The sequence below is a fragment of the Micromonospora sp. PTRAS2 genome (assembly GCF_054052245.1).
Genome location: NZ_JBSWBU010000007.1, coordinates 168,357 through 224,746 on the forward strand (window position 1 = coordinate 168,357; position 56,390 = coordinate 224,746).

A 56,390-nucleotide genomic window follows, 5' to 3' on the forward strand; every position below is an offset into this window, starting at 1 on the left:
GCGGTGAAACGGACACTATCCACCGCCGTCGACGGCGGTCAACGCCCGGCCTCGGGTGGCGCGATCGGGACCTGGGCGGGCCCGGCGGCCGGCATGATCGGGGCATGCGGTCAGGATCGGGGCGGGGCAGGCGCAGTGTCGCGCACACCGCCGACGTGCGGATCGAGGCGTGGGCGCCGGACCGGGAGGGCTGCGTGGCCGAGGCCGTGGCGGCGATGGTGGAAACGTTCGCCGACACCACCGGCGCGGGCGCGGGCGTCGAGGCGGCGTTCGACGTGCCGGCCGGCGACGACGCCGACCTGCTGGTGGGCGTCCTCGACGAGGTGATCTTCCGGTTGGAGACCGCAGGGACGCTGCCGGTCACGACCCGGGTGAGCGCCACCGGCTCCGGCGGCCTGCGGGTGTGCTGGCGGCTGGTGGACACCGGCGCGGTGGAACTGGTCGGCGCGGTGCCGAAGGCGGTGGCCCTGCAGGAGCTGCGTTTCGGCCCCGGCCCGCGCGGCTGGTCCTGCGCGGTGACCCTGGACGTGTGAGCGCCCGCTCAGCCCTTGACCACGCCGAGCGGCACCAGCCGGGCCACCCGGCGGCACAACCCGGCCGCCTCGGCGACGTCGACCACCGCCGACACGTCCTTGTACGCCTGCGGTGTCTCCTCGGCCAGCCCCCGCCACGACGCCCCCCGCACCGCGATGCCCCGTGCCTGGAGTTCCCGGCGTAGCTCCTGCCCGCGCACCGACTTCCCCGCCTGCGCGCGGCTGCGCACCCGGCCCGCCCCGTGGCAGGTCGAGGCGAACGCGGGCGCACCGGCCACGCCGGTGAGCACGTACGAGGCGGTGCCCATCGAGCCGGGGACGAACACGGGCTGCCCGGCGGCGCGCAGGTCGGCGGGCAGCTGCGGATGCCCGGGCGGCAGGGCCCGGGTGGCGCCCTTGCGGTGCACGCACAGCCGCCGGTCCGCCCCGTCCACCCCGTGCGTTTCGATCTTGGCGAGGTTGTGTGACACGTCGTACACCAGGTGCAGGCCGCTGCCGGCGGTGCGGGCGAAGACCCGGCGGGCGGCGGCGGTGAGCAACTGCCGGTTGGCGCGGGCGTAGTTCGCGGCGGCGGCCATCGCCCCCAGGTACGCCCGGCCCTGCGGCGACCGCACGGGCGCGCAGGCCAGCTGCCGGTCGGGCACCTCGATGCCGTGGCCTGGCATCGCCCGTTCCATCGCCCGGACGTGGTCGGTGCAGATCTGGTGGCCCAGGCCCCGCGACCCGCAGTGGATCATCACGACGACCTGGCCGGCGCGCAGCCCGAACGCCGCCGCGACCGCCTCGTCGTGCACCTCGTCGACCGCCTGCACCTCCAGGAAGTGGTTGCCGGAGCCGAGGCTGCCCACCTGCTGCTGGCCGCGCTGCACGGCGCGGTCGCTGACCTGCCCGGGGTCGGCGTCGTCGACCACGCCGGCGTCCTCGCAGCGCGCCAGGTCGCGGGGCACGCCGTGGCCGCGTTCGACGGCGTAGCGGGAGCCGCCGCGCAGCACCGCGTCCAGTTCGGCCCGGTCGGCCAGCTGCCACACCGCGCCGCGGCCCATGCCGCGCGGGATCGCCGCGTCGAGGCCGTCCATCAGCGCGTCGCGCACCCTCGGCAGGTCGGTCCGGTCGAGGTCGGCGGCGAGCAGCCGCACCCCGCAGGAGATGTCGAAACCGACGCCGCCCGGGGAGACCACACCGCCGGCGGCCACGTCGGTGGCGGCGACGCCGCCGATCGGGAACCCGTACCCCCAGTGCACGTCGGGCATCGCGTACGAGGCGCCGACGATCCCGGGCAGGGTCGCCACGTTCGCCACCTGCTGCGGCCACCGGTCCTCGTCGACGTGCGGGATCAGCTCCCGGGAGGCGAACACGACCCCCGGCACCCGCATCGGATCGCGCCGGTCGATCCGGAACCGGTACGGCGACTCCTCGACCAGCTCCATGCCGCTGCGGCTACCCGCCCGGCGGCCGGCTACACGTCGCGGCCGCACCCCGGCGGTTCGACGCCGCCAACGGGGGTAGTGCCCCCGCATGCCTCAGTGCTACGACGACTATCCCCGCATCGCGATCATCACCGGCGCCGACTCCGGCATCGGCAAGGCGTGCGCGGTGGCGCTCGCCGACGCCGGCTTCGACATCGGCATCACCTGGTACGGCGACGCCGACGGCGCCCGGCGCACCGCCGACGAGGTACGCGCCGCCGGCCGCCGCTGCGCCACCGCCGAGCTGGACCTGACCCGGCTGCCGGACGCGGCGGCCGTCGTCGACGAGCTGGCCGACCGGCTCGGCGGGCTCGGGGTGCTGGTGAACAACGCCGGCACGGGCGCGTCCGCGCCGTTCGTCGAGACGAGCTGGCAGCAGTGGCGCGACGTGCTGGCGGTGGACCTGGACGGGCCGTTCCTGTGCGGTCAGCGGGCCGCCCGGCGGATGCGGGCGGCGGGCACCGGGGGCCGGATCGTCAACATCACCAGCGTCCACGAGCACGCCCCCCGGGTGGGTTCGTCGGCGTACTGCGCCGCGAAGGGCGGGCTGGGCCTGCTGACCCGGGTGATGGCGCAGGAACTGGCCGCCGACGGGATCACCGTCAACGCGGTCGCCCCCGGTGAGATCGCCACCCCGATGACCGGGCAGGAGGACGTCGACCCGCTGACGCAGGCGCGCCCCGGGGTGCCGGTGGGGCGGCCCGGCGACGCCCGGGAGGTCGCGGCGGTGGTGGCGCTGCTGGCCTCCCCCGCCGCCGCGTACGTGACCGGGGCGTCGTGGCCGGTCGACGGCGGGATGCTGCTGATGGGCCCGCAGGCGGGCTCGCACCTGAGCGCCGACGACTGGCGGCAGGGCTGACGGCCACGACACTGGCCGCCGGCGGCCCCACCCTGTGTCCGGGGTGGGTGGCCGCCGACGCGACAATGGGCGGGGCCCGGGCGTGTCCCGGCGCTGTTGCGGCGTCTTCGAGGAGGGCCCGACGTGTCCGAGACCGACCCGCCCGACTCCGGCGACGAGTTGCGGGCCGACTGCGCCCGCTGCGTCGGGCTGTGCTGTGTCGCGCCCGCCTTCGCCGCCTCGTCGGACTTCGCCGTGGACAAGCCGGCCGGGCGGCCGTGCCCGAACCTCGGCGACGACTTCCGCTGCGGCATCCACCGGGACCTGCGGGCCCGGGGCTTCCCCGGGTGCACCGTCTTCGACTGTTTCGGGGCGGGCCAGCGGGTCGCCCAGGTCACCTTCGCCGGCCGGGACTGGCGGGCGGCTCCCGGCGAGGCGACCCGCATGTTCGACGTGTTCGCCGTGATGCGGCCGCTGCACGAGCTGCTGTGGTATCTGACGCAGGCGGTGACGCTGACCGCGCCGGGGCCGCTGCGCGCCGAGCTGGACGCGGCGCTGGCGCAGACCCGACGGCTGGCCGGCGGCACCGCCGCGCAGCTGCTGGCCGTGGACGTCGACGCGCACCGGGGGCGGGTGAACCCGCTGCTGGTGCGGGTGAGCGAACGGGTCCGGGGTGAGCGGGCCGGCGCGGACCGGCGGGGGGCGGCGCTGGTCGCCGCCGACCTGCGCCGGGCCGACCTGGTGGGGGCGAACCTGCGCGGCGCGGTGCTGCTCGGGGCGGACCTGCGGGGCGTGGACCTCACGCTGGCCGACCTCACCGGCGCCGACCTGCGGGGCGCGGATCTGCGGGGCGCGGACATGCGCGGGGCGCTGTTCGTGCACCAGTCGCAGGTCGACGCGGCCCGGGGCGACCACCGCACCGGTCTCCCGGCGACGGTGACCCGCCCCGCGCACTGGTCGCTGCCGGTCGTCCCGGTCCGCCGCCGCGGCGCGAACCCGGCAGGCCGGGTCCGCCGCCGCTGACCGGCCGACGCTGACCGGCCGACGCTCGACCCGGGCGGCGCTCACCGCCGGCCCGGGGGACGTTTGCGGGCCGGCCAGCCGGGCACGAGGGCCCCATGACCAGTGAGCGACGCTACGACCGTGCCAGCACCGACGAGCCGGACGGCGTGCCGGCCATGGAGGCCTCCCTGCGCCCGCCGGGCGATTCGGTGCGCACGAGCACCGACAGCGGGGACGACTTCGCCGACCTGCCGGCCGAACAGGCCCGCCCGGCCCGGGACACCAGCCGGGCCGGCTACGACGTCGACGCCGTCTCCGGCGCCGCCGACCCTTCCCGCGAACCCTGACCTCTCACCCGGCGGGCGGTGTCGGCGACGTCAACCGTCGTCGTGGGTCGTCGAGGAGTGCGGGGCGGCCTGGGCCGCCGCCCCCGCACCGGCGGGCCCGGCCGGTCAGGGTTGCGTCGTCGACGTGAGGCGGATGGCGCCGGCCGGGCAGACCTCGATAGCGCGGCGGACCCGCTCGGCCGCCGCCGGCGGCGGCTCGGGCCGCCGCAGCAGCACCAGCCCGTCGGTGTCGTCCTGGTCGAAGACCTCCGGCGCGGCGACCACACAGTTGCCGGACCCGCAGCACCTGCCCCGGTCCACCGCCACCCGCACCACGCCCACCTGGCTCACCAGGTCACCTGCAGGTTGTTGAGGCCGAACACGACCGACGTGTCGCGGGTCGACACCTGCTGCGGCACGACCGCGGCCCGCAGGGTCGGGAAACGGTCGGCCAACCCCACCAGGGCGATACGCAGCTCCGCGCGGGCCAGCGGCTGACCGATGCACTGGTGCACCCCGAAGCCGAACGCGAGGTGCTGGTGGGCCTGCCGGTACGGGTCGAACTCCTCCGGGTCGTCGAAGACCTCCGGGTCGCGGTTGGCCAGCGACAACACCGCGATGACGCCCTCCCCCGCCCGGATGACCTGGCCGCCGATCTCGGCGTCGACCAGGGCCAGCCGGGGCAGCCCCGTGCGCACCACGCTGAGGTAGCGCAGCAGCTCCTCGACCAGCTCGGCCGCCCGGTGCGGCGACTCGCGCAGCGCCGCGAAGCGGCCCGGCTCGCGCAGCAGCAGCAGGGTGCTCAGGCCGATCATGTTGGCCGTGGTCTCGTGGCCGGCGACGAGCAGCAGCAGGGCCATGCCGACCAGTTCGTCGACGGTGAGCTGCCCGGTGGCGACCCGGTCGCGCACCAGCCGGCTGATCAGGTCGTCGCCGTCGGCGTCGTGGTGCCGGGCGACGACCAGCTCACGCAGGTAGTCGCGCAGCTCCTGCGCGTGGGCCCGGACCAGCTCCATCGACGTCGTGCGGTCCAGCAGGGTGCGGCTGCGGACCTGGAAGAAGTCGTGGTCGGCGTAGGGGACACCGAGCAGGTGACAGATCACGATGGACGGCACCGGCAGGGCGAACGTCTCGACCAGGTCCGCGGGTGGACCCGCCGCGGCCAGGTCGGCCAACGCCGCGTCGACGGTCTGCTGGATCAACGGCTCGATCCGCCGCACATTCTTGATCATGAATTCGGCGGTGAGCATCCGACGCAGCCGGAAGTGTTCCTCACCGTCCATCCGGATGAAGCCGCCCTGCCGGTCCGACTCCGACTGCGGGGGCAGCGGACGCAGCAGCGGAAACCCGGGACGCTCCAGGTCGGCGCTGAACCCGGGGTGACGCAGCACCTGACGCACGTCGGCGTGCCGGGTGACCAGCCAGGCGGGCGCGCCGGTCGGCAGCCGGACCCGGGTCACCGGCCCCGCGAGCCGATGCCGCTGCTCCTCGTCGAGCAGCGCGAACGGGCCGTGATCGAGAGTGGACGCCGGCCAGAGCGGCAGGTCGGTAGCGGCGGTCGCGGTCACGCGGACACCTCCCGTGACAACTGAAAGTAACGCCATCGATCCGCAACGTTACCCACCGGTGTGCCCCGGCACAACCCCACCCCGTGACGCAACGTCACCCCAGTCGGGCCGCCCCCACCTCCGCCCGCGCCTGCGCCATGCCCCGGCCGGCCAGGGCGTCGGCCCGCTCGTTCTCCGGATGCCCGTTGTGCCCCTTCACCCACAACCAGGTCACCTCGTGCCGGGCGCAGGCCGCCTCCAACCGCTGCCACAGGTCCGCGTTCTTGACCGGCTGCCGCGCCGCCGTCACCCACCCGTTGCGTTTCCACCCGGCCAACCAACCCGTGATGCCGTTACGCACATACGTGCTGTCGGTGTGCAACCGCACCGACACCGGCCGGGTCAGACTCTCCAACGCCCGGATCGCCGCCATCAGCTCCATCCGGTTGTTGGTCGTCGGCGTCGCCTCTCCCCCGCACAGGTCCCGCTCGTGGGTGCCGTACCGCAGCACCGCACCCCACCCACCCGGACCCGGATTGCCGCTGCACGCCCCGTCGGTCCAGATCTCCACGACCCCACCGGCCGCCGCATCCACCATGCCCGCAACCTACCGGCCGCCCCGACCGGCACCGACCACCCCCGCCGGCAGAAAACCGGCGGCGCCACCACCGGCGGCATGGCAGGGTGGCTCACCGTGACCGACCGCCTCGACAACCTCCGGGCCGAGATCCACGCCACCATCGACGACCTCGTCTGCACCGGCCGCGAGGCAGGCGTACAGGTCGCCGCCTACCTGCACGGCGAACCGATCGTCGACGCCCACGCCGGCGTCGCCGACACCACCACCGGCCGGCCCATGACCGCCGCCACCGGCGTCTACGGCGTCTCCACCGGCAAGGGACTCACCGCCACCGTCGTACACGTGCTGGCCGAACGCGGGCACCTCGACTACGACCTGCGCATCGCCGACGTGTGGCCCGAGTTCGCCCGCCACGGCAAGGACCACATCACCCTGCGCCACGCCCTCACCCACACCGCCGGGATACCGGCGCTACCCGCCGACGTCACCCTCGACGACTTCGCCGACTGGGACCGCATGTGCGGCATCGTCGCCGACGCCCGCCCCCTGTGGACACCCGGCCACCAACTCGCCTACCACGCGTGGACGTTCGGCTGGATCGTCGGCGAGGTGATCCGCCGCGTCACCGGCCGCCGCGTCGGCGACATCCTCACCGAGGATGTCGCCGCGCCCCTCGGCGTCGCCGGGGAACTGCTCTGCGGCGTCCACCCCACCGCCCAACCCGGCCTGGCCCGCATGGAAGACGGCAACCTGTCGACCATGCTGGAGGTGTTCGCCGGTCAACTACCCCACCTCGACCGGGTCGTCCCACCCGGGGTCCGCCCCGACGTCACCCTCGCCACCCGACCCGACGTGCTCGCCGTCGACGTGCCCGCCGTCGGCACCCTCACCGCCCGCGCCGCCGCCCGCATGTACGCCGCGCTCCTCGGCCCCGTCGACGGCGTACGGCTGATCTCACCGCACCGGCTGCGTGCCGTGTCCTCCCCCGCCGTCCGCGGCACCGAATGGGTCTTCGGCCGGGAAACGACCTGGGGTCTCGGCTACTCCATCGACGACGACGGGTCCTTCGGCGCCGCCGGCAGCGGCGGCAGCCTCGCCTTCGCCTACCCCCGGTGGGGCCTCACCGTCGCCGCGACCCGCAACCGCCTCGCCGTCGGCGACGGCGACCCCCTGCAGCACCTGCGGGCCCGCATCCGCGACACCGTCGCCGCGAGCCCCGGCTGACCGGCGACCCCGCGCTCACCCGGGCCGGCGCAGCCGACCACGCAACCGCCCCACCGCGTCACCGAGCACCGCGGACGTCATCGGCACCAACGGGCTCGACCGCATCACCGCCAGATCCTCCACCACCCCGGTGTCACCGTCGAGGAACCGCAGCACCCGCGACGCCGGATTACGGTCGAACAACCCGTCGAAGAACTCCGGACCACCGACCCGACCCGTGTCCAGGGCCCGCAACGCCACCGCGTCCATCCACAGGTGCCGACGCGGATACGCCGGTGCCGGCACCGGCGCCCGCCCACCCGCCAACGCCGCCGCCACCTGCTCGGCCTGCCGCAGCATCGCCGAGAACGTGAACCCCGTCGACGGGCGGGTCGCGCCACCCGCCGTGCCCAACCGCACCACCCGAGGCGAGGGACGACGCGGAAACGGCGCATCGGTCATCGGAATCACCCCGTCCTCCACCTCCCGCACCACCAACGCCGCCGGATCCCACCCGAGCCGACCCAGATAGCCGCGCAACGCCCGGTCGTACCCGTCGCCCGTCAACCGGGCCGGGGAGAACTCGGTGTACTCCACCAGCGCGAACCGGTCGCTGACCGGCAACACGTAACCGAACGACACCCCCCGGCCCGGCTGCGGGGTGCGGAAATCCATCAACACCGCCCGCCGCGGATCGAACAACGCCACCTCCGAGGCGACCCACCAACCCCGGAAATGCTGCAACCAGCTCGTCCGGCCCGGCCGCGCCGGCGGCCGGGGACGCGAGTCGAGCACCCACGACGCCCGCACCAGCGGCGCACCGTCCCCGCCGCGCACCACCACCCGCGTGCCGTCGTCGTCGAGCCCCGCCACCGCCGCGTCGAACCGCACCGCCCCCAGCCGCCGCTCCGCCTCCGCCGCCCGCGCATACACCGGAGCGGACCGCACCATCGCATACCGCAGCGGCGCCAGGTCCAGCACCCGCCGGCGAGCCGGCGTGACCACCTCCACCTGCCCCCAACTGGCGCTGAGCACCCCGTCGAGCTCACCACCGGGGCGACCCCAGAACGCCCACGTGCGATCCTGGCCGCGCCTGCGCACCGGATCCACCACGGCGACCCGCAACCCCGCCAGCCCGTGCCGGTCCAGCGCCGCCAGGACCAGCGACGCGGCACCCCCACCGCCGACCAGGGCGACGTCGACGTCGACCGGCACGCCATCGTTCACCCCGACACGCTGTCACACCACCCGCCGCCACCCGACACCGGCCGGCGGCGACAACGCCACCGTCACTCGCCGCGCCGGTGCACGGCCTCCAACCGGGTCAGGTCCCCGTCGGTCAACCGCAACGCCCCCGCCGCCACGTTCGCCACCAGATGATCCGGATCGCCCGTGCCGGGAATCGCCAGCACGTTCGGGCCCCGCCCCAACGTCCACGCCAGCCGGACCTGCACCGGCGACACCCCGTGCGCCGCGGCGACCGCCCGCACCTCCGCGTCCTCCACGCCGCTCGCGCCCGCCTCCCGGCCCGTGGTCGCCAGGGAGAAGAACGGCACATACGCCACACCCTGCGCGGCGCAGTCCCGCAGGAACTGGTCGTGACGCGGCCGGTACCCCAGCCCGTACGCGTTCTGCACACTCACCACCGGCGCGACGGCCTGCGCCTGCGGCAGATGATGCGGACGGACGTTGGAGATGCCAAGCTGCCGGATCAGACCCGCCTCACGCAGCTCGGCCAACGCGCCGAAATGCTCCGCCACCGACTCCAGACCATCCTGCCGCAGATACACCAGGTCCAGGTGGTCACGACCCAACTGCCGCAGGTTCTCCTCCACCTGCCCCCGCAACCGCTCGGGCCGCGCCAACGGCAACCACTCCCCCGACGCGTCCTTGCCCGGCCCGACCTTCGTCGCGATCACCAGATCCTCCGGGTACGGGGCGAGAGCCGTATTGATCAGCTCGTTCGCCGAACGCAACGCCGAGAAATAGAACGAGGCCGTGTCGATGTGGTTGACACCCAACTCCACGGCCCGGCGCAACACCCCGACCGCCCGCCCCCGGTCGCTGGGTCGACCATCAGCCGTCTTCGTCAACCGCATCGCGCCCAGACCCATCCGGTTGACCGTGAGATCGCCCAGCGTCCACGTGCCCGCAGCGTCCGCGGTAACAGTCCCCGTATTCATGATCACGATCATGGCACGGACGGACCACCCACACCGCCCCACCAGCCCCCGCCACAGGACGGCAACGAAGAATTCTCAATCCCACCGGATCGAGGACCCAACCCTCCTAGTGTGGGACACACCGGTGCTACACACGGAGCTGGCCACCCGAACGACGTCCCACGCGACAGCGGACGAAAAGTGAGGGAAGACGCGTATGAAGGCACAGACAATCCTCGGATCGGCAGCGCTCGGCGCGGGCCTCGGCACACTCCTGCTCCCCGCCGCCGCCCTCGCCGACACCACCGTCTCACCAGCCACCACCCCGGTCGGCGGCACCGTCGTGCTCACCTCCACCTGCAACCCGAAATCCGGCGACGCGCTCTTCCACGTCACCGGACCCGACCGGGACCAGAACGTCCGATCCACCACCGCCGCAGCCGGCGGCGGACTCAGCGCGGAACTGTTCACCGCCGGATTCACCCTCGGCACCTATACGGTCACCGCCACCTGCGGCGACGGCACCACCTCAGGCAGTTCCACCTTCACCGTCACCCCGATCGGCGCCGCACCCGCCGGCACCGGCACCGACAGCGACACCACCGGCCTCCTCGCCACCGGCACCACCCTCGTCGCCGCCGCTGCCACCAGCGCACTCATCCTCACCCGCCGACGACGCCGCCGCACCACCGCACCAGCCTGAACCACACCACCCATCCCTGCCACGGGTGCCCGCGCCGGCCACCACCGACGCGGGCACCCCCACCTGCCCGAAAGGAGACACCGTGGCAGCCCCCCACCACACCCACCGGGCCGCCATCACACTGACCACCCTCACCGCCGCCGCCGGACTCGGCCTCCTCGCCACCGCCGCAACCCACACCCCACCCCCACCACCCCAACCCGACACCAAGCCCACCACCACCAGCACCACCAGCCCCGCACCACCCCTGCCCCACGCCACCCCCCTGCACATCACCATCCCCACCATCGACGTACACGCCGACATCGTCCCCGTCGCCACCACCACCGACGGCCAACTGGAAGTCCCCCCGGCCGGCCCACCCCCCACCGCCGGCTGGTACCGCCCCGGCGTCAGCCCCGGCGAAGCCGGCAACGCCGTCATCGTCGGACACGTCGACTCCCGCGACACCGGCCCCGCCGTCTTCTTCAACCTCGGCCGACTCAGACCCGGCGATCGCATCCACATCACCCGCGCCGACAACCGCACCGCCACCTTCACCGTCGACGACATCCGCGCCTACCCCAAGACCCGCTTCCCCACCGCCCTCGTCTACGGCACCAGCCCCACACCCCAACTCCGCCTCATCACCTGCGGCGGCCCATTCGACCAACGCCACCACACCTACCCCGACAACCTCATCGTCTTCGCCACCGCCGTGCCCTGACCCACCGCGGTGCCCTGACCCACCACCCCACCCGAAGATCCCCTACGGTTGCCGTCAGTCCCCGCAAGGCGGAGGTGACCGGTGGACCAACGACCCGCACCGACCCGACAGCGCACCACCCTGCCCGACCTGCTCCGACGCGCACTGCGCCGCCCCACCCGCACCACACCACCCGCCACCGGACCGACCAACCCCGACGCCGTCGTCGACTGCGCCGTCTACGTCAACGGCCAACGCCAACCCGGCCGCCCCCACTACACCGACGCCCACACCCACAGCCGCCGCAACCGACACTCCTTCGTCTGGCTCGGCCTGCACGACCCCACCCCCGCCGTCATGACCGCAGTCGGACACACCTTCGGCCTCGACGAATTCCACATCACCCAGGCCCTCACCGACGGACACCGACCCACCCTGCAACGCCACGACGACGTCACCCTGCTCGTCCTCCGCACCGCCGCATACGTCGAACACACCGAACTCACCGACACCTCCGAAGTCGTCGACACCGGCGACGTCATGATCTTCATCGGCGACCGCTTCGTCGTCACCGTCCGCCACGGCGCACCCGGCGCACTCACCACCGTCCGCCAGGACCTCCAACAACGCCGCGCCATCCTCGCCGAAGGCCCCTGGGCCGTCGCATACGCCATCTGCGCCCGCATGGTCACCCAGTACCTCGACGTCGCCACCCACGTCGAAACCGACCTCGAACAACTCGAAGAAACCGTCTTCGCCCGCGAGCGCACCGCCGACATCCCGCACATCTACCAACTCAAACGAGAAATCGTCGAACTCAAACGCGCCGTCCTACCCGCACAGGCACCACTGCGCACCCTGGCCACACCACCCACCGACGGCCCACCCCCCGCGCTACGCCGCTGGTTCACCGACGTCGACGGCGACCTCGCCCGAGCAGTCGACCGCGTCAACGCCTACGACGACCTGCTCAACTCGATCCTGCAGACCCGACTGGCACAACTGGCCGTCGAACAGAACAACGACATGCGCAAGATCGCCGCCTGGGCCGCCATCGCCGCCACCCAAACCGCCGTCGCCGGCATCTACGGGATGAACTTCACCCACATGCCCGAACTGCACTGGCGCTACGGCTACGGCGCCGCACTCCTGCTCATGGCCGCCGCCGCACTGACCCTGCACCGACTGTTCCGCCGCTCCGGCTGGCTCTGACCACCCACCACGACAAACCCGGCACGCCACCCACCACCCACCTGTCCGGTCCATCCCACGGCGTCCCGTGGCCCGGCTCACCGCGGTGCCGGAATCGGGTCGGGGGTGGGGGCGTTGTATCTGGCATGCGACCGGGGCTCTGCCGCCCGGTCAGCCCCGCCCCGTCAGCCCGGATCCCGGGTCGGGGAATGGCGGACGGGCCGGGGTCGTTACATCCTCCCGACGCCCCGAGCAGGCCGCCCCCCGGCCGCCGGGTGTGTCCCCCAGTCTTCTCGCGGTGCCGCCCTTCCCCTGTGTGTGGCGCCGTGTCTTTCCCCCGAGCAGAGGAGCACGCTGTTATGCGTACCGATCTGATTCGTCGTACCGCTCTGACCGTTGCTGGTATCGCCGCGACCGCTGGTGGGATCGCGGGTCCGGCGCTGGCCGCGCAGGCCGCTCCCGCGGAGCGGGCCGCCGTGTCGGTGCAGGCGGAGCGTCGGCCGGCGGGTGAGCGTCAGCTGGACGTGCGCTACGAGGCGCAGCCGAACTTCTACTACTGTGGCCCGGCGGCGGCGCGCAACGCGCTGAGCGTGCAGGGCAAGAACATCGACGTGGACACCATGGCCAAGGAGATGGGCACCACCGAGGCCGGCACCAACTCCATCAACGACATCACCCCCGTACTCAACAAGGAGACCGGCAAGCCCGACGCCTACCGCAGCGTCGAGATCCGCACCCACAAGGCCGACGACAAGCAGACCGACACCCTGCGGGCCGACATCGTCCGCACCGTCGACAACGGCCGCGCAGTCGTCGCCAACATCGCCGGCACCACCACCGACACCGACGGCGTCACCCACTCCTTCGAGGGCGGCCACTACATCAGCGTCGTCGGCTACCGCGACAACGGCCACACCGTCAAGATCGCCGACTCGGCCAACCCCGACCAGGCCAGCTACTGGATCACCGTCGACCACCTCGCCGACTGGATCGCCACCCGCGGCTACGCCACCTCCTGACCCACAACCACCAGAAAGGGCCGGCCCCACCGGGGCCGGCCCTTTCCGCACCACTACGGCAGGATGACCACGTGGCGAAACGACACCGCAACCCGGCAACCCACCCCTGCCCGTGCGGCACCGGCCAGCCCTACCCCGACTGCTGCGGCAAACTCCACCGAGGGCAAGCCGACGCCGCCACCGCCGAAGCACTCATGCGCTCCCGATACAGCGCCTACGCCATCGGCGACACCGCCTACCTGCTGCGCAGCTGGCACACCTCCACCCGCCCCACCCACCTGCACCCCGAACCCGGCCAACGATGGACCCGACTCGACATCCTCCACACCGAACGCGGCGGCCTGCTCGACACCACCGGCACCGTCACCTTCCAAGCCCACTACCGACAGGCCGGCCGACCCGCGACCCTCACCGAACACAGCCGCTTCACCCGCGAGAACGGCCGCTGGGTCTACCTCGACGCCCAACCCGACTGAACCGCACCACCCCGGGCCGACGCCAACAGCCCCCACCTCACCGGCCGACACCACCCCCGTCCGGCCGAGGAATCACCACCGTCGCCTCATCGTCACCCACCACCGCCTCGTGCCCGCCACCACGCTGCGCCAACGGCGGAACCGGCCGCGTCACCTCCGACCCCGCATACGGACCCACCGGCTGAGTACGCTCCGACTCCTCACCCACCCGAGGCACCACCTGCGTCCGATCCACATCCTCCCCCGCCACCGGCGCAGCCGCCGCAGCCAACCGCTCCTCCACATCCCGCCGCCCCGCCCGATACGCCCGCGCGTGCGTCGCCACCACCCGCGACTCCCGCTCCGCCCGGCTCAACCACGACTCCCACCGACTCTGCATCGGACGCACCAACCCACCACCAACACCGACCACCAGAATCCCGCCCACCGTCGCCAACACCGCCACCAACACCGGCGTCGTCACCGCCGTCGCCACGCCCACCTGATTCAACGCCGCGATCACCCCCAACCCGACGATGAACACCGACGCCACGCCCGCCAACACCCGCCCGTACGACAACCCACCCAACGCACTGCTGATGATGTCCTTCACCGCCCGAGCAATCGCGGCAGCCACCACCACGATCACGATCGCCACGAACGCCCTCGGCAACCAGGCCACCACCGCAGCGATCAGATCCGAGATCGGATTCGGCCCCCACAAACCGAACGCCACATGCAACGTCACCAACAGCACCCCGTAGTACGCCAGCTTCGCCACGATCTCACTCGCGTCGTACCCCGACCGCGCCAACGCCGTCTTGATCCCCCCACGCTCCACCGCCCGGTCGAACCCGACCCGCGCCAACACCCTGCCCACCACCCGCACCACAGCCTTGGCGACCAACCACCCGACCACCAGGACCACCACGAAACCCACGGCCCTGGGCAGGAAAAGCAACACCCCACGCAGCACGTCACCCACCGCGTCGCCGAAATCGTCTCTCATCGCACAGATCCTTTACACCAGGGACAGCGAACAACCCGTCCGCTCTACCCTGACCCACCCGCGCGAAAACGGCACCCCCGGCCGACCGTCAACGACGACGACAGGCGTACCGAACCTCCGTACCCGCCTGCGTCACCGACGGCTCCACGATGTTGACCGTCGCCGTCTCCCGAGCCGTGCCCACACCCGTGAACGACCACTTCAACGGCAGACTCACCGACCGCTGCCCCCGGCCGACCCGCTCGCTGACCAACGCACCGGGCGGCGAACCGGAACGCAACCACTGGTAACGGATCGTCCCGGCGTTGCCGTTCGTCCGCACCGTCGCCGCCACCTCCACCGTCACGTCACACCGGGTCCCGGCCGGCTCGACCACCGCCACCGTGACCCCCTCGATCTCCAACGGGCTCAGCCGCTGCCACAGGAACAACCCCACGGCCACCAGCAACACCACCGTCAGCAGAGTGGACAGCACGGAAACCACCCGACGCCACACCGACCGCGACCCCACCCCCGCGCCCGACTGCGGCCACGCCGGGGCCGCCGGCGGCCCCACCGGCACCCCCGGACCAAACCGCGTCTCACCCCCGGCCGCGGCCACCGGCTCGGTGGAAACCCCGACGGTACGAGACGACACCGCCCCCGCCACCGTCGCCTCCGAACCGGCCCCGGACACCTGCGTCCGCCCCACACCCACCGTCCGCCCCAGACCCACGGTGCTACCCAGGTCCACGGTCGGCTCCCCCACCGACGCGCCCCCAACCGGAAACGCCTCCGTCGGCGCACCATCGGCAGGCAACGCCGCCGTCGGCTCGTTCGGACTACTCACCGCCGCCCCCCATCAACCTCGACCCCACCCGCGATCAACCCGGCGTGCAGAACGACTGCAGGCTCACATACAGCGGCCCCACCGGCCCGGCCGAGTTCCCCGCGGCGTCGACCGCCGTGACGGACACCGGGATACGAACCGTCGTCTCCGGCGCCGCGAACGGACCCAACGTGCCCTGGAAGACGCCCTTCCCCACCGACTCCATGCCCACCGACGTGGACAACCGACCCACGGTGTACCGGAACGTCACCCGCAACTCCCCCGCCTCCGAACGATCGTCGGTCACACTCACCGTCACCGACGTCGACCTAGCCCCGTACTTGCAGTTCTCCGGCTCCAACGTCGTCACCCCGGTGCTCGGCGACCCCACCGAGGGCGCGGTGACATCCGACGGCGGGGACGACGTGCTCGCACTCGGGCTGGGAGTCGTCGACGCCGTCCGGGTGGGCCGGCTCGTCGGCGTCGACGACGGCGGACGCGTCGTGGCCGGCGCACCCGTGGTCGGGGCCGCCACCGTCGGACTCGCCGACGTCGGCGCAGGCGTCGGGGTACCGCCCGACGGACTCACCGTGACCTCCGGCGCGACCGACGCGGAACCACCGCCCGAAACCGGCGTCACCGCCCCGGTCGGATCCTTCGCCTCCACCGGCGCCGCGACGTCGGGCTCCGCACCCGAGGCGTACCGGTAACCGGCACCGCCGACCAGCACCGCCGCCACCAACGCCCCACCGACCAGGGCCGTACGCGCCCGCCCCGTCCGCATCCGCCGACCGGTGCGGATCTCCCGCCCCCTGCCGAACCCGGCGTCCGACCCAAGGACCGTGCTGGCCACGCTCGTGCTGCCGCCCGAGGAATCCGGAAACGGGAAGAACACGGCCAGCAGGGCGGCCCGCCGGGCCAGCTCCCGCACCCCGCGCTCCTCCCAGTCCGGCCCGTACGCCCCGCCCGCGATCTGCTCCAGGAAGCCGAGAAAGACCTGCGCCGGCTGCGGCCGGTCGTCGGGCCGCTTGGCCATCCCCCGGCGCAGCAGCTCGTGCACCGGCGGCGGGGCCGGATCGGTGGGCACCGGCGCGCTGGCGTGCTGGTCACGCAGGGCCAGCAGGCTCCGCCCGTCGTACGGGGGACGGCCCGTCAGGCACTCGAAGAAGGTCGCCGTCGCGGCGTAGATGTCGCAGGCCGGGGCCGCCGCCGCGCCGGTCCACTGCTCCGGCGCCATGTAGCGGGGCGTGCCGCTGACGATGGTGGTCGACTCCCCGCCGATCGGCATGGCGATGCCGAAGTCGGCGAGCTTGCTCTCCCCCTGAGCGGTGACCAGCACGTTCTCCGGCTTGTAGTCGCGGTGCACCACGCCCCGGTCGTGCGCGGCCGCCAGGCCGGCGAGCGAACCCTTGAGGACGCAGAGCGCCGCCTCCGGCCCGGTGGGCCCGTTGGCCCGCAGCATCTGCCGCAGCGAGACGCCGTTGACCAGCTCCATGACGATCGCCGCCCCGGTGGGCGACTCGACGTACTCGTAGAGGCGGGAAACGTGCGGGTCGTCGATGTCGGCCAGCAGGCGGGCCTCGGCGCGGAAGGACTCACGGAACGACGGGTCACCGCCGAGGCCACCGACGAGGTACTTCACGGCGACCGGGGTGCCGGTCGCGTCGTGGGTGGCCAGCACCACCCGACCCGACGCACCCGAGCCCAGCTCACGGACCTCGGTGTAGCCGGACACCAGCCAGCTGTTGGCGCTCATTCGACGGTCTCCACCGCTCCCCCGGGCCGCTGGCCCGCCCACACCCGAATCCGACGCCGCTCATTGTGACCGGCGCCGTCCAGTGGGCCATCGGCGCAACGGCTGCATCCCCTTCCCCGGGCGTGCTTTCGTTGCGCCGGTGTCGGTCGGCTGCGGCGACGTGGCGCACGTCGCGTAAGGCATCCTAGGAGGCTAGGTGAAGTGGGCCGGACCGTCGGGGCGGCGACTGACCCCTGGCGCGCGACCCGCGTTGGCAATATCCTCCACATCACGCGTTGCTCCTGGAGCTCCTTTTCACTCATGCGCCGCCGTCGGCCACAGAGGAGATGCCATGCACTTCGACCATCCGGAGCTCGACCGCCGCACCCTGCTGCGGGCCGGGCTCGGCGCGGCCACGGTCGCCGTCGTCGGCACGCAGCTCGCGACCCCCGCCTCCGCGCGGGCGGCGTCCGGTGCGGACCTCGACTGGATCATTGGCTGCGACGAGTGGGACGCCCGGCCGCCGGCCGATCCGCTCTCGGTCAGCGAGATCGCCACCAACAAGATCATCGTGCATCACATGGCGTTCCCGAACGTCACCGACTACTCCCGCGAGCAGGCCGTGAAGCTGGCCCGGGACTGCCAGGACCTGCACATGGACGGCAACGGCTGGTCGGACACCGGCCAGCACTTCACCGTCAGCCGCGGCGGCTACGTGCTGGAGGGCCGGCACGGCAGCCTCGAACGGCTGGCCGCCGGCGACCGGCAGATGGTCTCCGCGCACTGCCCGGGCGAGAACGGGCGCGCCATCGGCATCGAGAACGAGGGCACGTACGTCGACGAGACCCCGCCGGAGGCGCTGCTGGACTCGCTGGTCAGGCTCTGCGCCACGATCGGCCGGCAGTACGGCCTGCACGCCCACGACATCTTCGGCCACTGGGACTTCCGCACCACCGCGTGCCCCGGGACGGCGTTCTACCGGCAGTTTCCGGAGCTGCGCAGGCGGGTGGCCCGCGAGCTGGGCACCAGCCTCGGCGACGTGCCGGCCCGGCGCTGGCCGGACCTGTGGCGGTTCGTCAGCTCCCCCTCGGTGCGGGTGGTGCAGTACCTGCTCACCCACCGGGGCTACGCGGTGCCCGTCAACAGCACGTTCGACGCCGCCACCGTCGCCGCCGTGCAGGACTGGCAGGCCCGCAACGGCATCCCGGTCGACGTGGACGCCACCCTCACCACGCCCACCTGGGAGACCCTCGCCCCCGAGCTGGGCCGGGACGCCAGCGGCGCGCCGGTCAGCGCCGTGCAGTTCATCCTCAACTGGAAGGGCTACGCCGACGTGGCGGTGACCGGCGAGTTCGACCACGCCACCCGCCGGGCCGTGCAGGACGTGCAGCGGCTGCACGGCCTGCCGCCCAACGGCAAGGTCGGCACGGGCACGTGGTGCGCGATCGTCGGCGGAGTGGTCCGGCAGTCGTTCCGGCGGCCCTGACGGACCCGGCCGGGCGGGCCGGCGACGGCCGACCCGCCCGGCCGCGTCGAGGCGTTGCCAACGGATGCGCGACCAGGGGTCAACAGTTGTTCTTCTTTCCCCTGGTGACGACGAGCTGCGAGGCGATGTCGCGCAGGCGCATCTCGTCACTGCGCAGGTGTAGTGCCATGGCGAGCATGGCGAGGGCGGCCAGTTCCAGCCCGCGGCACAGGTGCTTGTGCTCGTGGCCGACGAGGGTGACCGCGGCGCCGGAGGCGCGGAGCTCCTGGGCGAGATGGACGGCCTGGTCGAGCTCGGGCCGCGTCGCCGCGCGGGTGGAGATCTTCTCGGAGAAGATCCGGGTGATGCCGGCGCAGTGCGGTGAGTCGAGCCGGGTGTCCCGGGATTGCCGGCCCGTGGAGGCACGGGCGTAGCCGATGCGGACGTGGCCGGCCGACCCCACTTCGCGTCGGGAGGGCGGGGCAGTTCGATCCAGGTCGACCCCGGCTTGCGGACTCGGGGGTGGCGACGTTGAGCGTCTTGACCAGGTGGGGTACGAGCCGGAAGCGAGCGGTGCCGTACTGGAGACGACCTTGCGCAGGCGAACGCCGATGAGACGCATCGCGTCCGCGACCGCCTGCGCAGCGGTCAGGATCCGGTCGTCGCGGCGCGCTCGCGATTGGCCCGGATCTCGTCGTGGTGGTCGGCGGCCCAGCCGATCAGCGAGGTGACGATCTCGTGTAGCCCGCGGCCCAACGGGGCGAGGGTGTACTCGACGCGCGGAGGGACCTCGGCGTAGGCGGTGCGGGTGATAAGCCCGTCCTGCCTGAGCTGGCGAAGGGTCAGGCTGAGCATGCGCTGGGAGATGCCGGGGACCTGCCGTTGCAGGTCGGTGTAGCGCAGCGGCCCGGACTCCAGGACCGCGATGATCAACAGGCTCCACTTGTCGCCGACGCGGTCGAGGGTCTGGCGGATGAAGTCCATGTGCTCGACAGGGATGGCTGCGCACGGCCCGATCGCCGCCGCTCCTGCCGTCGCCTCTGCTCCGTCGACCGTCTCCATGACGCACATTCCTCTCCGACACGAACACCGGTGTGCCTTTTGTACCGCCTTCCATGCTGGCCTATCGTTGCGTTACAAACAAGTCGTAAGAAAAGGAGGTTAGTGATGAAGGTGGACATTTGGGCCGAAGTTACCTGCCCCTGGTGCGGCCTGGGGAACTACCGGGTGACCAAGGCCATCGAGCGGTTCGAGCACGCGGACGAGGTGGAACTGGTCCACCACTCGTTCCCGCTCAGCAGCAGCTTCCCCGAGGGGGACACCTTCTCCGTCCGCGAGGCCCTGCTCCGCCGGCACGGTATGGGCGGCAGTCAGGCCGAGACCTCGACCCGGCGGATCGAGAAGCTCGCCGAGAGCGAGGGACTCATCCCGTACCAGGTACTGGACAACAAGGTGGGTAACACCGATCTGGCGCACGAGTTCCTCGCCCACGCCAGCGCCCAGGGCAAGAACCGCGAGGCCTGGGACGCGGTCTTCACCACCTACTTCGGCAGGGCCGAGCCGGTCTTCTCCTCCGACGACCTGCTGGGGCTCTCCGACGAACTCGGCCTGGACCGCGAGCAGACCCGCCAGGCCCTCACCGACCGCCGCTACCGCCAGCAGGTCCGCGACGACGCGGCCCGCGCCCAGCGCCTGGGGGCGACCGGCGCGCCGTTCATCGTCATCGACGACCGCTACGGCGTGCCCGGCGCCCAGGACAGCGACAGCCTCCTTGAGCTGCTGCGCAAGGCCTGGGACGACAGCCATCCCCGCACCCTCGCCGACCACGCCGGCGATGAGCCGGTCTGCGGACCGGACGGCTGCGCCGTCCCCGAGCGCGCCTGATCCACCCCTGAACTGAGCGAAAGGCACCTGATCACCATGAGCAACCTCCTCGTCCTCGGCGGCAGCGGCCGCACCGGCGCTCACGTGCTGGCGTACGCGGCTCAGCGCGGCTACCGCGTCCGCGCCCTCGTCCGCGACCCCGACAAGGTGCAGGCACCGGCCGGCGTAGAGCTGATCCCTGGCACCCCTGCGAACATCGACGACATCCGCCGGGCTGCCGAAGGCACCGAGGGGGTGATCAGCGTCCTGAACAACGCCCGCGCCTCCGACAACCCGTGGGCCAAGCCGGTCAGCCCGCCGATGTTCATGACCGTCGCTGCCCGCCACACTCTCACCGCCATGGGCGAGCAGGGCATCCGCCGCATCGTGCTGACGTCCACGCAGGGCGCGGGCGGCGACTGGGCCCGGCTCAACCCGCTGGTCAGGGCGTTCATCAAACTGTCGAACATCAAGGCAGGCTTCGAGGACCACACCGGGGTCGACCAGGTCATCCACGCCTCGTCCGGCATCGACTGGACCCTGGCCCGCGCCGTGACCCTGACCGACAAGCCCGCCGGTGGTCCCGTGCGGGCCGCCGAGGCAGGCACCGAAAGGCCCGGCGCACGGATCAACCGCGCCGACCTCGCCCGGTTCCTCGTTCAGACGATCGAGGACGACGCATGGATCCGCAAAGCGCCCCTGGTCTGGAACACCCGCGGCTGACCCGTCCCGCCCGGCTGCGCTGGTCCCCTGATCCGTCAGCAACGCCCCGGGTCGGCAGGGCGGGTGCGCATACCGGCCTGTCGCTGCGCAAAACGGATTTTTGCTGCCATGATGGACTCCCGCCGCCCGCACCGCAGCCGGAGGTCCACCATGGCCGATCCACCGCCGGGCATCGAGGACAAGGCGGTGGCGGCACTCCTGGCCGCCAGCGGGGCCCTCGTCGGACTGACCACCCGGTCGCTGGCCGGGATCGGCCCGGAGGTCACCCTGTCCCAGTTCCGCACGCTGGTCGTCCTGGCCGCGCGAGGGCCCCAACGCGCGGCGGAGATCGCCGCCGAGCTCGGCGTCGCCCCCTCCGCGGGCACCCGGATGTGCGACCGGCTGGCCGCCAAAGGGCTGGTCCAGCGGACCCGCTCGGCCAGCGACCGCCGGGTGGTGCGGCTGCGGCTGAGCGCCACGGGGGCCGGCCTGGTCGACGAGGTGCTCCGCCGGCGGCGGGAGGCGCTGTCCCGCATCGTCGCGCAGACGGCCGCGCACTGGTGCCCGGAGGCGGTCGCGGCCCTGACCGCGTTCGCGGTGGCCGCGGACGAGACGCCGGAGCGGCAGTGGTGCCACGGCTGGTCACTGGCGCGGGAGCACGCCCCGCGTCCCCGCGCCGGCCGCGTGCCGACCGGGCCGGAGGCGTCGACCACCTGAGCCGGTGCGGATCAGCCGCCCGCCGGGTACGCGCGGGTCTCGGCGGCCTTCACCGCCGCCCACACCTGCTGGCCGGGGCGCAGCCGCAGCGCGGCGACGGCCGCCGGGGTGACGTCGGCGGAGACCGGTAGCGGGCCGTCCAACTCGACCCGCAGGTGGTCCCCGTGCCGTTGCACCCCGGCCACCGTGGCGGGCCAGGTGTTGCGAGGGCTGCCGTCGGGCCGGGCCGGGTGCAGGGCCACGGCGGCGGGCGGGAACGCGACGAACGCCTCCCCGACGACGCGGTCGACGGCGGTCAGGGTCAGCGCCCCGACGCGCACCTGGTGGCCGTCGGCGTGGCCCCGGTGCAGGTTCAGCCCGACCAGGCGGGCGACGTAGTCGGTGCGAGGGCGGGCGGTGACGGCGGCCGCGTCCCCCTCCTGGACCACCCGGCCGCCCTCCACGATGACCAGCCGGTCGGCCAGCACCAGCGCGTCGAGGGGGTCGTGGGTGACCAGCACGGTCGCGCCGGGGTGCGCGCCGAGATGGCGGTGCAGATCGGCGCGGGTGTCCACCCGGGTGCGGGCGTCGAGGGCGGCGAGCGGCTCGTCGAGCAGCAGCAGGGTCGGCTCCACGGCGAGGGCCCGGGCCAGCGCCACCCGCTGGGCCTGGCCGCCGGAGAGCTCCCGGGGACGGCGGCGGGCGTAGCCGGCGAGGCCGACCCGGTCCAGCCAGGCGTCGGCGCGGGCGCGGGCGGCGCGCCGGTCCGCGCCGCGCCGGCGGGGACCGAAGGCGACGTTGTCGCGGGCGCTCAGGTGCGGAAAGAGCAGGTAGTCCTGGAAGACGACGCCGACCGGGCGGCGCTCCGGCGGGACCCACACCCGCCCGTCGGGGCGGTCGAGGTCGACCCCGTCGAGGGTGAGGTGCCCGGCCGCCAGCGGGTGCAGGCCGGCCAGGGCGCGCAGCGCGGTGGTCTTGCCCGCGCCGTTGGGCCCGAGCAGCGCGACCACCTCCCCCGCCCGCACCCGCAGCGCCACGTCGAGGTGGAATCCGCCCCGGTCGGCGACGAGGTGGGCGTCGAGCAGCGGGGTCCCGGCCGCCCGGCGGCGCGGCCCGGCGGCGGTCACGGGCCGGTGACCCAGCGGTCGCGCAGGCCGGCGAGGATCGCCACGGAGACGGTGAGCAGCACCAGGCTCAGCACGATCGCGGCCTCCAGGTCGGTCTCCAGGGCCAGGTAGACGGCCAGCGGCATGGTCTGGGTGCGGCCGGGAAAGTTGCCGGCGAAGGTGATGGTCGCGCCGAACTCGCCGAGGGCGCGGGCCCAGCACAGCACCGCGCCGGCCGCCACGCCGGGGGCGACCAGCGGCAGCGTGACGTGGGTGAACGTCGTCCACCGGCCCGCGCCCAGGGTGGCGGCCGCCTCCTCGTACCGGCTGTCGGCGGCGCGCAGGGCGCCCTCGACGGCGATGACCAGGAACGGCATGGCCACGAACGCCTCGGCGAGGACCACCCCGGCGGTGGTGAACGGCAGGGTGACGCCGAAGGTCGCGTCGAGCCAGCCGCCGAGCAGCCCCCGCCGGCCGAAGACCAGCAGGAGGGCCACGCCGCCGACCACCGGCGGCAACACCAACGGCACCGTGACCAGCGCCCGCACCAGCCGCCGGCCGGGGAACCGCACCCGCGCCAACACCCAGGCCAGGGGTACGCCGAGGGCGAGGCAGAGCAGCGTCGCTCCGGTGGCGGTCAGCAGGGACAGCCGCAGCGCGGTGAGCACCCCCGGCGCGGCGAGCCGCTGCGGCAGGGTGGCCCAGGGTGCACGGGCGAGCAGCCCGGTCAGGGGCAGCACCAGGAAGGCCAGCCCGAGGCCGGCGGGAACGAACAGGGCGACGGGCACCCGCCGGCCGGGGACGCGGCGGCGCGGGGCCGGGCCGGGTGGGCGTACCACCGGCGGTCAGGCCCGGGGCGGCTGGAACCCGGCGGCGGTCAACGCGGCCCGGCCCCGGTCGGACAGCACGTACGCGACGAAGGCCCGCGCGGCCGTCGGGTTGCCGGCCTGGCGCAGCACGACGATCGGGTAGTCGTTGACGGCCCGGGCCGACTCGGGAAACTCCACGGCGTCCACCTGGGACGCGGCGGCGGTGGCGTCGGTGCGGTAGACCAGCGCGGCGTCGACCTCGCCGAGGCGCACCTTGGCCAGCGCGCCCTTGACGTCGGATTCGAGGGTGACCGGGGTGAGCGCCACGCCGGCGGCGTCCAGGGCGGTGCGGGCCGCCGCGCCGCAGGGCACCTGCTCGGCGCAGAGCGCCACCTTCACCCCGGGCCGGGTCAGGTCGGCCAGCGCGCCGACGCCCTTCGGGTTGCCCTTCGGCACGGCGATGACCAGCTGGTTGCGGGCGAAGGTGGCCGGCTCGCCGGCGGCGTTGCCGGCGTCGGTGACCGGGCGCATGGTGGCCGGGGACGCGGCGGCGAACACGTCGGCGGGGGCGCCCTGGTTGACCTGGGTGGCGAGGGCCGAGCTGCCGGCGAAGCTGAAGGTGACGGTGGTGCCCGGGTGGGCGGCCTCGAACTCGTCGCCGAGCCGGTGGAACGACTCCGTCAGCGACGCCGCGGCGAGGACGGTGACCGGGCCGCGCACCTCGGCGCCGCTCTCCCCCGGCGCCGGCCGGTCGGACCCGCCGGCGCAACCGGCGAGGGCGAGGGCCAGGGCGAACGCCCCGGCGAGGGCGGTGCGGGTCGTCGTTCCGGTCACGTGCCGGTCCTGCCTTTCGCAGCGGACGGCCGCTCCACCACGACCGTCGTCGACTTGATGACCGCGACGGCGATCGCGCCGACCTCGAGGCCCAGGTCGTCGACCGCCTCGCGGCTCATCAGCGACACGACCCGGAACGGCCCGGCCTGGATGTCGACCTGGGCCATGACGGTGTCCTTGACCACCGCGGTGACGATGCCGCGCAGCCGGTTGCGCGCCGAGGACAGCTCGGCGTGCTCCTCGGGCGCGGCGGCCGCGGCCCGGACGAAGGCGGCCAGGTCCACGCCGTCGAGCACCCGGTGGCCGTGCGCGTCGCGGGTGGCGGCGAGGCGGCCGGCGTCGACCCAGCGTCGCACCGTGTCGGTGCTGACGCCGAGCAGTTCGGCTGCCTCGCCGATCCGGAACATCGCCACGCCGACACCCTACCGTGCCGCGCCTGCGGGGAAACCTGCGGGTTATGCATGGCATCAGCAAGCCGACACGGGCCTTTCTCATTGCAGGTGCAGCACACGGCGGGGCGCGGACGAACCGTGCGGCGGCCGGCGGGTGCGGGGAGACTGGCGGCATGAGATGGGCCCGCCGAGCCGTACCCGCCGTCACCGCCGCCGTCGCGGCCCTCGCCGCCCGCGACGTCCTGCAACGCGACCACGCCCTGCTGCGCAACTTCCCCGTGCTCGGGCGGGCCCGCTACCTGCTGGAGTCGCTGGGCCCCGAGCTGCGGCAGTACATCGTGGCCGGCAACAACGAGGAGCGGCCGTTCACCCGCGACCAGCGGCGCTGGGTGTACGCGTCGGCGAAGCAGGAGAACAACTACTTCGGGTTCGGCACGGACAACGACATCGAGTACACGGCCGGCTATCCGATCATCAAGCACCGCACGTTCGGCCGGGCCGTGCCGCCGTCGGCGCCGGCCGCCGGGCAGGACGTGCGGCTGCCGTGCGCGAAGGTGCTCGGGGCGGCCCGGGGGCGGGCGCGGGCGTTCCGGCCGGAGTCGGTGGTCAACATCTCCGGGATGAGCTTCGGCTCGCTGTCGGGCAACGCCGTGGCGGCGCTCAACCGGGGCGCGGCCCTGGCCGGCTGCCTGCACAACACCGGCGAGGGCGGCCTGTCGCCGTACCACCGGCGCGGCGGGGAGCTGGTGTTCCAGCTCGGCACCGCATACTTCGGCTGCCGCGACGAGCGCGGCCGGTTCGACCTGGCCCGGCTGAAGGATCTGGTCGCCGGCGCGCCGGTGCGGGCGCTGGAGGTGAAGCTGAGCCAGGGCGCGAAGCCGAGCCTGGGCGGGCTGCTGCCGGGGGCGAAGGTGTCGGCGGAGATCGCCGCGACCCGGGGCGTCCCGCAGGGGCGCGACTGCGTCAGCCCGTCCCGGCACGCCGAGTTCGCCGACTGCGACAGTCTGCTGGACTGGGTGGAGCTGCTGGCCGCCGAGACCGGTCTGCCGGTGGGGATCAAGTCCGCCGTCGGTGACCTCGGCTTCTGGGCGGAGCTGGCCACCCTGATGCGCGACACCGGCCGGGGGGTCGACTTCGTCACCGTCGACGGCGGCGAGGGCGGCACCGGCGCGGCACCGCTGATCTTCACGGACTCGGTGTCGCTGCCGTTCCAGCAGGGCTTCTCCCGGGTCTACAAGGTCTTCGCCGAACGGGGGCTGCACGAGCAGGTGGTGTTCGTCGGCGCCGGCAAGCTGGGCCTGCCCGACAACGCCGTGGTGGCGTTCGCCCTCGGCTGCGACATGGTCAACGTGGGCCGGGAGGCGATGCTGGCGATCGGCTGCATCCAGGCCCAGAAGTGCCACACCGACACCTGCCCGACCGGGGTGGCGACACAGCACCCGTGGCTGGCCCGGGGCCTGGACCCGGCGCGCAAATCGGTGCGGGCGGCGAACTACCTGCGGACCCTGCGCCGGGACCTGGTAAAGGTCGCCGAGGCGTGCGGGGTGGAGCACCCGGGGCTGATCGACGCGGACTCGGTGGAGATCCTCGACGGGCGCACCTCCGCCACGCCGCTGCGCGAGGTGTACGGCTACCGTCCCGACTGGGGCCTGCCCTCGGCGGCCGACCAGGCGGAGATCGTCCGGCTGATGACCCCGCAGGCGCCCCGGGGCGGCACCGCGACGCCCTCCCCCACCGCCGTGCGCTGACGCCGCGCCGCGCCGGCGCTCCCAGCGGCGGTGGTGGGAGCGCCGGCGCGGTGGTCGGGCGTCACATGTAGAGGGTGTTGGGCTCCAGCCCGCACAGCACCCGGCCGTACAGCTCGGTGTTGACGTCGGGGACGACGAGGCCGTGCAGCGCGGCCGAGGTGATGTCCCGCACGATGCGCTGGATCGGGACGTCGCTGTAGATGGAGGTGCCGCCGCTGGCCATCTGGAAGGTGTCGGCGACCTCCTTGGCCAGGCGGGCCGCCTCGCCCTGGTCGGCGCGCACCCGGACCCGCTCCTCGACGGTCCACGCCTCGCCGCTGAACGCCTTGTGGTCGACGACCTCGGCGATCCGCCGGGCGTGGAACATGGCCTGGTCGATCTTGTGGGCGGCGGCCCCGACCCGCAGGTGGGTCAGCGGGGCCTCGGCCTGGCTCGGGTAGTCGGTGTAGATGATCTTCCGGTCCGGCAGCCGGTCGAAGAAGGTGTCCCACGCCGCCTTGGCGATCCCGACCAGCATGCCGACCCCGGAGACCGCGGCGACCAGCGTGGCCGGGGTGGAATAGATCGGGATGTTCCGGTTGGTCTCCGACAGCGTGTTCGGGGCGAGCGCCGCGCCCAGCGGGATGACCCGCTCGGCGGGCAGGAAGACGTTCGTGGCCACCGTCGTGATGCTGCCCGAGCCGCGCAGCCCGGTGGTGTGCCAGTCGTCGACGAGCTCCATGTCGGACATCGGCACCATGGTCATGACCGGCTCCGGCTCGGCGCCGTCGCGCAGGATCACGGCCGCCGCCTCCATCCAGTGCGCGTGGTGCGCCCCGCTGACGAAGGGCCACCGGCCGTTGAGGATGTAGCCGCCCTCGACCGGCACCATCGTGCCCTTGGGGGCGTTGGTCCCACAGACCCGCACGTCGGGGGTCGAGAAGACCTCGTCCTGCACCTGGTCGGGGAACATGCAGACCAGGTAGGTGGGGATCCAGTTCACCATCGCGACCCAGGCCACGGAGGCGTCGATGCGGCCCAGGGCCGCGCCGACCTCGACCAGCGTCGCGCCGTCGCACTCGTAGCCGCCGTAGCGCTTGGGCACCCGCATCCGGAAGATGCCCGCCTCGGCCATCGCCTCGACTGTCGCCTCGTGCAGCCGGCGGTTCTCCTCCGACCAGGCCACGTGCTCCCGCAGCACCGGCTCGGCCTTGGCGACGCGGCTGAGGATCTCCTCGCGCGTGGGGGTTTCGGTTACAGTCACCAGTCCTCCTTGGGAAGGCTCTCCGGTCTTGTGGACCTTGTCCGTCCCACGGTCGCACCCGTCGCCGTGCGGGCACTTCTTCCGTGTTGCGCCCCGCGCCTCCCGCCGCCGGCCGGCCGTCGTCCGCCGGCACGGCCGCCCGTCCCGGGGGCCGGCAAGGGCGGCGGCCCAGGTCAGGACGGCAGGCGCATGGTACGCAGGAAGACCGGCAGCAGCCAGGGCCGGCGGCCGCCCACCCACAGCTTGCGGGCGAGGACCGCGCGCGGCCGGGACACCCGGCCGAACAACATCAGGGTGAACACCGCCGGGTCGAAGGAGAGCCGGACGTCCGGACGGGACTCGGTCGGCGCCACCGTCACCCGGCCATCGGCCAGGGCCATCGTCACCTCGGGGCCGAAGCGGTGCCGGAAGTTCACCGAGATGGTCCCCGGACGCACCGGGCCGTCCCGGTCCAGCAGCCGGCCGTAACCGCGCCTGGTCATGCCCACCATGAACAGGTCCACGAAGAGCGCCGCGTCGGCGGGATCGACGACCCAGCGCCGGCCGATCGCCCGGGCGATGTCCCAGGCGTGCAGGTTCAGCTCGTTGAGCAGGTGGGCCAGCAGGCCCGTGACCGGCAGCCGGGCCCCGCCGAGCCAGGACACCTCGTGCTCCGGACCGGCCTCGTCGACCGCTCGCAGCACCTCCTCGACGTCGGCGCGCAGCCGGTCGGCCAGCACCGGCAGCCGCCGCTCGGTGAAGTGCCGCAGCACCTCGGCGTTCATCACCGAGATCGTGTCGACCGTGGTGCGCCGGCGCAGTTCGAGCAGGTCGGGCACCGGCAGGTCGGGCGGGCCGCCTCGGACCAGGGCCAGGCCCATCGCGGCGACGCCGCACAGGTGCGCCATGGTGTCCGCCACCGTCCAGTGCGCGGTGGCGGGCCGGGCGGGCGGGGCGTCGTCGACGAGGTCGAGCAGCCGCCCGAGGACGACGGGCACGGAGGTGCGGACGCGACGCCACTGGTGCGGGTTGACCGACATGTGTCCACGATGGAGGATGCGGGTGCGCGAACACTTGTTCGAGGTTGCCGTCCTGCGGGGGCGATCGGGCAACCTCGAAGAAGCCGATGGGGTCACCCGTCCCCACAATCCATCCATGGCTGTCACCGAAAGAGGACGCGCGGTCCACCTCTCCGCGCACACCCACCCGCGCTCGCGCGGGATCGTCCTGGGCGGCGTCGCGGCGGGAGTCCTGCTGGCGGTGCTGTGGTCGTACGAGTTCGTCGACCACGTGATCGGCGACAACGTCGCCAACACCCTGCTGGGCCACGACGCGAAGAGCACCGCCATCGGTGGCACCGTCGCGGGCCTGGTCTTCGCCTTCGTCTCCGGCCTGGCCGGCACGTTCACGGCGTGCAACATCGCGATGGCCGCCGCCGTCGGCCCGATGAGCCAGGCCGGCGGGGCGGGGGCGACCCGGGCCGGGCTGCGCGTCCTGCTGCGGCCGGTCGGCTGGCTCACCGTCGGGATGGTGGCGGTCGCCGCGACGTACGGCTTCGTCGGCGTGCTGCTCGGCGACCGGCTGCCGCAGCTGTCCACCGGCACCGTCGGCGGGCTGCCCGTGCGCCTGGTCCAGTCGATGGTCGTCTTCGGCGTGATCGGCCTCGCCTTCGTCTACCTCGGCCTGGCCGCCCTCGGCACGCTGCCGGACCCGTTCGCGCACCGCCCGGTCGCCCGGGTCGTGGTGCTCGGCGCGCTCGTCGGCGGGTTCCTCATCGGCCGGCCGTACCCGCTGTTCAACAAGCTGTTCCACTGGGCGGTGGACACCGGCAACCCGCTCTACGGCGCGGGCGCGTTCGTGCTCCAGTCGCTGGGCAACATCGCCATCGTCGCCGCCCTGTTCGCGCTGGTCATCGTGGTCACCCGGGGCCGGTTCGTGCAGTGGCTCGCCGCCAGCCCCGCCCGCACCGCCGCGGTCACCGGGGCGCTGCTGATCGCGCTGGGCGTGTTCATGGTCGTCTACTGGGACGTGCGGCTGCCCGCCATGTTCGGCTACGGCTGGTTCCCCACCATGCCGTACAACGGTTAGGACGCGGGTCGTGCCGGCGGGCGCGGGGCCGCGCCCGCCGGGCCGGGGCCGCTCGGGCCTAGCCGACGTACCCGCCGACCTTGATCCGCTGCGCGGTCTCGGTGTAGGCCGACGGGTCCTCCGGCAGCCGGGTGCCGAGCCCGTCGACGTAGCGGTTGAACATGCAGAACGCGGCCGCGATCAGCACCGTGTCGTGGATCTCCAGGTCGGTCGCGCCCTCGGCGCGGGCCGCGTCGACCAGGGCGGCGCTCACGGTGCGGCCGCCCGCCTGGACGGCGGCGGCGATCCGCAGCAGGCCGCGCAGCTTCGCGGAGACCTCCGCCGTGTCCGGGTCGGCCCGGACCTGGGTCACCAGCGGCATGCCGCCGTCGAGCTGGGCGGCGGCGAACGCCGAGTGCGACGAGCAGCAGAACGTGCACTCGTTGAGCCCGGAGACGTACGCGGCGATCAGCTCCCGCTCGCCGGCGCTGAGGGTGGGGTGCGGGGCGTGCAGCAACGCCTCGGCCAGGGCGTTGAGCGCCACGGCGGTCTCCGGCCGGTAACGCATCAGCCCGCTGATGCCCGGGTACTGCGTCTCGTCCAGACCCAGATCGATGTGTGCCACGTGTCTCTCCTCGGCGTGACAGGCCGCGGCCGGCGGCGACGCGGTCCTGCTGCGCATGGTGCCGGCCCCGCCGCCGGTCCGCTTCTTCGACCGTGCCCACTGCGCCCGGCGCCCACCGGCCGCGATCTCTTCGAGAATGCCGTCCGCGGGGCCGGCACCTGCGCCGACACGGAGGGCGACGAGCAGGGCACGGATGCGTATTGCCGCTGCACAGCAGCCGCTGCCACGATCGGCACCATGGTCGACACGACGCACATACGGCAGGGGGCCCGGGCGCAGTCCGGGACCATGGTGGACCGACTTCGCCAACTCGTACACGCCGAATCCCCGCCCGGGGCCGTGCGGCGCCTGCATGCCTGCGCCGACCTGCTGGAGAGCTGGATCAGTCCGCTGCTGGGCCGGCCCGCCGTGCGGGTCACCCGCGACGGGCTGCCGCACCTGCTCTGGCAGGCCGAGGACCAGCGGGTGCTGCTGCTGGGGCACTACGACACGGTGTGGCCGGAGGGCACCACGCGGGACTGGCCCTTCGCGCTCGCCGAGCACATCGCCACCGGGCCCGGGGTGTGCGACATGAAGTCCGGCATCGTGCAGCTGGTCACCGCCCTGTCCCTGCTGCCCGACCCCTCCCGGGTGGGGGTGCTGCTGACCTGCGACGAGGAGAGCGGGTCGCCGACGTCCCGGCCGCTGATCGAGCAGCAGGCCCGCCGGTCGCGGGCCGTGCTGGTGGGCGAGCCGTCCACCGAGACGGGCGCGCTCAAGGTCGCCCGCAAGGGCGGTTCGCGGTACGAGATCACCGTCCGCGGCCGGGCCGCGCACGCGGGCGTGGAACCGCACCGGGGGGTGAACGCGGCCGTCGAGCTGGCCCACCAGGTCCTCGCCGTACGCGCGTTCGCCGCCGAGGGCACCAGCGTCACACCGACGGTGCTCAGCGCCGGCAGCATCAGCAACCAGGTGCCCGAGTCGGCGACGTTCTGCGTCGACGTGCGCGCCTGGACCCGGGAGGAGCTCGACCGGGTGGACCGGCAGATGCACGCGCTGACCCCGCAGCTGGCCGAGGCCGCGCTCGTGGTGGGCGGCGGGATCAACCGCTACCCGCTGCAGGAGGCGGTGGCGATGCCGCTGCTGGAGGTCGCCCGCCGGGCGGGACGCGAGCTGGGCCTGCCGCCGCTGGAGGCCGCGCACGCCGCCGGCGCCTCCGACGCGAACTTCACCGGGTCGCTGGGCGTGGCCACCCTCGACGGCCTGGGCGGGGTGGGCGGCGGGTCGCACGCCCGCAGCGAGTGGGTGGACGTCAGCCAGATGCCCGACCGGGCCGCCCTGCTCGCCGCGACCGTCGCCGGGGTGCTCACCCGGCAGCGGCGGGGCCCGACGCCCGCGGCCCGGGGCGTGCCCGCGCGCCTGTGAGGCGCGTCGCTGCTGTCCACGGGCCCGCACACCGTCCATAATGGTGTGTCATGAGCCGCAGCACGCGCCGGTCCCCGGCCCCGCCCCGTTTCGGGGTGGAGGAGGAGTTCCTCGTCGTCGACGCCGCCACCCGGGCCCCGGTGCCCCGGGCCGCCGAGGTCGTCGCTGCGGCGTCGGCGTCGCTCGGGGAGCGGGTGTCCGGGGAGATCACCACCCTGCAACTGGAGACCAGGACCCACGCCTGCGGCACCCTCGGCGAGCTGACCGACCAGCTCGGCGAGGCCCGCAAGGTCGTCGCGGACTGCGCCCGGGCGGCGGGGCTGCGGGTGGTGGCCGCCGGCACGGCCCCCGTCGCCGGGGCGGTGCCGCCGCCGATGACCGTCGGCCCGCGCCAGACCCGGGGCACCGAGACCTTCCGGGGGCTGCACGACGAGCTGGCGCTGTGCGCGCTGCACGTGCACGTGGAGATGCCGGACCGGCAGCGGGCCGTGCTGGTCGGCAACCACCTGCGGCCCTATCTTCCGCTGCTGCTGACCCTCACCGCGAACTCGCCGTACTGGGACGACCGCGACTCCGGCTACGCGAGCTGGCGCACCACGGTCTGGGGCCGGTGGCCGGTGGCCGGTCCCCCGCCGGTGTTCGACTCGGCGGAGCACTACGACGAGGTGGTGGGGCGGCTGTTGGACGCCGGTGCCCTCGTCGACCGGGCCACCATCTTCTGGGACGTGCGCCCCTCGGAACGGCACCCGACGCTGGAGGTCCGGGTGGCCGACTCGGCCCTCACCGCCGAGGACGCGGCGCGCTACGCGGCGCTGGTGCGGGCGCTCGTGGCGCACCTGTCGGCGGCGGTGGACGCCGGCGAGCCCGCCCCGCACGTCGCCGGGGAGCTGCTGCGGGTGGCCTACTGGCGGGCCGCCCGCGACGGCCTGGACGGCGCGGGCGTGGACCCGCGCACGGGCCGGCTCCGGCCGGCGGCCGAGCTGGCCCGCGAGCTGCTGGCCACGGTGGAGCCGGCGCTGCGCGCCCACGGCGACCACGACCCCGTCGCGCGGTGGCTGGAGCAGCTCGCCGCCGACGGCACCGGGGCGCGGCGGCAACGGGCGGTCGTGCACGCCGGCGGGACGCTCGCCGACGTCGTCGACCGGCTGGCGGAGTGGACGGCGGGCTGACCTGCCGCCGGCCGGCGGGCCACCCGTCCCCCCGGCCGGACCCCGCGAATCTGGGCAATCGCGCACAACCGACGGCGGGTGGCGTGGGTGATGCTGGAAGGGCCCGACCTGCTGATGGAGGCCGTTCATGGACCAGATCGCGACCGTCCCGTTCCACCTGCAACGGCTGGAACCCACGCTGATGAACCGCACCGCCCGGGCGTTCGCCGACCGGATGGCGGCCCGCCGGTCGGTGCGGCACTTCTCCGACGAGCCGGTGCCGCTGGAGGTCGTCGAGGAGGCCGTCCGGGCCGCCGCGACCGCCCCCAGCGGCGCCAACCTGCAACCCTGGCGATTCGTAGTGGTGACCGACGCCGACCGCAGGCGGCGGCTGCGCGAGGCCGCCGAGGCCGAGGAGATCGAGTTCTACACCCGCCGCGCCTCCCGGGAGTGGCTCGACGCGGTGGCCCCGATGGGCACCGACTGGCAGAAGCCGTTCCTGGAGACCGCGCCGGTGGTCATCGTGGTGTTCGAGGTCCACCAGGGGCCGCAGACCCCGAAGCCCTACTACGTCAAGGAGTCGGTCGGCATCGCCGTCGGCGTGCTGATCACCGCCCTGCACCTGTCCGGGCTGGCCACGCTCACCCACACGCCGAGCCCGATGCGGTTCCTCAACGAGATCTGCGACCGCCCGGCCGAGGAGCGCGCCTGCCTGGTGATGCCGGTCGGCTACCCGGCCGAGGGGGTCACCGTGCCGGAGCTGACCCGCAAGTCGCTGTCGGAGGTCATGGTCCTGCGGTAGGCGTCAGCGCCCCAGGTCCGCGGTGAAGAACTCGCGCAGGGGCTGCACGTGCCGGTCCTGCCGGCGCCACTCGGCCAGCAGGTCCTCCAGCAGGTGCAGCTCCTCGACCAGTTCCCCGCCCCGGTAGCGGCGCACCACCGGGTGGATGAAGGCGCTCTCGGCGGCCCGGTCCGGCTGCGGGTGCCGCTCGATGGCGAACACGTCGCCGTACTCGTCGCGGCCCCAGCGCAGCGAGAACGTGTAGTAGTGGCTCTCGCCGCCGAACCGGGCGACCGCGTGGTCCTCGGGCAGGTCGTGGTAGTGGCGCACCACCCCGGCGGCCGCGTCGACGACGAGGACGTCGCAGAGGAACTCGAACTGCGTCCACAGCGCCGAGCTCCAGTTGACCCGGTCCAGCACCGCCTCGGTGAGCGCCTCGGCGTCCGCCGCCACCTTCTCGTACGCCAGCGGCGCGCCCTCGTACCGCTCGCGCAGCAGGGCGGTGAGCGTCCGCAGGTTGTAGCGGAAGCCGTCGATGAACGCGGACGACGCCTTCTTGAAGTCGCGGTCCTGGGCGAGCGTGCCGGCGAAGTAGAGCCCGTCGACGTCGACCGACTGCCAGTCGGGCCGGGTGGCGGGCAGCCGCCCGCTGGGCACCATGCCGGGGCGGCAGTTGTCGGCGAAGACCGAGGTGTCCATGGCGAAGCCGGTGCAGCGCAGCACCGTCTCGTACTCCATCACGGCCGTCTCGCCGTCGGCGTGGGTGTAGGTCAGGTGCACCTCGTACTTGTCGCCCACCGGGCGGATCTCGTCGATGACGCAGTCGAGCACGGAGTGCAGGGTCTTGAACTGGTAGCTGTCCAGGACCGCGCCGTGGTGGCCGCGTACGTCGCCGGGGTGCTTGGTGTTCCAGGCCAGCCGCAGGGGGCGCGGGCTGGCCAGGTGGATCATGGCGGCGTGCCCGAGGATCGCCGAGGCGGTCTCGAACGCCGAGTTGCCCTTGCCGAGGATGAGCACCCGCTGGTCGGCGTAGTCGGCCGGGTCGGTGGACATGTCCTCGTAGCCGATCGCGTGCTCGATGCCGCGTACGTCGGGGACGTTGGGCCGGCCCCAGCCGGCGGCCCACACCACGCAGTCGGCGTGCAGCAGCCGACCGCCGGCGCGCACGAGGAAACCGTCGTCGGTCTTGGTGACCAGCTCGACGGTCGTGTCGTAGCGGACGGCGAGCCCGTGGTGGCGGGCGAAGTCGCCGAGGTAGCGGACCATGTCGTCGGCGGAGGGGAAGTATTCGCGACTGTAGTCGGCGAACGGCAGGTCGGCCGGGGTGTGCAGCAGCGAGTTCCAGTCCCAGCGCAGCCGGATCTCGGGGTCGGTGCTGGTGGTGTGCACCTTGTTCAGGGAGATCAGCTTGCGGTGGCGGGGGAACCGGCGGAAGAACTCGCCGGGTTCGGCCGCGCGTTCCAGCGTCAGGTAGTCGCTGCCGGCCTGCTGGAGGTAGTAGCTCAGCTGAAGGCCGGCCGGGCCGGCGCCAATGATCAGGTAACGGTGGTGCTCGGTGCCCTCTGGCAAGTCGGTCATGGCTGCTCCCGCGTCGAGTTCCCATGACCATTGTGGATAAATGCACTTAAGTCAATACATATCCGGGTTGGATGGTGCGGCCGAAGGACGGAGATCGACGGTCGGCCGCCCCCGCCGCTGCGGCGGGGGCGGCCGGCGCGCGGGCGGTGCGCTCAGGCGGGCTGGGCGGCTGGCTCGCGGTGGCCGCTGACCTTCGCCGCCGGCATCGGTCCGCCCTTGGCGGTGCCGGTCATCTCGTCACCGTCGATCGTCACGTCGAAGGCCAGGTCCATCCGCATCGGCTTCTTGATCGACTGGTACCAGGACAGCCGGTTGCCCTCCAGCGTGAGATCGTTCAGGGTGAGCGTCTCCTTCTCGCCGCGGGAGATGCCCTGCAGGACACCGTCCTTGCTGAACAGCTCCAACTCGGTGCGGCGGACGCCGAACGGGGTGGCCACGGCCACCTTCCAGAATCCCTCGACAGACACGGCGGCTTCCTCTCTTGCCGGGGTCCCGGGCGCGGGCGGTCCCGCAGGACGACGCCCGGGCGGCGCCTCGGGCAGCGCCGCCACCCACGCTAGCCATCGTGCCGACGACAGTTAGTCGCCATATTGCCGTCTTGGGCCGACGGGTGGACACAGCGGGTCAACGCGGTGAGATCGACCAATAGGGATCCGACGCGTCAAATCGTCCGCTATACGCGAACTAAACCGGCCGCATGCTGCGAAAACGTCGGGAGCAATGTGAAAGAAGCGCGCCCCGGCGCCACCGTCGCACGATGAACCTGGCCTGATCCGGTCGCCGAGCATCCACTTTTCCCGACCGCCGCAGGAGGAAACCAGGCACGCAGAAACCAGATTCGCCGCGCCGACGGAAAATTGCCGGGGAAACTATCTTCCTCCGGCCGGACCGTCGCGCCGCGAAGCCCCCGACGTCAGGCGACACTCCCCCACCCCTTACCGCGCAGCAACCCGGGACCCGCCCGTGGAACACCGCCGCGGTGATGCCGTCTGCCCTGTTCACGCCATCGGCTTTGGCAGAAGCCGATGGCTCTGTTGTAAGGAGACCGTACCGTGCTGGGTCAACGCGCACGCTCGCTCAGTCCCGGAATAGTCGCGATTCTACTCGTGGCCTCGCTCTTTTTCATCATCGACAGCCGCGTGTCGGTCGCCGGCGCCGACGAAGCCGCCACAAAGTACCGCTTCACCGAGCAGTCGATCGCCTACCCGGACGGCTACGACCAGCTACCGAAGAAAACGATTCGCGACGTCAACCGCTCGTACCACAAGATCCGGGCCTGGATCTCGTCGGTCGGGGCGAGCATCGCGATCAACGACCTGACCGGCCACGGCCGCGCCAACAGCCTCTGCTTCGTGGACGTGCGCACCAACAAGGTCGTCGTGACCTACGCGCCCACCGCGCCGAAGGAGGACCAGTTCGCGCCGTTCCTGCTCGACCCGGCGCCGCTGCCCTTCGACGACACGATGGCCCCGATGGGCTGCGTGCCGGGCGACTACAACCTCGACGGCCGGATGGACCTCATGGTCACCTACTGGGGCCGGGTGCCGATCCTGTTCCTGCACAAGGCCAGCGCCACCACGGTGTCCAACGCCACCTACCAGCGCCAGGAGCTGCTGCCGCAGAGCTCGCCCGACGGGATCTACCACGGCCCGAAGTGGCACACCAACGCCTCGCTGGTCAGCGACCTCGACGGCGACGGCAAGCCGGACGTGGTGATCGGCAACTACTTCCCCGAGTCCGACGTGCTCAACACGCGGGGCCAGGACAACGTCGAGATGAACGAGACGCTGTCCAGCGCCACCAACGGCGGCGGCAGCCACGTCCTGCGCTGGGTGTCGGCGACCTCGGGCGACAACCCGTCGGTGACGTTCGTGCCGGAGCGCGCCGCGATCCCGTTCGTCGCGTCGACCGGCTGGACGCTGGGCCTCAACGCCGCCGACCTCACCGGCCGGGGCCTGCCCGACGTCTACGTCGCCAACGACTTCGGCCACGACCACCTGCTGCACAACGTCTCCCGGCCCGGCCGCATCGAGTTCAAGGTCGCCGTCGGCGAGCGGACCCCCACCACGCCCAAGTCGTTCGTGCTCGGCAACGGCTCGTTCAAGGGCATGGGCATCGACTTCGGTGACCTGGACCGTAACGGCAGCTTCGACATGATGGTCTCCAACATCACCACGGCCTGGGGCCTGGAGGAGAGCAACTTCGTCTGGATCAACAAGGCCCGCGACGAGCGCGACATGCTCGCCAAGCTCGACAAGGGCGTCGCCCCGTTCACCCAGGAGGCCCGACCGCTCGGCCTGGCCTGGAGCGGCTGGGGCTGGGACGTGAAGTTCGGCGACTTCCTCAACAGCGGCGACCTGGAGGTCGTGCAGACCCTCGGCTTCGTCAAGGGCAAGATCGACCGCTGGCCGTGGCTGCAGGAGATGGCCATGATGAACGACGACCTGATGTCCAACCCGGCGATGTGGCCGAACATGCAGCCCGGTGACGACATCGCCGGCAGCCAGCCGCTGGCGTTCTTCGCCCGCACCGAAAGCGGCGAGTTCGCCAACATCACCCAGCAGGTCGGCCTGGACGTGCCGATCCCCACCCGGGGCATCGCCACCGCCGACACCCGCGGCATCGGGGCGCTGGACCTCGCCGTGGCCCGCCAGTGGGGCCCGCCGGCGTTCTACGCCAACGAGGCGCCCGCCAAGGGCAACTACCTCAACCTGCGGCTGTACCGGCCCGCGGTCGGCGCCGCGGAGGACCAGATGCTCTGCACCCCGGCGTACGGCGCCACCGTCACGGTCACCACGCCGGACGGGCGCAAGCAGATCTCCCAGCTCGACGGCGGCAGCGGCCACGGCGGCAAGCGCAGCTTCGAGGTCCACTTCGGGCTGGGGGCCAGCAGCGGCCCGGTCACCGTCGACATGCGTTGGCGCGATCTGAACGGCCAGCAGCACAGCACCAGCCAGCAGCTCACCGCCGGCACGCACACCCTCGTGCTGACCGACCGCGTCGAGGAGGTTCCGAACCGATGACCACGATCGCCCCGCCCCCCAGCATCGACACCGCCCCCGCGGCGCCCGTCCGCCCCGCGCCGGCCAAGCCCGAGCCCGACCGCCGCTACCTGGCGCTGCGCAACTTCGCCATCTCGATCAGCGTCTTCAACATCTTCGGCTACACGCTGCTCGGCTTCGAGCAGCCGTGGCTGTGGCCCATCTTCGCGGTGCTCACCGGCTATGCCACCGAGCTGACCTTCGAGCTGATCCGGGCCCGGGCCAAGAAGGAGGCCCCCCGGTTCCTCGGCGGCGGCGGCCGCCGGGTGTACGAGTTCCTGCTGCCCTCGCACATCACCGCGCTGGCCTGCAACATGCTCCTGTACGCCAACGACATGTTCCTGCCGATCGCGTTCGCCGTGATCGTCGGCGTGACCGGCAAGTACGTCTTCCAGGCCCCGGTCTACGGCCGGATGCGGCACTACATGAACCCGTCGAACTTCGGCATCACGATGGCGCTGGTGTGCTTCGGCTCCTGGATCTCCATCGCCCCGCCGTACCAGTTCACGGAGAACGCCAACACGTACTTCCGGATCATGATCCCGATCATCATCGTGACCGCCGGCACCGTGATCAACGCGCTGCTGACCCGCAAGGTCCCGCTGATCGTGGGCTGGCTCGGCGGCTTCGCCATCCAGGCGTTCCTGCGGGCCTGGATCTGGGACGTGGCCCTGTTCTCGGCGCTGGCCGTGATGACCGGCGTGGCGTTCGTGCTCTTCACCAACTACATGATCACCGACCCGGGCACCACCCCGGTCAAGCCGATGAACCAGTTCATGTTCGGCTCCGGCGTGGCCATGGCCTACGGCGTGCTGATGCTGTTCAACGTCGTCTACACGCTCTTCTTCGCGGTGGTCGTCGTCTGCGGCATCCGCGGCATCGGCTGGTGGATCGCGGACATGCGCAAGAAGTCCCGGGCCGCCGCCAAGCTGACCCTCGACACCCCCAGGAGCATCGCGTGAGCGACCGGATAGCCGTCGTCGGGATCGCCTGCCGGTATCCCGACGCGGAGGACCCCAACCAGCTGTGGGAGAACGTGCTCACCGGCCGCCGGGCGTTCCGCCGGCTGCCCGACGAGCGGATGAACGCCGAGGACTACTACTCCCCCGACCCCGCCGCGCCCGACCGGTTCTACTCGGCCAAGGCCGCCGTGATCGAGGGCTTCGAGTTCGACCGGGTCAAGTACAAGATCGCCGGGAGCACCTTCCGGTCCACCGACATGACGCACTGGCTGGCCCTGGACACCGTCGCCCGGGCCCTGGCCGACGCCGGCTTCGCCGACGGCGAGGGGCTGCCGCTGGCCACCACCGGCGTGGTCATCGGCAACACCCTCACCGGCGAGTTCAGCCGGGCCAACCTGCTGCGGCTGCGCTGGCCGTACGTGCGGCGCACGGTCGGGGCGGCGCTGCGCGAGCAGGGCTGGGACGACGCCGCGGTCGGCGCGTTCCTCGACGAGCTGGAGCCGCGCTACAAGGCGCCGTTCCCGCCGATCGACGAGGACACCCTGGCCGGCGGGCTGGCCAACACCATCGCCGGGCGGGTCTGCAACCACTTCGACTTCAAGGGCGGCGGCTACACCGTCGACGGGGCCTGCTCGTCGTCGCTGCTGTCGGTCGCCACCGCCTGCAACGCCCTGGCCCGGGGCGACCTCGACGCCGCAGTCGCCGGCGGCGTGGACCTGAGCATCGACCCGTTCGAGGTGATCGGCTTCGCCAAGACCGGCGCGCTGGCCACCGGCGAGATGCGGGTCTACGACCGCAACTCCAACGGGTTCTGGCCCGGCGAGGGCTGCGGCATGCTGGTGCTGATGCGCGACGAGGACGCCGTCGCGCGCGGCCTGCGCCGGCACGCCGTCATCGCCGGCTGGGGTTACTCCTCCGACGGCAAGGGCGGCATCACCCGGCCGGAGGCCAGCGGCCACCGGCTGGCCATCCGCCGGGCGTACGAGCGGGCCGGCTTCGGCATCGACTCGGTGTCCTACCTGGAGGGTCACGGCACCGGCACCGCCGTCGGCGACGCCACCGAGCTGACCGCGTTCACCGAGGCCCGGCAGGAGGCCGACGCGGCGGCGGCGCCCGCCGCGATCAGCACCGTGAAGGGCAACTTCGGCCACACCAAGGCCGCCGCCGGGGTCGCCGGGCTGCTCAAGGCGATCCTCGCCGTACGCCAGCAGGTCATCCCCCCGGCCACCGGGCACGTGGACACGCACCCGGTGCTCGACGTGGCGGAGCCCGCCCTGCGGGTGCCCGCCACGGCGGAGCTGTGGCCGGCCGACAAGCCGATCCGCGCGGCCGTGTCGTCGATGGGCTTCGGCGGCATCAACGCGCACGTGGTGGTCGAGAGCGCGGAGAGCGGCCGGCGCACCCGCATCGGGGCGTCGACGACCGCGCTGGTGCGCTCCCGGCAGGACACCGAGCTGCTGATGTTCGACGCGCGTACCCCGGAGGAGCTGGGCTCGCGGCTGTCGGACCTGGCGCCGTGGGTGGGCCGCCTGTCGTACGCGGAGCTGGGCGACCTGGCGGTGGCCCTGGCCGGGAAGCTGGCCGGGCGACCGGTGCGGGCGGCGGTGGTCGTCGCCTCGCCCGAGCAGGCGCGGCAGCGCCTGGAGCGGCTGGTCGAGCTGGTCGACGCGGGCGAGCAGCGGGTGATCGACGCGGCCGGCGGCGTCTTCCTCGGCGCGGCGGGCCCCGCCCCGCGGATCGGGTTCCTCTTCCCCGGTCAGGGCGCGGGACGGCGTGCCGACGGCGGCGCGCTGCGCCGCCGGTTCGAGGAGATCGACGCCCTCTACCAGGCCCACCAGCCGCCGCCCGGCGCGGACCTGGTGGCCACGGCCGTGGCGCAGCCGCGGATCGTGACCGGATCGGTCGCGGGCCTGCGGGCGCTGTCGATGCTCGGCATCCGGGCCACCGGCGCGACCGGGCACAGCCTCGGCGAGCTGACCGCCCTGCACTGGGCCGGCGCGATGGACGAGCAGACGCTCATCGCGACCGCCGGCGCGCGCGGACGGATCATGGCCGACGCCAGCGCCGGGGACGGCACGATGGCCAGCATCTCCGCCGCCCCCGAGGTGGTGGAGCCGCTGCTGGCCGGCACGCCAGTGGTCATCGCCGGCTACAACAGCCCGCAGCAGACCGTGGTCTCGGGCCCGGTCGACGCGGTGCTGCAGGTCGGCGCGGCGGCCGAGCGGGCCGGGCTGTTCTGGACTCGGATCGCGGTGTCGCACGCCTTCCACTCCGAGGCCGTCGCCCCGGCGGCGGTCGCGTTCGCCGAGCACCTGCGCGGCGGGACCTTCGCGCCGCTGGCGCGGCCGATGGTCTCCACGGTCACCGGGGACGTGCTGCCGGCCGACACCGACGTGCCGGAGCTGCTGCGCCGGCAGGTGCTGGACCCGGTGCGGTTCACCCAGGCGGTGCGCCGCCTCGCCGACGACGCCGACCTGCTGCTGGAGGTCGGCCCGGGTCGGGTGCTGCGCGGGCTGGCCGCCGACATCGCCCCGCAGGTGCCGACGGTCTCGCTGGAGACCGACAGCCTCTCCCTCGCGGGCCTGCTCAACGCCGTCGGCGCGGCGTACGCGGCGGGCGCGGCGGTGAACCACGAGGCGTTGTTCCAGGACCGGTTCGCCCGGCCGCTGGAGCCGGGCCGGCCGCTGCGGTTCTTCGCCAGCCCCGCCGAGTCGGCCCCCGCCGGGGACTTCGCGGTGGCCCGTACCGCGCAGGAGCTGGCCGCCGTCGCGGCCACGCCGAACGGCACGTCGGTGGCGGTGTCCGGGCCCGGCGCCACCCTCGACAGCCTGGAGCTGCTGCGCCGGCTCGCCGCCGAGCGGGCCGAGCTGCCGCTGGAGGCGGTGCGGCCGGACAGCCGGCCGCTGGACGAGCTGCACCTCAGCTCGATCACCGTCGGGCAGATCGTCAACCAGGCCGCCCGGGAGCTCAACGTGGCCGCGCCGACGCTGACCTCCAGCTACGCCACCGCCACCGTGGCGGAGATCGCGCAGATCCTCGACGACGCCGCCGGCGGTGCGGCCGGCGGCGACGAGCAGGAGGCGTCGATCGCCGGGGTGGCCCCGTGGGTGCGGGCGTTCGCCGTCGACCTGGTGCCCACGGAGGTGGGTCCGCGCGTCGGCGCCCCGGTCGACGGGGGGTGGCAGGTGTTCACCGCCGGGCACAACCCGCTCGCCGAGCCGCTGCGCACGGCGCTGCAACAGGCCCGGGTGGGCGACGGGGTGCTGCTGTGCCTGCCGCGCGACGGCCAGCCCGAGCACATCCCGGTGATGCTGCGCGCGGCCCGGTCCGCGCTGGCGCAGGGCGGCGCCGTGCGGTTCGTGGCGGTCGGTGACCGGCGCACCGCCGCCGGCCTGGCCAAGACGCTGCACCAGGAACACCCGGAGATCGTCACCACGGTGGTCGTCCTGCCGCTGGTCGACGAACCGGCCGAGGAGGCGCTGGCGGCCATGGTGGCCCGGGTGGTCGCCGACGTGGCGGCCACCGCCGGGTTCAGCGAGGTCCACTACGACCGCGACGGCAACCGGCACGTGCCGGTGCTGCGGCCGGCGGCCCTGCCGCCCAACGGCGGGCCGGGGCTGGGCGTGGAGGACGTGCTGCTGGTCACCGGCGGCGGCAAGGGCATCACCGCCGAGTGCGCCCTCGCGCTGGGCCGGGACACCCTCGCGGCGGTCGGCCTGATCGGCCGCTCCGACCCGGCGACCGACGCGGAGCTGGCGGCCAACCTCGACCGGCTCACCGCCGCCGGGGTGCGCTTCCACTACGCCCGCGCGGACATCACCGCGCTGGACGAGGTGAAGGCGGCCGTCAACGACATCGAGCGGGTCCTCGGCCCGGTCACCGGCGTGCTGCACGGCGCCGGCCGCAACGAGCCGACGGCGGTGGCCAACCTCGACGAGGCGACGTTCCGGCGGACCCTCGCCCCGAAGATCGACGGGCTGGAGGCCGTGCTCGCCGCGACCGACCCGCACACGCTGCGGCTGCTGGTCACCTTCGGCAGCATCATCGGCCGGGCCGGGCTGCGCGGCGAGGGGCACTACGCCACGGCCAACGACTGGATGACCGACCTGACCCGCAAGGTCGGCGAGGACTACCCGCACATCCGGTGCCTGGCGCTGGAGTGGTCGGTGTGGTCCGGGGCCGGCATGGGCGAGCGGCTCGGGGTGCTGGAGGCCCTCACCCGCGACGGCATCGCGCCGATCCCCGTGGAGGCCGGCATCGCCACGCTGAAGGAGGTGCTGGCCAGCCCGGCCGCGCCGCAGGCGCTGGTGGTGATGGGCCGCGCCGACGGCCTGGCGACGGTCACGCTGGAGCGGCGCGAGCTGCCGCTGCTGCGCTTCGTCGACCGGCCGCAGGTGCACTACCCGGGCGTGGAGCTGGTCGTGGACGCGGACCTCACCGCCGACGACGACCTCTACCTGGCCGACCACCTGCTCGACGGGGACCTGCTCTTCCCCGCCGTGCTGGGCATGGAGGCCATGGCGCAGGCGGCCTCGGCGCTCACCGGGCGCACCGAGGCACCGGTGCTGGAGGACGTCGAGCTGCTGCGGCCGATCGTGGTGCCGCCCACCGGCAGCAACACGATCCGGATCGCGGTGCTCGCCGCCGCCGACGGCACGGTCGAGGCGGTGGTGCGCAGCAGCGACACCAACTTCGCCGCCGACCACTTCCGGGCCCGGCTGCGCTGGGACCGGCCGCTGCGGGTCGAGGCCCGGGCGGGCACCGCCGCGGCGGGGCTGCTGCCGATCGACCCGGCCCGCGACCTGTACGGCCCGGTGCTGTTCCAGGGGCGGCGGTTCCAGCGCCTGCTGGGCTACCTGGACCTGGCGGCGACGAGCTGCACGGCGCGGGTGTCCAACCGGCCGGTCGACGCGTGGTTCGCCCGGTACCGCCCCGGCGACCTGGTCCTCGGCGACCCGGGCACCCGGGACACGGTGATGCACGCGTTGCAGTGCTGCGTGCCGGACGCGACCCTGCTGCCGGGCGCGATCGAGCGGCTGCACCTGGCCGACCCGAAGGTCGCCGCGACCCTGGACACGGTCACCATCCACGCGGTGGAGCGGCTGCGCCAGGGCGACACCTACCACTACGACGTGGACGTCTGCGACGCCGACGGCAACCTCGTCGAGCGGTGGCAGGGGCTGCGCCTGCACGCCGTGCGCAAGCAGGACGGCACGGGGCCGTGGCTGCCGGCGCTGGTCGGCCCGTACCTGGAGCGGCGGGTCGGCGCGTTCCTGCCCGACGAGCTGCGCGTCGTGGTGCGGCCCGACGACGCCGACGCCACCGGCACGCAGGCCCGCCGCCGGCAGACCGCCCGCGCGGTGAGCTGGGCGCTGGGCACGGAGACGACGGTGCGCTACCGGCCGGACGGCAAGCCGGAGGTCGACGCCGACATCCGGATCTCCGCCTCGCACGGCGCCGGGGTCACCGTCGCCGTCGCCGGCGCCTCCGCGGCGGTGGGCTGCGACGTGGAGCTGGCCTCGGCCCGCTCCGCCGACGAGTGGGCCGGCCTGATCGGCCAGGACGGGCTGGCCCTGGCCACGCTGCTGGCCCGGGAGCAGGGCGAGGACCTGTCGGTCGCCGCCACCCGGGTCTGGGGCGCGGTGGAGTGCCTGCGCAAGAACGGCCACGCCCGGGTCGACCTGGTGGCCGAGCCGAACGGCACGGCCGGCTGGGTGGCCCTGCGGTCGGGGGCGGCGCGCGTCGCCACCTTCGTCACCGCGCTCAACGACGTCGCCGACCCGGTGGTGTTCACGATGCTGGCGGAAGGAAGCAGGTGAAGTCATGGAGTCCTACTACGAGTACCGGCACCTGGTCGGTTTCGAGGAGACCAACCTCGTCGGGAACGTCTACTACGTCAACTACATGCGCTGGCAGGGCCGGTGCCGGGAGATGTTCCTGCGGGACCAGGCGCCGGAGGTCCTGGCGGACATCCGCGACGACCTGAAGCTGTTCACCCTCAAGTGCGAGTGCGAGTTCTTCACCGAGATCACCGCGTTCGACGAGCTGTCGATCCGGATGCGGCTGGAGGACCTCACGCAGACCCAGATCGGCTTCGCCTTCGACTACGTGCGGCTGCGCGACGGATTCGAGGAGCTGGTGGCCCGGGGGCGGCAGCGGATCGCGTGCATGCGCGGCCCGAACACCGACACCCGGCCGACCCGGGTGCCGGACACGCTGCGGGCGGCGCTGTCGCGGTACGCGGTGGCCCCCGCCGCGGGCGGCCAGCGCAAGGTCCTCGAAGGCGTCGGGGAGGGCTGAGCGGTGACCAGAGCGGACCAGCGGCCGGCCTCCGGCGCGGTGACGGTGCCCCCGCCGGCGACGGCGGCCAACCACGCCGAGCTGCGGGCGGTGATGGGGATGTTCGCCACCGGCGTGACGGTGGTGACGTCGGGCCGGGACCTGCCGCACGGCATGACCGCGAACGCGTTCACCTCGGTGTCGCTGGACCCGGCGATGGTGCTGGTGTGCGTGAAGCGCAGCTCGGTCATGCACGACACCGTCCTGGCGCAGGGCTCCTTCGCGGTGTCCATCCTGGCCGCCGGCCAGGAGGGGCTGGCGCGCTACTTCGCCAGCTCCCGCCGGCCCCGCGACGAGCGGGAGTTCGAGACGGTGCCGTGCGAGGCGGGGCCGCACACCGGGGCGCCGATCGTGTCCGGGAACGTGGCCTGGGTGGAGTGCAAGCTGGCGGCCGTGTACGACGGCGGCGACCACTCCATCTTCCTCGGCTCCGTGCTCGGCACCGGCCGGGGTGACAGCAGCGACGCGCTGCTGTTCCACGGCGGCCGGTTCTGCGAGGTCGGCAAGGGTTGACCGGGTCGGCCCGGCGCCAGCCAGGGCCGACCACCCGACGGCCGGGCGGCCACGCACCCCGCGTGGTCGCCCGGCCGTCGCCGTGTCGCCGTCCGCCGCTGCCGCCATCGTCGTTGGCCGTTGGCCGTTGGCCGTTGGCCGTCGCCGACTGCCGTCGCCGGGCTCGCTGCCGGGGCAGCTCCACAGAGGGCGGCAGGGCCTGACGGGGGCGCGGTAGAGCCCCTACGAGTGCTGGAGTCCGGCGGGGGCTGGGGTTTGGCGGGGTCCCGGGGTCCGGCGGGGGCTGGAGTCCGCCGGGGTCCTGGGCACACGGCGAGGCGCAACCGGCCGGGGAGCACCGGTTGCGCCAGGTTCGCCGGGCAGGCGGGTCAGGCCTCGTGGACGTGCATCGGCAGGCCGCCGCGGACCCGCAGGGTCAGCATCGGCTCCGGCACCACCGGGTAGCCGGGCTGCAGCGACAGCCGCAGCTGCCGGGTCACGCAGGCGAGGACGAACACCGCCTCCATCAGCCCGAGGTTGTTGCCGACGCAGAAGCGTGGGCCGGCGCCGAACGGGATGTAGGCGTACCGCGGCCGGTCTGCGCGCCGGTCGGGGTCGAAGCGGTCCGGGTCGAAGCGGTCCGGGTCGGGCCAGAACTCCGGGTGCCGGTGCAGGGTGTACGGGCAGAGCACCACGTCCGCGCCGGCGGGCACGTGCCAGCCGCCCACGACGTCGTCGCCCTGGGCGATGCGGGGCAGCAGCCACACCGGCGGGTACAGCCGCATCACCTCGTCGACCACCATCGCGGTGTACCGCAGCCGGTGCAGGTCCTCGTACGTCGGGTTGCGGTCGCCGAGCACCTCGACGGCCTCGGCGTGCATCCGCTCCCACACCTCGTGGTGCCGGTCGAGCAGGTAGAACGTCCAGGTCAGGGTGCTGGCGGTGGTCTCGTGCCCGGCCAGCAGCAGGGTGACCAGCTCGTCGCGCATCCGCTGCCGGGCCACCCGGGGGTCGGTCTCCCGGCTGGTCGACTCGATCAGCCGGGACACCACGTCGTCGCGGCCGGCGATCCCGCCGGGCTGGGCCCGCCGGTGCGCCACCAGCCGGTCGACGATCTCCTGCAGCTCGGCGCGCGCCCGGCGGAAGCGCCGCTGCCGGGGCAGCGGCACCCACGGCGGCACGGCGCCCAGCGACATCATCTCGAAGATCGCCTGGTCCTGCACCGCCTCGAACGCCGCGCCGATGCCGCCGAACTCGCCGAGGTCGGCGTCGAGCAGCGTACGGCCCAGCACGCCGAGGGTCAGCTCGGTCATCTCGTGGCGGATGTCCACCGGGCCGGCGCCGACGGCGCGTTGCAGCCGGGCGGCCATCCGCACCGACTCCTCGGCGACCGCGTCGGCCTGGCGGGCGATGCGGCGGGCCTGGAACACCGGCTGGATCACCTTGCGCTGCTTGGTCCACAGCTCGCCCTCGCTGGTGAGCAGGCCGTCGCCGAGGGTGCGGCGGGCGTGCACCAGCCCGATGCCCTTGTGGTAGTTGCCCGGGTTCTCGGCCAGCACGTGCTTGGCGTGGTCGGGGTGGTTGAAGAACCAGAGCGTCTTCGGCCCCAGCGGCAGCCGCACCGCGTCGCCGTGCCGGGCGGCGACCGTCCGCATGACGTCGAGGCGGTTGCGGGCCATCCGCCCGAGCAGCACCGGTGCGGTCCACGGCGAGGGGCCCGGCGGGCGCACCCGGGCGGGGTCGGCGACCGCGGTCACGGCTGCACCCGGGCGTCGGCCCGGAACCGCGCGGCCACGGCCCGCCGCCACACCTCGTACGCGGGCAGGCCGGAGGCGTCCGGGCCGGCGGGGATCAGCTCGTCGGTGACCCGACCCGCGTCGGCGGCCGACGCCCGGCAGAACACCTGCGTGGCCAGCTCCGTGTGCGGCACCAGCAGCCCCGCCCGGATCCGGGCCTGCGCGGCGAACGCGCTGGCCTGGGCGACGAACGGGGCGTGCTCGCCGGAGCGGGCCAGGAACAGCCGCAGCTCGTCGGCGGTGCACCCGCCCGCGTACGTCGCGGCGAGCCCGGCCCCGCTGTAGAGGTCCTCGTGCCGCGCCGCCGGGAACCGGTCGATCAGGTCGGCGGCGACGGTCGGGTCGCAGCCGGCGACGAACCAGGTGGCCCGGCCGATGCCCTGGTCGATGGCGCGGGCGGCGTACGCGGTGGGGCCCTCGGGCGGCCACGGGAAGTCGGTCACCGCGCGCTGGCCGTGCACGTACTCGGCGGTGTGGAAGTACGCCTGGTGGAAGCCGTAGCCGTCGTGCACGAGCCAGCGCAGCAGCGGATCGGTGGCCGCCGCCAGGGCCCGCCGCCACAGGAACTTCGGCAGCCGCGCCAGGGCCCAGCCGATCCCGACGTACGCCATGTAGACGTGCCGGTCGCCGGTGCCGGCGAGGAACTCGGCGCTGCGCCGGGGCGCGCCCGGGGTGAGCGCGTCGACCAGCGCGAAGCCCATGGCCGCGCCCTCGTAGGCGAACCCCTGGAAGCGGGTCGGCAGCGGGGCGAGGTCGGTGTCGACGTCGGTCACCCGGCGGGCGCCGGCGGCCGAGGAGAGCCCGGTCAGGAACGACGAGCCGACCGTCTCCAGGATGGTGCGTGACTCCGGGTTCTTGACGTGGAACCCCCGGGTGGAGACGAGGGTCTCCTTGACGTCGGGGGTGAGGACGCGGCGCCTGAGCGCCCTGATGGTGCCGGCCACCTGCTGCTCCCATTCATCCAGATTCGACGATTCAACTGCCCTATCCTCCCGGCCGCCCGACGCCCGCAGCCACTTCCCGATTGCCCTCTGACCTGCGGCGAAGCGGCCGGGACAACGGCACGCTGGGAGTAGTGCGCCGACGCCACGCGGGACACGATCGAGCCGCCCGCCACCTCGGCGGCGGCGTCGCGCCGCGCGGCACGCGCCGGTCGCGGGCGGAGAGGAGCTCGCGATGTTGGTGCTCGTGACGGGCGGTACGGGCTTCGTCGGCGCGCACACGGTGGCGGCGCTCGTCGCGGCCGGGCACCGGGTGCGGGTGCTGGCCCGCGACCCGCGCCGGGTCGCCCCGGCCCTGTCCCCACTGTCCGTGCCGGACGACGCGGTGCAGGTCGTCGACGGCGACGTCGTCGACGAGACGGCGGTCGCCCGGGCGGTTCGTGGCGTGGACGCGCTGGTGCACGCCGCGTCGGTCTACTCGTTCGACAGCCGGTCGCACGAGGCGACCCGGCGGACCAACGCCCGGGGCACCGAGGTGGTGCTGGCGGCGGCCCGCCGGCTCGGGGTGGGGCGCTCGGTGCACGTGTCGACGTTCGGCGCGCTGGAGCCGTCCCCGGCCGGGACGGTGGGCCCGCAGTCGCCGCCGACCACGGCCCGGGAGACGTACCTGGCGAGCAAGGCCGCCGCGGAGCGGGTCGCCCGGGGCCACCAGGCGCACGGCGACCCGGTGGTGATCGCCTATCCGCCCGCCCTGCTCGGGCCGCACGATGCGAAGCTCGGCGACCAGAACGCCCGGCTGCGCAACGTGCTGCGCGGCCTGATGCCGATGTGGCCCACCGGCGGCTTCCCGCTCGGCGACGTCCGGGACACCGCCGCGCTGCTCGCGGAGCTGGCCACCGCGCCGGGCGAGGACGGCGGGCGGCACCTCGGCCCGGGCCGCTACCTGAGCACCCGCGACTACGTGCGGGCCGTCCGCGAGGCGACCGGCCGCCGGCTGCCCACGTTGTTCCTGCCGGCCCGGGCGATGCTGCCCTTCGCCTACGCCACCGACCTGGTGCAGCGGGTCTGGCCGTGGCACATCCCCGCCGAGTACGGGGCCTGCTACGTCTGCGCCACCGACGCCCGCCCACAGGACGTGGCCCGGTCGGCGGGGCCGGTGCCCCGGCCGATCGGCGAGACGCTCGTCGACACCGTGCGTTGGCTGCACCGCACGGGGCGGCTCACCGCCGGCCAGGCCGGCAGGGCCGGCGCACCTGTCGTTCCCGCCGCGTCCGCGGCGGGTCCCGTCGAAGCCGCGGCGCCGCCGCGCAGGGAGGCACGATCATGACCATCGTCGAACCGCACCCGTCCCGGCCGTCCGGGACCACCGCCGTGGCGGCCTACCGTCAGGTCCGGGTGGCCACGGCGCAGCTGCTGGCCGAGGCGCCGCCCGGAGCCGACGCGCTGCCGGTGGCGCACTGTCCGGAATGGACCGTAGGGGAGCTCGTCGCGCACCTCGTGGAGGTCTGCGCCCGGGTGCACGGCCGGGTCACCGGCGACGTCCCCGGCCCGGCGCCCGACGGCGGGGTGCCGGAGCTGCTCGCCGAGTGGGAGCGGCTGAGCGGGCCGGTGGAGGGGTTCCTCGCCGGCCCGGGCTCGATGGACGGGCACATCCTGGTGATGGACGCGTTCACCCACGAGCTGGACCTGCGTCAGGCGCTGGGCGTCGCGCCACCGGTCGCGCACCCGGCGCTGCCGGTGGCCTCCGGCGTCCTGCTGAAGGGGTTGTCCGCCTCGCTCGACGGCCACGGCCTGCCGCCGCTGGCGGTGCGGACCGAGCACGGCGACGCGGTGGCGGGGACGGGCGAGCCGACGGCGACCGTGGCCGGCCCCTGGCACGAGGTCTATCTGGCGCTGGCCGGTCGGCGCAGCGCGGCGCAGATCCGGTCGCTGCGGTGGAGCGCCGATCCGGGGCGCTGGCTGCCGGCGTTCACCTGGGGGCCGTTCCGGGTGCCGGAGTCGCCCGTCGCCGGCGCCGGGGGCTGAGCCTGCCGTACCGCTGTCGGCTGCCGGCCGGTGCCCCGGGGCACCGGCCCGCCGCCTTCTTGCAATCGGGATCGATCTGGGCGCATCGCCGGGTCCCGTTCGGCGCGCGCCCTCATCCCCCGATGGCGGCCGTGCCGCCCGATCCGCGGCCCCGTCGCGCCGGGCCGGGGCCCGGGGTCGGGGGTCGCCGCCGCCCGGGGGCGGCGGTCACGACTTGGCCCGGTGCAGCACCCGTGACGGCCGGGCGGTACGCCGGTCGTTGCGGGCGAAGCCGCGGCGGTTGCGGGCGGCCGGGTCGGTGCTGTCCAGCTCGGGCAGCGCGATCAGGATGGGCAGGTCGAACACGCCGGTGTGGTGCAGCTCCAGGTCCACCGTGAGGTTGACGCCGGAGCCCACGGTGAGCGCGTCGTACGCGCCGACGGCGAGGGGGCGGCGCATGGACGGCCGGGCCGCGATGTCACCGAGCGCGATCGCCGCGGCGCGCAGGTACCACTCGCCCTCCGGCACGTCGCGCAGCACGTACTCGCCGGAGGCCTCCAGGATGTCGCAGGAGGCGGGCAGGCCCTGCACGATGGGGCTGTCGAAGACACCGACGTACACCTTGACCGGCACGTCGACCGGGGGCAGGACGAGGCGTCCGGAGATGGTGGCCCGGCGGCGCGGGCCGGCCGTGCGGGTGCGGGAGAGCTGCGGGATGCCGTTCTCGGCGAGCCAGCGGTAGCGGGCCGGCGAGATGCCCACGCTGCGGGTGAACCGGCTGATGAAGGTGCCCAGGCTGTTGTAGCCGACGGCGTAGGCGATGTCGGTGACGCTCATGTCGGTCTCGAGCAGCAGGTTCTTGGCCTTGTAGAGCCGGATCGCGGTCAGGAAACGGCCCGGCGAAGTGCCCGTCTTGGACCGGAACAGCCGAGAGAAGTAAAAGCGGCTGAGAAAGGCCGAATCGGCCATTGCATCGAGTGACAGAGGTTCGTGGTAACGATCCCACATGATCGAGATGGCTCTTTCGACGGCGTTGTGCACGGCCAATCACTCCATTCGGTGAACACGTTGGGGACACTCAGGCCACATCCGGGCACAACCTGCCCGGGTATGGTGCCGCCGGTCGCGGGGGTCCCCCGCGACCGGCGACGTTGCCCTGTCCTGGGTCGCCACGACTTCGTTGTCGCACCGTGACGGAACAGGTGTTCGATCACCCGGCTTGAATTGTGGAGAAATGCCAGTCCACCGGCCTTGCCGGGTGGCGCCAGTGCGGACCGAAACACATCGGGCCGCGCTTACTGTGAGTGTCCTAAGTGGTCCGGATGGAGTAGGACGATACCATGCATGGAGATCAATCAATACGGAACTTTCGAATGTTCCCAGAGGCGGCGAGGCGATTTAATCTGACAGACGCAGCGATTATCCGAATTGGTCGGCGATGCCAGCCCTGTCCGCAGTTGATCACCGCGGGGCCGTGAGCTGGCCACCCAGCCAACGGGCCGCGGTCATGGCCGACCAGGCGGAGACCTCGACCAGCGCCCGGTCGTCCAGGCCGGCCAGCCGGCAGCCGCGCACGACCGTCGCGTCCACCTGGTAGGACGCGAAGGCGACCAGCAGGGCCAGCCGGGCGACGGGCCGCTGGGGTTCGGGCAGCCCTTCGACCAACCCCTCCACCCAGGCCCGGCTGATCCCCCGCGGACCGCCGTGCCAGCCGACCAGGTTGACCAGCACCAGGTCGCGGACCGCCTCGGGCACCGAGCGCCGGCCCGCCTCCTCGATCGCGGCGCAGGACCGGCCGAACGCCTCCGCGATCGTCGGGCTGCCGGCCGCCCAGGACAGGTCCGCCGGCAGCGACGCGGCGGGCAGCAGGTCCAGCGAGAGACCCGGCCCGTGCGGGCGCCGCGACGCGCTCATCATGGCCCAGCCGAGCACCCGCAGCACCATGGGCAGCGCCATCTCCGGCACCCCGGGCGGCAGCGGCACGTCGCGCAGGAACACGTTCACCACCCGGTTGAGGTAGTGCAGCAGCACCGCCACCCCGACCAGCTCCGGCGTCTGGGCGGCGGGGAACGGCGGCGGCTGCGGCGGGTTCCCGCCGGCCGGCATCGCCCAGCCGACGATCCCCTCCAGCTCCGCCGCGCCCGCGCCGGCCCCCGGGTCGGGCCGGGTACGGCCGTCCACGCCGACGCCCACACCGACGCCGGTGAGCAGACCCAACGCGTTGTTGTGGATGGTCGCGCAGTAGGGGCAGGTGTTGCCCAGGGAGACCGCGGTCGCCACCGCCTCCTTGGCCGCGCGCGAGGCGGCCCCGGGGACGACCATCGTCTCCCGCAGCAGCAGCCACGCGGCGGCCAGCACCTCCGGCGCCGGGGCATGCAGGGCCATCGGTGGGGCCAGCACACCGAAGTCCCTTTCCACCTGCCTGTACACCTCGGCCACCAGACCACTGGCCCGCCCCCGCCGCACCGCGTCGACGTATCGGATCTGCGTCAACCCGAGAGCGCCCAGCACCGGTCGTAGAACACTTGCCGGCATCACGTACCTCATCCGTCTCTGTGAATTGAAAACAGGTTATCGGCGAAAAGTGCCTTCAGCCAGTAGGCAGTACGGTCCAACCGCGCCGTCGGTTCAACCGCAGGACAGTTCCCGCAGTAGGCAATCTGGGAGAGCACTCCAGCAGCGACGACGTGCCATCATGGGCCAGCGGAATCGCTGCCCGACCGCCGTCGCCAGCGTTTCCGTGTCGCCCCGCAGCCCCGTCGGAGATTGCTGCGGCCAGCACCGACAGCGGCCATACTTCGTCGTGGAACGCACCGTCGTCCGCCTGGCCTCAGATCGCCCGAGCAACGAGGAGATGGCTCATGGAAACGACGACGAGACAGCCGGGAATCAGAGTCCCGATGATTGACGAGGATCAGGCGCAGGGCCGCACCGCCGAGCTCTACGAAGAAATCAAGGCGGTCACCGGTCTGCCATTCGTGCCCGACATGTTCCGGCTCACCTCCACCAATCCGCGGCTGCTCGCGGTGGTGCTCGCCGGCTACGGCGGCATCTTCGGCGGGGACACCCTGCCCCGGCAGCTCAAGGAGCTGATCTCGGCCTGGACGTCCAAGCTGAACGGCTGCCCGTACTGCGTCGGGACGCACAGCTGGTTCCTGAGCCAGTTCGGCGGCAGCGACGAGCTGCTGGAGGCGGTGTCGGACGCCGACAGCGTCGAGGACCTGCCCGTCGACGAGCGCACCATGCCGCTCATGCGGCTGGTGACGAAGGTGAGCACCGGCGCGTACAAGATCACCGACGCGGACTGGGAGCAGGCCGCCGCCGCCGGCTGGAGCGACGCCGAGATGCTCGAGGCGGTCTTCTGCGCCTGCCTGTTCGCGTTCATCAACCGGCTGGTCGACGCCACCGGACTGGGCTCCTCGGTCGACCGCAGCCGCATCGCGCGGCTGGGCGACGAGTGACCCGCGGCCGGGAAGGGACGCCATCATGACCCAGTCACGCGCCATCCTGCTGACCGGGGCCTCGTCGGGCACCGGCATGTCCTCGGGCAGCGGCAAGGCCACCGCGCTGCGGCTGCACCGGGCCGGCTGGCCGGTCTACGCCACCGGACGCAACGTGGAGGCCCTGGCCGACCTGGCCGACGAGGGCATCACGGTGCTCTACCTCGACGTCAACGACGAGGAGTCGATGACCGCCGCGGTCAAGCGGATCACCGACGAGCACGGCGCGGTCGGCACGCTGATCAACAACGCCGCGTACAGCCTCAACGGCACCATCGGCGAGACCCCGATGGACGAGGTCCGCGCCCAGTTCGAGACGAACGTCTTCGGGCTGTGCCGGCTCACCCAGCTGGTCCTGCCCGGCATGCGGGAGCAGGGCGGCGGCCGGATCATCATGATGTCGTCGATCTTCGGCATGTTCGCCACCCCGGGCCGGGGCTACTACCAGGCCACCAAGCACGCGTTGGAGGCCATCAGCGACTCGCTGCGCCTGGAGGTCGCCCCGTTCGGCATCAAGGTGGTGGTGCTCCAGCCGGCGCCCATCCTGGGCGGCTTCGTCCCCGACAGCGTCGCCGACCTGGGCATGGACACCCACGACAACCCCGCCCTGTACCGGGACTTCTGGGAGCACTTCGTCGACTGGCACCAGGCGTACCGGCTCAGCGACAACCCGCCGCTGCGCGGCAAGATCGCCGTCCGCGCCGAGAACGTCGCCAAGGTCCTGGAGACGGCGGTGTCCACCCCGAACCCGCGCATCCGCTACCGGCTCGGCATGCCGCCGCGCCTGCTGCCGAAGATGCGGGCGATGATCGGTGAGCGCGGGTGGGAGAAGTTCGTCCGCGCGTTCTTCCCCATCCCCTGACCGCCCGCACGAGCGGCGCCGACGGATCTCGTCGGCGCCGCTGCGCGTTGCCCGGGGTGCCGTCACGTGCCCTCGCCCGTCAGGCCCGGGATTCGTCGATACGCAGGGACCGCGCCCGCCCGCCGCGCGGGCGCAGCCACAGCAGGGCGACGACCACGACCAGCACCACGCCGTCGACGAACAGCAGGAAGGCGCTGAAGCCGTCGATGCCGTGCCCGTGCGCGTCGACCACCACATTCGTGCTGGCCTGGCGCGCCGCGTCGTCCAGGGGGGCCGGCGCGACGCCGGTGCCCGCGCTGAACCGGTACGCCCCAGTGCTGGTCGTGCCGTCGGCGAAGGTGACGTGGTAGGCCACGGTGTAGTCGCCGGCGCCGTCGATGCGCAGCGGCAGCCGCAGCCGGGTGGAGCCGACGCGGGTCGGCTCGGCGTCGGTGAGCCGCCCGCCGGCGGCGTCGAGCACCGCGACGTGCGACTGTCCCTCGTCGACCTCGGCGTCGAAGCCCAGGGTCACCTCGGCCGGCGCGGTGGTGAGCACCGCGCCGGCCGACGGTTCGGCGGAGATTGGGCCATCGGCGGCCCGGGCCGCACCGGGGGTGAGCGCGAGCAGCCCGGCGACCGCCGCCGCCACGGCGGTGGCCGCCGCCCGGCGACGGCCACCGGACGGGCGGCTCAGCTCACGCGGCATGGGGGGCGAGGGACCGGCCGGCGACGCGGTGCCCGACGCAGCTGCACGTCATCAGCTCCTGCTCCT

At 73.4% G+C, this 56,390-nt stretch carries 54 protein-coding genes (1 of these 54 only partly in view); 28 read left to right on the forward strand and 26 right to left on the reverse strand.

Annotation, left to right across the window (positions count from 1 at the left end; all coding sequences use genetic code 11):
• The first annotated feature begins 104 nt into the window (after window positions 1–104).
• Complete coding sequence (locus ACVMYR_RS22165; protein ID WP_396792734.1) at window positions 105–533, forward strand: archease; 429 nt, start codon at window positions 105–107, stop codon at window positions 531–533.
• Between the two features lie 8 nt (window positions 534–541).
• On the opposite strand, the gene ACVMYR_RS22170 is transcribed toward ACVMYR_RS22165, so the two are convergent.
• The gene (locus ACVMYR_RS22170; protein WP_457122621.1) at window positions 542–1,960 is read right to left on the reverse strand and encodes an RtcB family protein; all 1,419 of its coding nucleotides are present in this window, start codon (window positions 1,958–1,960) and stop codon (window positions 542–544) included.
• An 88-nt stretch (window positions 1,961–2,048) separates the two neighbouring features.
• Here ACVMYR_RS22170 and ACVMYR_RS22175 point away from each other — a divergent pair, with 88 nt between their 5' ends.
• From ACVMYR_RS22175 to ACVMYR_RS22185, 3 genes are all read left to right on the forward strand, one after another.
• Complete coding sequence (locus tag ACVMYR_RS22175) at window positions 2,049–2,858, forward strand: SDR family oxidoreductase (protein WP_457122622.1); 810 nt, start codon at window positions 2,049–2,051, stop codon at window positions 2,856–2,858.
• Between the two features lie 123 nt (window positions 2,859–2,981).
• Window positions 2,982–3,860, forward strand: a complete 879-nt coding sequence (locus ACVMYR_RS22180; RefSeq protein ID WP_077940279.1) for a pentapeptide repeat-containing protein — start codon at window positions 2,982–2,984, stop codon at window positions 3,858–3,860.
• Window positions 3,861–3,955: 95 nt separating this feature from the next.
• Window positions 3,956–4,186 carry a hypothetical protein gene (locus ACVMYR_RS22185; RefSeq protein ID WP_077940278.1) on the forward strand — a complete coding sequence of 77 codons (231 nt, stop codon included), beginning with the start codon at window positions 3,956–3,958 and terminating at the stop codon, window positions 4,184–4,186.
• A 105-nt stretch (window positions 4,187–4,291) separates the two neighbouring features.
• On the opposite strand, the gene ACVMYR_RS22190 is transcribed toward ACVMYR_RS22185, so the two are convergent.
• From ACVMYR_RS22190 to rnhA, 3 genes are all read right to left on the reverse strand, one after another.
• Window positions 4,292–4,516: a ferredoxin gene (locus ACVMYR_RS22190; protein WP_228986248.1), complete on the reverse strand. Its 225-nt coding sequence runs from the start codon at window positions 4,514–4,516 to the stop codon at window positions 4,292–4,294.
• A complete protein-coding gene (locus ACVMYR_RS22195) occupies window positions 4,513–5,733 on the reverse strand; it encodes a cytochrome P450 (RefSeq protein ID WP_228986247.1) in 1,221 nt (406 codons plus the stop codon). Before ACVMYR_RS22195 ends, ACVMYR_RS22190 begins: the two co-directional genes overlap by 4 nt.
• Before the next feature lie 94 nt (window positions 5,734–5,827).
• Window positions 5,828–6,310, reverse strand: coding sequence for a ribonuclease HI (rnhA, locus tag ACVMYR_RS22200; protein WP_228986246.1), 483 nt, complete (start codon window positions 6,308–6,310; stop codon window positions 5,828–5,830).
• Between the two features lie 96 nt (window positions 6,311–6,406).
• Here rnhA and ACVMYR_RS22205 point away from each other — a divergent pair, with 96 nt between their 5' ends.
• A complete protein-coding gene (locus tag ACVMYR_RS22205) occupies window positions 6,407–7,516 on the forward strand; it encodes a serine hydrolase domain-containing protein (RefSeq protein WP_457122623.1) in 1,110 nt (369 codons plus the stop codon).
• Window positions 7,517–7,531: 15 nt separating this feature from the next.
• Here the strand turns inward: ACVMYR_RS22205 and ACVMYR_RS22210 are convergent, their stop codons facing one another.
• Both ACVMYR_RS22210 and ACVMYR_RS22215 read right to left on the reverse strand, forming a co-directional pair.
• A complete protein-coding gene (locus tag ACVMYR_RS22210) occupies window positions 7,532–8,722 on the reverse strand; it encodes a lycopene cyclase family protein (RefSeq protein WP_457122624.1) in 1,191 nt (396 codons plus the stop codon).
• A 62-nt stretch (window positions 8,723–8,784) separates the two neighbouring features.
• Entirely contained in the window at window positions 8,785–9,678 is an 894-nt protein-coding gene (locus tag ACVMYR_RS22215; protein ID WP_457122625.1) for an aldo/keto reductase, read from the reverse strand.
• Window positions 9,679–9,874: 196 nt separating this feature from the next.
• Here ACVMYR_RS22215 and ACVMYR_RS22220 point away from each other — a divergent pair, with 196 nt between their 5' ends.
• The 5 genes from ACVMYR_RS22220 to ACVMYR_RS22240 all read left to right on the forward strand — a co-directional run bounded on the left by ACVMYR_RS22220 (window position 9,875) and on the right by ACVMYR_RS22240 (window position 13,731).
• Entirely contained in the window at window positions 9,875–10,360 is a 486-nt protein-coding gene (locus tag ACVMYR_RS22220) for a hypothetical protein (protein ID WP_457122626.1), read from the forward strand.
• 82 nt (window positions 10,361–10,442) lie between these two features.
• A complete protein-coding gene (locus ACVMYR_RS22225; RefSeq protein ID WP_228986244.1) occupies window positions 10,443–11,066 on the forward strand; it encodes a class F sortase in 624 nt (207 codons plus the stop codon).
• Between the two features lie 81 nt (window positions 11,067–11,147).
• Complete coding sequence (locus ACVMYR_RS22230; protein WP_457122627.1) at window positions 11,148–12,257, forward strand: magnesium and cobalt transport protein CorA; 1,110 nt, start codon at window positions 11,148–11,150, stop codon at window positions 12,255–12,257.
• A 338-nt stretch (window positions 12,258–12,595) separates the two neighbouring features.
• Window positions 12,596–13,255, forward strand: a complete 660-nt coding sequence (locus tag ACVMYR_RS22235; RefSeq protein WP_457122628.1) for a C39 family peptidase — start codon at window positions 12,596–12,598, stop codon at window positions 13,253–13,255.
• Window positions 13,256–13,326: 71 nt separating this feature from the next.
• Window positions 13,327–13,731, forward strand: a complete 405-nt coding sequence (locus ACVMYR_RS22240) for a YchJ family protein (protein ID WP_091285206.1) — start codon at window positions 13,327–13,329, stop codon at window positions 13,729–13,731.
• A 37-nt stretch (window positions 13,732–13,768) separates the two neighbouring features.
• Here the strand turns inward: ACVMYR_RS22240 and ACVMYR_RS22245 are convergent, their stop codons facing one another.
• The 3 genes from ACVMYR_RS22245 to ACVMYR_RS22255 form a co-directional block, all read right to left on the reverse strand.
• Complete coding sequence (locus ACVMYR_RS22245; protein ID WP_228986240.1) at window positions 13,769–14,719, reverse strand: mechanosensitive ion channel family protein; 951 nt, start codon at window positions 14,717–14,719, stop codon at window positions 13,769–13,771.
• A gap of 88 nt (window positions 14,720–14,807) precedes the next feature.
• Window positions 14,808–15,194 (reverse strand): hypothetical protein, encoded by a 387-nt coding sequence (locus ACVMYR_RS22250; RefSeq protein WP_228986239.1) that lies wholly within the window; start codon window positions 15,192–15,194, stop codon window positions 14,808–14,810.
• A 388-nt stretch (window positions 15,195–15,582) separates the two neighbouring features.
• Window positions 15,583–17,283 carry a protein kinase domain-containing protein gene (locus tag ACVMYR_RS22255; RefSeq protein WP_457122629.1) on the reverse strand — a complete coding sequence of 567 codons (1,701 nt, stop codon included), beginning with the start codon at window positions 17,281–17,283 and terminating at the stop codon, window positions 15,583–15,585.
• 331 nt (window positions 17,284–17,614) lie between these two features.
• Between ACVMYR_RS22255 and ACVMYR_RS22260 the strand changes: the two genes are divergently transcribed.
• Window positions 17,615–18,748 (forward strand): peptidoglycan recognition protein family protein, encoded by a 1,134-nt coding sequence (locus ACVMYR_RS22260; protein WP_091285222.1) that lies wholly within the window; start codon window positions 17,615–17,617, stop codon window positions 18,746–18,748.
• A gap of 79 nt (window positions 18,749–18,827) precedes the next feature.
• Here ACVMYR_RS22260 and ACVMYR_RS22265 read toward each other — a convergent pair whose 3' ends face one another.
• Window positions 18,828–19,190, reverse strand: coding sequence for a recombinase family protein (locus ACVMYR_RS22265; protein WP_457122630.1), 363 nt, complete (start codon window positions 19,188–19,190; stop codon window positions 18,828–18,830).
• A gap of 185 nt (window positions 19,191–19,375) precedes the next feature.
• Entirely contained in the window at window positions 19,376–19,789 is a 414-nt protein-coding gene (locus ACVMYR_RS22270) for a winged helix-turn-helix transcriptional regulator (RefSeq protein ID WP_457122631.1), read from the reverse strand.
• 105 nt (window positions 19,790–19,894) lie between these two features.
• Here ACVMYR_RS22270 and ACVMYR_RS22275 point away from each other — a divergent pair, with 105 nt between their 5' ends.
• The 3 genes from ACVMYR_RS22275 (at window position 19,895) to ACVMYR_RS22285 (ending at window position 22,009) form a co-directional block, all read left to right on the forward strand.
• A complete protein-coding gene (locus ACVMYR_RS22275) occupies window positions 19,895–20,611 on the forward strand; it encodes a DsbA family oxidoreductase (RefSeq protein WP_457122632.1) in 717 nt (238 codons plus the stop codon).
• 36 nt (window positions 20,612–20,647) lie between these two features.
• Window positions 20,648–21,313, forward strand: coding sequence for an NAD(P)-dependent oxidoreductase (locus tag ACVMYR_RS22280; protein ID WP_457122633.1), 666 nt, complete (start codon window positions 20,648–20,650; stop codon window positions 21,311–21,313).
• 150 nt (window positions 21,314–21,463) lie between these two features.
• Window positions 21,464–22,009 (forward strand): MarR family winged helix-turn-helix transcriptional regulator, encoded by a 546-nt coding sequence (locus tag ACVMYR_RS22285; protein ID WP_457122634.1) that lies wholly within the window; start codon window positions 21,464–21,466, stop codon window positions 22,007–22,009.
• A gap of 11 nt (window positions 22,010–22,020) precedes the next feature.
• Here ACVMYR_RS22285 and ACVMYR_RS22290 read toward each other — a convergent pair whose 3' ends face one another.
• Genes ACVMYR_RS22290 through ACVMYR_RS22305 form a run of 4 tightly spaced genes read right to left on the reverse strand, consistent with a single transcriptional unit; the run spans window position 22,021 to window position 25,150 of the window.
• Window positions 22,021–23,115: an ABC transporter ATP-binding protein gene (locus ACVMYR_RS22290; RefSeq protein WP_457122635.1), complete on the reverse strand. Its 1,095-nt coding sequence runs from the start codon at window positions 23,113–23,115 to the stop codon at window positions 22,021–22,023.
• Entirely contained in the window at window positions 23,112–23,933 is an 822-nt protein-coding gene (locus ACVMYR_RS22295; protein WP_091285225.1) for an ABC transporter permease, read from the reverse strand. Before ACVMYR_RS22295 ends, ACVMYR_RS22290 begins: the two co-directional genes overlap by 4 nt.
• A 6-nt stretch (window positions 23,934–23,939) precedes the next feature.
• Window positions 23,940–24,737, reverse strand: a complete 798-nt coding sequence (gene modA / locus ACVMYR_RS22300) for a molybdate ABC transporter substrate-binding protein (RefSeq protein WP_457122636.1) — start codon at window positions 24,735–24,737, stop codon at window positions 23,940–23,942.
• Window positions 24,734–25,150 (reverse strand): TOBE domain-containing protein, encoded by a 417-nt coding sequence (locus tag ACVMYR_RS22305; protein WP_091285228.1) that lies wholly within the window; start codon window positions 25,148–25,150, stop codon window positions 24,734–24,736. The genes modA and ACVMYR_RS22305 overlap by 4 nt, the downstream gene beginning before the upstream one ends.
• Window positions 25,151–25,302: 152 nt before the next feature.
• On the opposite strand from ACVMYR_RS22305, the gene ACVMYR_RS22310 reads away from it, so the two are divergent.
• Window positions 25,303–26,877 (forward strand): glutamate synthase-related protein, encoded by a 1,575-nt coding sequence (locus tag ACVMYR_RS22310; protein WP_457122637.1) that lies wholly within the window; start codon window positions 25,303–25,305, stop codon window positions 26,875–26,877.
• Window positions 26,878–26,938: 61 nt separating this feature from the next.
• Here ACVMYR_RS22310 and ACVMYR_RS22315 read toward each other — a convergent pair whose 3' ends face one another.
• Both ACVMYR_RS22315 and ACVMYR_RS22320 read right to left on the reverse strand, forming a co-directional pair.
• On the reverse strand, window positions 26,939–28,120 hold the full coding sequence (locus tag ACVMYR_RS22315; RefSeq protein ID WP_077940257.1) for an acyl-CoA dehydrogenase family protein: 1,182 nt from the start codon (window positions 28,118–28,120) through the stop codon (window positions 26,939–26,941).
• Between the two features lie 173 nt (window positions 28,121–28,293).
• Entirely contained in the window at window positions 28,294–29,139 is an 846-nt protein-coding gene (locus ACVMYR_RS22320) for a maleylpyruvate isomerase family mycothiol-dependent enzyme (protein WP_457122638.1), read from the reverse strand.
• Window positions 29,140–29,254: 115 nt separating this feature from the next.
• Between ACVMYR_RS22320 and ACVMYR_RS22325 the strand changes: the two genes are divergently transcribed.
• Entirely contained in the window at window positions 29,255–30,187 is a 933-nt protein-coding gene (locus tag ACVMYR_RS22325) for a hypothetical protein (protein WP_077940256.1), read from the forward strand.
• A gap of 58 nt (window positions 30,188–30,245) precedes the next feature.
• On the opposite strand, the gene ACVMYR_RS22330 is transcribed toward ACVMYR_RS22325, so the two are convergent.
• Window positions 30,246–30,791, reverse strand: a complete 546-nt coding sequence (locus ACVMYR_RS22330) for a carboxymuconolactone decarboxylase family protein (RefSeq protein WP_282325921.1) — start codon at window positions 30,789–30,791, stop codon at window positions 30,246–30,248.
• Between the two features lie 237 nt (window positions 30,792–31,028).
• Here ACVMYR_RS22330 and ACVMYR_RS22335 point away from each other — a divergent pair, with 237 nt between their 5' ends.
• From ACVMYR_RS22335 to ACVMYR_RS22345, 3 genes are all read left to right on the forward strand, one after another.
• Entirely contained in the window at window positions 31,029–32,195 is a 1,167-nt protein-coding gene (locus tag ACVMYR_RS22335; protein WP_077940254.1) for a M20/M25/M40 family metallo-hydrolase, read from the forward strand.
• Between the two features lie 50 nt (window positions 32,196–32,245).
• Window positions 32,246–33,364, forward strand: a complete 1,119-nt coding sequence (locus ACVMYR_RS22340) for a carboxylate-amine ligase (RefSeq protein ID WP_457122639.1) — start codon at window positions 32,246–32,248, stop codon at window positions 33,362–33,364.
• Between the two features lie 181 nt (window positions 33,365–33,545).
• On the forward strand, window positions 33,546–34,145 hold the full coding sequence (locus ACVMYR_RS22345; protein ID WP_176734412.1) for a nitroreductase family protein: 600 nt from the start codon (window positions 33,546–33,548) through the stop codon (window positions 34,143–34,145).
• A 3-nt stretch (window positions 34,146–34,148) separates the two neighbouring features.
• Here ACVMYR_RS22345 and ACVMYR_RS22350 read toward each other — a convergent pair whose 3' ends face one another.
• Window positions 34,149–35,702 (reverse strand): NAD(P)-binding domain-containing protein, encoded by a 1,554-nt coding sequence (locus ACVMYR_RS22350; protein WP_396728208.1) that lies wholly within the window; start codon window positions 35,700–35,702, stop codon window positions 34,149–34,151.
• A 152-nt stretch (window positions 35,703–35,854) separates the two neighbouring features.
• Window positions 35,855–36,169 (reverse strand): hypothetical protein, encoded by a 315-nt coding sequence (locus ACVMYR_RS22355; protein ID WP_043969055.1) that lies wholly within the window; start codon window positions 36,167–36,169, stop codon window positions 35,855–35,857.
• A gap of 639 nt (window positions 36,170–36,808) precedes the next feature.
• Here ACVMYR_RS22355 and ACVMYR_RS22360 point away from each other — a divergent pair.
• From ACVMYR_RS22360 to ACVMYR_RS22380, 5 genes are read left to right on the forward strand one after another with little or no spacing between them, the layout of a single operon-like run.
• A complete protein-coding gene (locus ACVMYR_RS22360) occupies window positions 36,809–38,725 on the forward strand; it encodes a CRTAC1 family protein (RefSeq protein ID WP_228986236.1) in 1,917 nt (638 codons plus the stop codon).
• The gene (locus ACVMYR_RS22365) at window positions 38,722–39,705 is read left to right on the forward strand and encodes an enediyne biosynthesis protein (protein WP_396792697.1); all 984 of its coding nucleotides are present in this window, start codon (window positions 38,722–38,724) and stop codon (window positions 39,703–39,705) included. Before ACVMYR_RS22360 ends, ACVMYR_RS22365 begins: the two co-directional genes overlap by 4 nt.
• Complete coding sequence (locus tag ACVMYR_RS22370; RefSeq protein WP_457122640.1) at window positions 39,702–45,524, forward strand: type I polyketide synthase; 5,823 nt, start codon at window positions 39,702–39,704, stop codon at window positions 45,522–45,524. Before ACVMYR_RS22365 ends, ACVMYR_RS22370 begins: the two co-directional genes overlap by 4 nt.
• A 4-nt stretch (window positions 45,525–45,528) precedes the next feature.
• Window positions 45,529–46,005 (forward strand): acyl-CoA thioesterase, encoded by a 477-nt coding sequence (locus ACVMYR_RS22375; RefSeq protein WP_043969052.1) that lies wholly within the window; start codon window positions 45,529–45,531, stop codon window positions 46,003–46,005.
• 39 nt (window positions 46,006–46,044) lie between these two features.
• Window positions 46,045–46,557, forward strand: a complete 513-nt coding sequence (locus tag ACVMYR_RS22380) for a flavin reductase family protein (RefSeq protein ID WP_077940251.1) — start codon at window positions 46,045–46,047, stop codon at window positions 46,555–46,557.
• 368 nt (window positions 46,558–46,925) lie between these two features.
• On the opposite strand, the gene ACVMYR_RS22385 is transcribed toward ACVMYR_RS22380, so the two are convergent.
• Both ACVMYR_RS22385 and ACVMYR_RS22390 read right to left on the reverse strand, forming a co-directional pair.
• Window positions 46,926–48,293 (reverse strand): cytochrome P450, encoded by a 1,368-nt coding sequence (locus tag ACVMYR_RS22385; protein ID WP_077940248.1) that lies wholly within the window; start codon window positions 48,291–48,293, stop codon window positions 46,926–46,928.
• A complete protein-coding gene (locus ACVMYR_RS22390) occupies window positions 48,290–49,276 on the reverse strand; it encodes a DUF1702 family protein (protein WP_077940246.1) in 987 nt (328 codons plus the stop codon). Before ACVMYR_RS22390 ends, ACVMYR_RS22385 begins: the two co-directional genes overlap by 4 nt.
• Window positions 49,277–49,508: 232 nt before the next feature.
• On the opposite strand from ACVMYR_RS22390, the gene ACVMYR_RS22395 reads away from it, so the two are divergent.
• On the forward strand, window positions 49,509–50,600 hold the full coding sequence (locus ACVMYR_RS22395; protein ID WP_431896856.1) for an SDR family NAD(P)-dependent oxidoreductase: 1,092 nt from the start codon (window positions 49,509–49,511) through the stop codon (window positions 50,598–50,600).
• Window positions 50,597–51,298, forward strand: a complete 702-nt coding sequence (locus ACVMYR_RS22400) for a maleylpyruvate isomerase family mycothiol-dependent enzyme (protein ID WP_431896854.1) — start codon at window positions 50,597–50,599, stop codon at window positions 51,296–51,298. Before ACVMYR_RS22395 ends, ACVMYR_RS22400 begins: the two co-directional genes overlap by 4 nt.
• Before the next feature lie 207 nt (window positions 51,299–51,505).
• On the opposite strand, the gene ACVMYR_RS22405 is transcribed toward ACVMYR_RS22400, so the two are convergent.
• Entirely contained in the window at window positions 51,506–52,285 is a 780-nt protein-coding gene (locus ACVMYR_RS22405) for a helix-turn-helix transcriptional regulator (protein ID WP_255378756.1), read from the reverse strand.
• Between the two features lie 453 nt (window positions 52,286–52,738).
• Window positions 52,739–53,812, reverse strand: coding sequence for a carboxymuconolactone decarboxylase family protein (locus tag ACVMYR_RS22410; protein ID WP_457122641.1), 1,074 nt, complete (start codon window positions 53,810–53,812; stop codon window positions 52,739–52,741).
• Window positions 53,813–54,177: 365 nt separating this feature from the next.
• Between ACVMYR_RS22410 and ACVMYR_RS22415 the strand changes: the two genes are divergently transcribed.
• Both ACVMYR_RS22415 and ACVMYR_RS22420 read left to right on the forward strand, forming a co-directional pair.
• On the forward strand, window positions 54,178–54,738 hold the full coding sequence (locus ACVMYR_RS22415) for a carboxymuconolactone decarboxylase family protein (protein ID WP_228986231.1): 561 nt from the start codon (window positions 54,178–54,180) through the stop codon (window positions 54,736–54,738).
• Window positions 54,739–54,763: 25 nt separating this feature from the next.
• Window positions 54,764–55,639 carry an SDR family NAD(P)-dependent oxidoreductase gene (locus ACVMYR_RS22420; protein WP_043969044.1) on the forward strand — a complete coding sequence of 292 codons (876 nt, stop codon included), beginning with the start codon at window positions 54,764–54,766 and terminating at the stop codon, window positions 55,637–55,639.
• A gap of 79 nt (window positions 55,640–55,718) precedes the next feature.
• Here the strand turns inward: ACVMYR_RS22420 and ACVMYR_RS22425 are convergent, their stop codons facing one another.
• Window positions 55,719–56,324: a copper resistance CopC family protein gene (locus tag ACVMYR_RS22425; RefSeq protein ID WP_431896850.1), complete on the reverse strand. Its 606-nt coding sequence runs from the start codon at window positions 56,322–56,324 to the stop codon at window positions 55,719–55,721.
• Window positions 56,314–56,390: the 3' portion of a hypothetical protein gene (locus ACVMYR_RS22430; protein ID WP_043969043.1), read on the reverse strand. 517 nt of this gene lie beyond the right edge of the window; only the last 77 of its 594 coding nucleotides appear in the window; the start codon falls outside the window, past its right edge — the gene reads right to left on this strand; its stop codon occupies window positions 56,314–56,316. Before ACVMYR_RS22430 ends, ACVMYR_RS22425 begins: the two co-directional genes overlap by 11 nt.

Bases quoted from the DNA above. Each gene is read 5' to 3' on its own strand.
- ACVMYR_RS22165 (WP_396792734.1), top strand. From the start codon at position 105: ATGCGGTCAGGATCGGGGCGGGGCAGGCGCAGTGTCGCGCACACCGCC.
- ACVMYR_RS22170 (WP_457122621.1), bottom strand. From the start codon at position 1,960: ATGGAGCTGGTCGAGGAGTCGCCGTACCGGTTCCGGATCGACCGGCGC.
- ACVMYR_RS22175 (WP_457122622.1), top strand. From the start codon at position 2,049: ATGCCTCAGTGCTACGACGACTATCCCCGCATCGCGATCATCACCGGC.
- ACVMYR_RS22185 (WP_077940278.1), top strand. From the start codon at position 3,956: ATGACCAGTGAGCGACGCTACGACCGTGCCAGCACCGACGAGCCGGAC.
- rnhA (WP_228986246.1), bottom strand. From the start codon at position 6,310: ATGGTGGATGCGGCGGCCGGTGGGGTCGTGGAGATCTGGACCGACGGG.
- ACVMYR_RS22215 (WP_457122625.1), bottom strand. From the start codon at position 9,678: ATGAATACGGGGACTGTTACCGCGGACGCTGCGGGCACGTGGACGCTG.
- ACVMYR_RS22220 (WP_457122626.1), top strand. From the start codon at position 9,875: ATGAAGGCACAGACAATCCTCGGATCGGCAGCGCTCGGCGCGGGCCTC.
- ACVMYR_RS22235 (WP_457122628.1), top strand. From the start codon at position 12,596: ATGCGTACCGATCTGATTCGTCGTACCGCTCTGACCGTTGCTGGTATC.
- ACVMYR_RS22245 (WP_228986240.1), bottom strand. From the start codon at position 14,719: ATGAGAGACGATTTCGGCGACGCGGTGGGTGACGTGCTGCGTGGGGTG.
- ACVMYR_RS22255 (WP_457122629.1), bottom strand. From the start codon at position 17,283: ATGAGCGCCAACAGCTGGCTGGTGTCCGGCTACACCGAGGTCCGTGAG.
- ACVMYR_RS22260 (WP_091285222.1), top strand. From the start codon at position 17,615: ATGCACTTCGACCATCCGGAGCTCGACCGCCGCACCCTGCTGCGGGCC.
- ACVMYR_RS22270 (WP_457122631.1), bottom strand. From the start codon at position 19,789: ATGGAGACGGTCGACGGAGCAGAGGCGACGGCAGGAGCGGCGGCGATC.
- ACVMYR_RS22275 (WP_457122632.1), top strand. From the start codon at position 19,895: ATGAAGGTGGACATTTGGGCCGAAGTTACCTGCCCCTGGTGCGGCCTG.
- ACVMYR_RS22280 (WP_457122633.1), top strand. From the start codon at position 20,648: ATGAGCAACCTCCTCGTCCTCGGCGGCAGCGGCCGCACCGGCGCTCAC.
- ACVMYR_RS22285 (WP_457122634.1), top strand. From the start codon at position 21,464: ATGGCCGATCCACCGCCGGGCATCGAGGACAAGGCGGTGGCGGCACTC.
- ACVMYR_RS22310 (WP_457122637.1), top strand. From the start codon at position 25,303: ATGAGATGGGCCCGCCGAGCCGTACCCGCCGTCACCGCCGCCGTCGCG.
- ACVMYR_RS22320 (WP_457122638.1), bottom strand. From the start codon at position 29,139: ATGTCGGTCAACCCGCACCAGTGGCGTCGCGTCCGCACCTCCGTGCCC.
- ACVMYR_RS22325 (WP_077940256.1), top strand. From the start codon at position 29,255: ATGGCTGTCACCGAAAGAGGACGCGCGGTCCACCTCTCCGCGCACACC.
- ACVMYR_RS22335 (WP_077940254.1), top strand. From the start codon at position 31,029: ATGGTCGACACGACGCACATACGGCAGGGGGCCCGGGCGCAGTCCGGG.
- ACVMYR_RS22340 (WP_457122639.1), top strand. From the start codon at position 32,246: ATGAGCCGCAGCACGCGCCGGTCCCCGGCCCCGCCCCGTTTCGGGGTG.
- ACVMYR_RS22345 (WP_176734412.1), top strand. From the start codon at position 33,546: ATGAACCGCACCGCCCGGGCGTTCGCCGACCGGATGGCGGCCCGCCGG.
- ACVMYR_RS22350 (WP_396728208.1), bottom strand. From the start codon at position 35,702: ATGACCGACTTGCCAGAGGGCACCGAGCACCACCGTTACCTGATCATT.
- ACVMYR_RS22365 (WP_396792697.1), top strand. From the start codon at position 38,722: ATGACCACGATCGCCCCGCCCCCCAGCATCGACACCGCCCCCGCGGCG.
- ACVMYR_RS22375 (WP_043969052.1), top strand. From the start codon at position 45,529: ATGGAGTCCTACTACGAGTACCGGCACCTGGTCGGTTTCGAGGAGACC.
- ACVMYR_RS22395 (WP_431896856.1), top strand. From the start codon at position 49,509: ATGTTGGTGCTCGTGACGGGCGGTACGGGCTTCGTCGGCGCGCACACG.
- ACVMYR_RS22400 (WP_431896854.1), top strand. From the start codon at position 50,597: ATGACCATCGTCGAACCGCACCCGTCCCGGCCGTCCGGGACCACCGCC.
- ACVMYR_RS22405 (WP_255378756.1), bottom strand. From the start codon at position 52,285: ATGTGGGATCGTTACCACGAACCTCTGTCACTCGATGCAATGGCCGAT.
- ACVMYR_RS22410 (WP_457122641.1), bottom strand. From the start codon at position 53,812: ATGCCGGCAAGTGTTCTACGACCGGTGCTGGGCGCTCTCGGGTTGACG.
- ACVMYR_RS22415 (WP_228986231.1), top strand. From the start codon at position 54,178: ATGATTGACGAGGATCAGGCGCAGGGCCGCACCGCCGAGCTCTACGAA.
- ACVMYR_RS22420 (WP_043969044.1), top strand. From the start codon at position 54,764: ATGACCCAGTCACGCGCCATCCTGCTGACCGGGGCCTCGTCGGGCACC.
- ACVMYR_RS22425 (WP_431896850.1), bottom strand. From the start codon at position 56,324: ATGCCGCGTGAGCTGAGCCGCCCGTCCGGTGGCCGTCGCCGGGCGGCG.